Annotated in this window: 51 protein-coding genes and 2 pseudogenes (2 of these 53 running past the window's edge); 24 read left to right on the forward strand and 29 right to left on the reverse strand. The window is 73.3% G+C overall.

Going from position 1 to position 57,098, the window contains the following annotated elements; all coding sequences use genetic code 11:
- The 5 genes from Sru02f_RS05015 to Sru02f_RS05035 form a co-directional block, all read right to left on the reverse strand.
- Positions 1-129, reverse strand: the start of a protein-coding gene (locus Sru02f_RS05015; protein WP_109032820.1) for a ribokinase. 792 nt of this gene lie to the left of the window's left edge; 129 of the gene's 921 nt are visible here — the first part of the coding sequence; it begins with the start codon at positions 127-129; its stop codon lies beyond the left edge, outside the window.
- 47 nt (positions 130-176) lie between these two features.
- Positions 177-2,132 (reverse strand): ABC transporter permease/substrate-binding protein, encoded by a 1,956-nt coding sequence (locus Sru02f_RS05020; RefSeq protein WP_109032821.1) that lies wholly within the window; start codon positions 2,130-2,132, stop codon positions 177-179.
- Entirely contained in the window at positions 2,122-3,675 is a 1,554-nt protein-coding gene (locus Sru02f_RS05025; protein WP_109032822.1) for a sugar ABC transporter ATP-binding protein, read from the reverse strand. Before Sru02f_RS05025 ends, Sru02f_RS05020 begins: the two co-directional genes overlap by 11 nt.
- Entirely contained in the window at positions 3,672-4,715 is a 1,044-nt protein-coding gene (locus Sru02f_RS05030; protein WP_109032823.1) for a LacI family DNA-binding transcriptional regulator, read from the reverse strand. The genes Sru02f_RS05025 and Sru02f_RS05030 overlap by 4 nt, the downstream gene beginning before the upstream one ends.
- 162 nt (positions 4,716-4,877) lie before the next feature.
- The gene (locus tag Sru02f_RS05035) at positions 4,878-5,363 is read right to left on the reverse strand and encodes a carboxymuconolactone decarboxylase family protein (protein WP_109032824.1); all 486 of its coding nucleotides are present in this window, start codon (positions 5,361-5,363) and stop codon (positions 4,878-4,880) included.
- A 130-nt stretch (positions 5,364-5,493) separates the two neighbouring features.
- On the opposite strand from Sru02f_RS05035, the gene Sru02f_RS05040 reads away from it, so the two are divergent.
- Positions 5,494-6,441: an RNA polymerase sigma-70 factor gene (locus Sru02f_RS05040; RefSeq protein ID WP_109032825.1), complete on the forward strand. Its 948-nt coding sequence runs from the start codon at positions 5,494-5,496 to the stop codon at positions 6,439-6,441.
- A gap of 63 nt (positions 6,442-6,504) precedes the next feature.
- Here the strand turns inward: Sru02f_RS05040 and Sru02f_RS05045 are convergent, their stop codons facing one another.
- Both Sru02f_RS05045 and Sru02f_RS05050 read right to left on the reverse strand, forming a co-directional pair.
- Positions 6,505-7,014, reverse strand: a complete 510-nt coding sequence (locus Sru02f_RS05045; RefSeq protein ID WP_109032826.1) for a hypothetical protein — start codon at positions 7,012-7,014, stop codon at positions 6,505-6,507.
- 98 nt (positions 7,015-7,112) lie between these two features.
- Positions 7,113-7,523, reverse strand: coding sequence for an ATP-binding protein (locus Sru02f_RS05050; protein ID WP_109032827.1), 411 nt, complete (start codon positions 7,521-7,523; stop codon positions 7,113-7,115).
- 209 nt (positions 7,524-7,732) lie between these two features.
- Here Sru02f_RS05050 and Sru02f_RS05055 point away from each other — a divergent pair, with 209 nt between their 5' ends.
- Together Sru02f_RS05055 and Sru02f_RS05060 are read left to right on the forward strand one after the other, a co-directional pair.
- Positions 7,733-8,578: a helix-turn-helix domain-containing protein gene (locus Sru02f_RS05055; RefSeq protein WP_109032828.1), complete on the forward strand. Its 846-nt coding sequence runs from the start codon at positions 7,733-7,735 to the stop codon at positions 8,576-8,578.
- Between the two features lie 6 nt (positions 8,579-8,584).
- Positions 8,585-8,791: a DUF397 domain-containing protein gene (locus tag Sru02f_RS05060; protein ID WP_109032829.1), complete on the forward strand. Its 207-nt coding sequence runs from the start codon at positions 8,585-8,587 to the stop codon at positions 8,789-8,791.
- Here Sru02f_RS05060 and Sru02f_RS05065 read toward each other — a convergent pair.
- On the reverse strand, positions 8,736-9,299 hold the full coding sequence (locus tag Sru02f_RS05065) for a hypothetical protein (RefSeq protein ID WP_109032830.1): 564 nt from the start codon (positions 9,297-9,299) through the stop codon (positions 8,736-8,738). The genes Sru02f_RS05060 and Sru02f_RS05065 overlap by 56 nt on opposite strands.
- 94 nt (positions 9,300-9,393) lie before the next feature.
- Between Sru02f_RS05065 and recD2 the strand changes: the two genes are divergently transcribed.
- Together recD2 and Sru02f_RS05075 are read left to right on the forward strand one after the other, a co-directional pair.
- Complete coding sequence (gene recD2, locus Sru02f_RS05070; protein ID WP_109032831.1) at positions 9,394-11,655, forward strand: SF1B family DNA helicase RecD2; 2,262 nt, start codon at positions 9,394-9,396, stop codon at positions 11,653-11,655.
- 237 nt (positions 11,656-11,892) lie between these two features.
- A complete protein-coding gene (locus Sru02f_RS05075) occupies positions 11,893-13,182 on the forward strand; it encodes a citrate synthase (RefSeq protein WP_003976064.1) in 1,290 nt (429 codons plus the stop codon).
- Positions 13,183-13,856: 674 nt separating this feature from the next.
- Here the strand turns inward: Sru02f_RS05075 and Sru02f_RS05080 are convergent.
- Entirely contained in the window at positions 13,857-14,897 is a 1,041-nt protein-coding gene (locus tag Sru02f_RS05080; RefSeq protein WP_244941887.1) for a LysR family transcriptional regulator, read from the reverse strand.
- Positions 14,898-15,029: 132 nt separating this feature from the next.
- Between Sru02f_RS05080 and Sru02f_RS05085 the strand changes: the two genes are divergently transcribed.
- Positions 15,030-15,869, forward strand: coding sequence for a Rossmann-fold NAD(P)-binding domain-containing protein (locus tag Sru02f_RS05085; protein ID WP_109032832.1), 840 nt, complete (start codon positions 15,030-15,032; stop codon positions 15,867-15,869).
- Positions 15,866-16,465, forward strand: coding sequence for an anthrone oxygenase family protein (locus tag Sru02f_RS05090; RefSeq protein ID WP_109032833.1), 600 nt, complete (start codon positions 15,866-15,868; stop codon positions 16,463-16,465). The genes Sru02f_RS05085 and Sru02f_RS05090 overlap by 4 nt, the downstream gene beginning before the upstream one ends.
- Positions 16,466-16,515: 50 nt before the next feature.
- Here Sru02f_RS05090 and Sru02f_RS05095 read toward each other — a convergent pair whose 3' ends face one another.
- From Sru02f_RS05095 to Sru02f_RS05110, 4 genes are all read right to left on the reverse strand, one after another.
- On the reverse strand, positions 16,516-18,798 hold the full coding sequence (locus Sru02f_RS05095; RefSeq protein WP_109032834.1) for a heavy metal translocating P-type ATPase: 2,283 nt from the start codon (positions 18,796-18,798) through the stop codon (positions 16,516-16,518).
- Between the two features lie 35 nt (positions 18,799-18,833).
- Positions 18,834-19,076 (reverse strand): heavy-metal-associated domain-containing protein, encoded by a 243-nt coding sequence (locus tag Sru02f_RS05100; protein ID WP_109032835.1) that lies wholly within the window; start codon positions 19,074-19,076, stop codon positions 18,834-18,836.
- 78 nt (positions 19,077-19,154) lie between these two features.
- A complete protein-coding gene (locus Sru02f_RS05105; RefSeq protein ID WP_167469630.1) occupies positions 19,155-19,754 on the reverse strand; it encodes a GNAT family N-acetyltransferase in 600 nt (199 codons plus the stop codon).
- 45 nt (positions 19,755-19,799) lie between these two features.
- A complete protein-coding gene (locus Sru02f_RS05110; protein WP_016326277.1) occupies positions 19,800-19,991 on the reverse strand; it encodes a helix-turn-helix transcriptional regulator in 192 nt (63 codons plus the stop codon).
- 779 nt (positions 19,992-20,770) lie between these two features.
- Between Sru02f_RS05110 and mmsA the strand changes: the two genes are divergently transcribed.
- Entirely contained in the window at positions 20,771-22,273 is a 1,503-nt protein-coding gene (gene mmsA / locus Sru02f_RS05115) for a CoA-acylating methylmalonate-semialdehyde dehydrogenase (protein ID WP_109032839.1), read from the forward strand.
- A gap of 53 nt (positions 22,274-22,326) precedes the next feature.
- Here mmsA and Sru02f_RS05120 read toward each other — a convergent pair whose 3' ends face one another.
- The gene (locus tag Sru02f_RS05120; RefSeq protein WP_109032840.1) at positions 22,327-23,178 is read right to left on the reverse strand and encodes a hypothetical protein; all 852 of its coding nucleotides are present in this window, start codon (positions 23,176-23,178) and stop codon (positions 22,327-22,329) included.
- Between the two features lie 343 nt (positions 23,179-23,521).
- Here Sru02f_RS05120 and Sru02f_RS05125 point away from each other — a divergent pair, with 343 nt between their 5' ends.
- From Sru02f_RS05125 to Sru02f_RS05145, 5 genes are all read left to right on the forward strand, one after another.
- The gene (locus Sru02f_RS05125) at positions 23,522-24,952 is read left to right on the forward strand and encodes an APC family permease (protein WP_109032841.1); all 1,431 of its coding nucleotides are present in this window, start codon (positions 23,522-23,524) and stop codon (positions 24,950-24,952) included.
- Between the two features lie 148 nt (positions 24,953-25,100).
- Complete coding sequence (locus Sru02f_RS05130; RefSeq protein ID WP_174855125.1) at positions 25,101-27,752, forward strand: CocE/NonD family hydrolase; 2,652 nt, start codon at positions 25,101-25,103, stop codon at positions 27,750-27,752.
- Positions 27,749-28,648, forward strand: a complete 900-nt coding sequence (locus Sru02f_RS05135) for an ABC transporter permease (protein WP_109032843.1) — start codon at positions 27,749-27,751, stop codon at positions 28,646-28,648. Before Sru02f_RS05130 ends, Sru02f_RS05135 begins: the two co-directional genes overlap by 4 nt.
- Before the next feature lie 148 nt (positions 28,649-28,796).
- Positions 28,797-30,392 (forward strand): vWA domain-containing protein, encoded by a 1,596-nt coding sequence (locus tag Sru02f_RS05140; RefSeq protein WP_109032844.1) that lies wholly within the window; start codon positions 28,797-28,799, stop codon positions 30,390-30,392.
- Positions 30,393-30,550: 158 nt separating this feature from the next.
- Positions 30,551-32,479, forward strand: a complete 1,929-nt coding sequence (locus Sru02f_RS05145; RefSeq protein ID WP_109032845.1) for an AMP-dependent synthetase/ligase — start codon at positions 30,551-30,553, stop codon at positions 32,477-32,479.
- Between the two features lie 82 nt (positions 32,480-32,561).
- On the opposite strand, the gene rdlB is transcribed toward Sru02f_RS05145, so the two are convergent.
- The gene (gene rdlB, locus Sru02f_RS05150; RefSeq protein WP_164271876.1) at positions 32,562-32,954 is read right to left on the reverse strand and encodes a rodlin RdlB; all 393 of its coding nucleotides are present in this window, start codon (positions 32,952-32,954) and stop codon (positions 32,562-32,564) included.
- A gap of 262 nt (positions 32,955-33,216) precedes the next feature.
- Between rdlB and rdlA the strand changes: the two genes are divergently transcribed.
- The 3 genes from rdlA to chpA all read left to right on the forward strand — a co-directional run bounded on the left by rdlA (position 33,217) and on the right by chpA (position 35,073).
- Entirely contained in the window at positions 33,217-33,612 is a 396-nt protein-coding gene (rdlA, locus tag Sru02f_RS05155; protein ID WP_003976082.1) for a rodlin RdlA, read from the forward strand.
- 287 nt (positions 33,613-33,899) lie between these two features.
- On the forward strand, positions 33,900-34,127 hold the full coding sequence (gene chpD, locus Sru02f_RS05160) for a chaplin ChpD (RefSeq protein WP_064727947.1): 228 nt from the start codon (positions 33,900-33,902) through the stop codon (positions 34,125-34,127).
- A gap of 151 nt (positions 34,128-34,278) precedes the next feature.
- Positions 34,279-35,073 carry an LAXTG-anchored chaplin ChpA gene (gene chpA, locus Sru02f_RS05165; RefSeq protein WP_280524902.1) on the forward strand — a complete coding sequence of 265 codons (795 nt, stop codon included), beginning with the start codon at positions 34,279-34,281 and terminating at the stop codon, positions 35,071-35,073.
- 78 nt (positions 35,074-35,151) lie between these two features.
- On the opposite strand, the gene Sru02f_RS05170 is transcribed toward chpA, so the two are convergent.
- Complete coding sequence (locus Sru02f_RS05170) at positions 35,152-36,450, reverse strand: carboxylate--amine ligase (RefSeq protein WP_109032847.1); 1,299 nt, start codon at positions 36,448-36,450, stop codon at positions 35,152-35,154.
- 178 nt (positions 36,451-36,628) lie between these two features.
- On the opposite strand from Sru02f_RS05170, the gene Sru02f_RS05175 reads away from it, so the two are divergent.
- On the forward strand, positions 36,629-37,852 hold the full coding sequence (locus Sru02f_RS05175) for a glycoside hydrolase family 26 protein (protein ID WP_109032848.1): 1,224 nt from the start codon (positions 36,629-36,631) through the stop codon (positions 37,850-37,852).
- Between the two features lie 37 nt (positions 37,853-37,889).
- On the opposite strand, the gene Sru02f_RS05180 is transcribed toward Sru02f_RS05175, so the two are convergent.
- From Sru02f_RS05180 to Sru02f_RS05215, 7 genes and pseudogenes are all read right to left on the reverse strand, one after another.
- Positions 37,890-39,038, reverse strand: a complete 1,149-nt coding sequence (locus Sru02f_RS05180; RefSeq protein WP_109032849.1) for a GNAT family N-acetyltransferase — start codon at positions 39,036-39,038, stop codon at positions 37,890-37,892.
- Entirely contained in the window at positions 39,035-39,754 is a 720-nt protein-coding gene (locus Sru02f_RS05185) for a YveK family protein (protein WP_109032850.1), read from the reverse strand. Before Sru02f_RS05185 ends, Sru02f_RS05180 begins: the two co-directional genes overlap by 4 nt.
- Positions 39,751-40,935 (reverse strand): glycosyltransferase, encoded by a 1,185-nt coding sequence (locus Sru02f_RS05190; RefSeq protein ID WP_109033088.1) that lies wholly within the window; start codon positions 40,933-40,935, stop codon positions 39,751-39,753. The genes Sru02f_RS05185 and Sru02f_RS05190 overlap by 4 nt, the downstream gene beginning before the upstream one ends.
- Positions 40,936-40,945: 10 nt before the next feature.
- Positions 40,946-41,635 (reverse strand): polysaccharide deacetylase family protein, encoded by a 690-nt coding sequence (locus tag Sru02f_RS05195; protein ID WP_109032851.1) that lies wholly within the window; start codon positions 41,633-41,635, stop codon positions 40,946-40,948.
- Positions 41,636-41,666: 31 nt separating this feature from the next.
- Positions 41,667-44,866: pseudogene (locus Sru02f_RS38105) on the reverse strand (lipid II flippase MurJ); the annotation flags it as partial.
- Positions 44,867-44,928: 62 nt separating this feature from the next.
- The gene (locus Sru02f_RS05210) at positions 44,929-46,383 is read right to left on the reverse strand and encodes an exopolysaccharide biosynthesis polyprenyl glycosylphosphotransferase (protein WP_109032853.1); all 1,455 of its coding nucleotides are present in this window, start codon (positions 46,381-46,383) and stop codon (positions 44,929-44,931) included.
- Positions 46,380-47,707: pseudogene (locus Sru02f_RS05215) on the reverse strand (glycosyltransferase). The gene Sru02f_RS05210 and the pseudogene Sru02f_RS05215 overlap by 4 nt, the downstream one beginning before the upstream one ends.
- Positions 47,708-47,960: 253 nt before the next feature.
- On the opposite strand from Sru02f_RS05215, the gene chpG reads away from it, so the two are divergent.
- From chpG to Sru02f_RS05245, 6 genes are all read left to right on the forward strand, one after another.
- Positions 47,961-48,200, forward strand: coding sequence for a chaplin ChpG (gene chpG, locus Sru02f_RS05220; protein ID WP_030179666.1), 240 nt, complete (start codon positions 47,961-47,963; stop codon positions 48,198-48,200).
- A 275-nt stretch (positions 48,201-48,475) separates the two neighbouring features.
- Complete coding sequence (locus tag Sru02f_RS05225; RefSeq protein ID WP_109032855.1) at positions 48,476-49,240, forward strand: hypothetical protein; 765 nt, start codon at positions 48,476-48,478, stop codon at positions 49,238-49,240.
- 179 nt (positions 49,241-49,419) lie between these two features.
- Positions 49,420-49,722: a hypothetical protein gene (locus Sru02f_RS05230; protein WP_109032856.1), complete on the forward strand. Its 303-nt coding sequence runs from the start codon at positions 49,420-49,422 to the stop codon at positions 49,720-49,722.
- A 104-nt stretch (positions 49,723-49,826) separates the two neighbouring features.
- Positions 49,827-50,342, forward strand: coding sequence for a hypothetical protein (locus tag Sru02f_RS05235; RefSeq protein ID WP_109032857.1), 516 nt, complete (start codon positions 49,827-49,829; stop codon positions 50,340-50,342).
- A 118-nt stretch (positions 50,343-50,460) separates the two neighbouring features.
- Positions 50,461-51,030: a tyrosinase family oxidase copper chaperone gene (locus Sru02f_RS05240; protein ID WP_109032858.1), complete on the forward strand. Its 570-nt coding sequence runs from the start codon at positions 50,461-50,463 to the stop codon at positions 51,028-51,030.
- A complete protein-coding gene (locus tag Sru02f_RS05245) occupies positions 51,014-51,880 on the forward strand; it encodes a tyrosinase family protein (protein ID WP_109032859.1) in 867 nt (288 codons plus the stop codon). The genes Sru02f_RS05240 and Sru02f_RS05245 overlap by 17 nt, the downstream gene beginning before the upstream one ends.
- A 91-nt stretch (positions 51,881-51,971) precedes the next feature.
- Here the strand turns inward: Sru02f_RS05245 and chpF are convergent, their stop codons facing one another.
- On the reverse strand, positions 51,972-52,244 hold the full coding sequence (gene chpF, locus Sru02f_RS05250; protein WP_109032860.1) for a chaplin ChpF: 273 nt from the start codon (positions 52,242-52,244) through the stop codon (positions 51,972-51,974).
- A gap of 287 nt (positions 52,245-52,531) precedes the next feature.
- Between chpF and Sru02f_RS05255 the strand changes: the two genes are divergently transcribed.
- A complete protein-coding gene (locus Sru02f_RS05255) occupies positions 52,532-53,119 on the forward strand; it encodes a DUF2087 domain-containing protein (protein ID WP_109032862.1) in 588 nt (195 codons plus the stop codon).
- Positions 53,120-53,125: 6 nt separating this feature from the next.
- On the opposite strand, the gene Sru02f_RS05260 is transcribed toward Sru02f_RS05255, so the two are convergent.
- The 5 genes from Sru02f_RS05260 to Sru02f_RS05280 form a co-directional block, all read right to left on the reverse strand.
- The gene (locus Sru02f_RS05260) at positions 53,126-54,118 is read right to left on the reverse strand and encodes a D-2-hydroxyacid dehydrogenase family protein (RefSeq protein ID WP_109032863.1); all 993 of its coding nucleotides are present in this window, start codon (positions 54,116-54,118) and stop codon (positions 53,126-53,128) included.
- Positions 54,119-54,174: 56 nt separating this feature from the next.
- Complete coding sequence (locus Sru02f_RS05265) at positions 54,175-54,939, reverse strand: formylglycine-generating enzyme family protein (protein WP_109032864.1); 765 nt, start codon at positions 54,937-54,939, stop codon at positions 54,175-54,177.
- 120 nt (positions 54,940-55,059) lie between these two features.
- The gene (locus Sru02f_RS05270) at positions 55,060-55,602 is read right to left on the reverse strand and encodes a hypothetical protein (RefSeq protein WP_109032865.1); all 543 of its coding nucleotides are present in this window, start codon (positions 55,600-55,602) and stop codon (positions 55,060-55,062) included.
- A 28-nt stretch (positions 55,603-55,630) separates the two neighbouring features.
- Positions 55,631-56,632: a clavaminate synthase family protein gene (locus Sru02f_RS05275; RefSeq protein ID WP_109032866.1), complete on the reverse strand. Its 1,002-nt coding sequence runs from the start codon at positions 56,630-56,632 to the stop codon at positions 55,631-55,633.
- A protein-coding gene (locus Sru02f_RS05280) for a WD40 repeat domain-containing protein (RefSeq protein WP_109032867.1) crosses the window boundary here: on the reverse strand, positions 56,629-57,098 show its end. 1,411 nt of this gene lie beyond the right edge of the window; 470 of the gene's 1,881 nt are visible here — the last part of the coding sequence; the start codon falls outside the window, past its right edge; the stop codon is at positions 56,629-56,631. The genes Sru02f_RS05275 and Sru02f_RS05280 overlap by 4 nt, the downstream gene beginning before the upstream one ends.

The raw sequence follows: 57,098 nt of genomic DNA on the forward strand, positions 1-57,098 counted from the left end.
GCCCTTGCCGCCCGGGTGGACGGCCAGGTCGGAGCCGAGCACCGTCTCCCCGGCCCCCGGCCGCCGCTCGACACCGATCACCAGGTCGGCGTTGGCCGAGCCGACGACCAGCAGGTCGTAGTCGTACATCAGTCGTTCTCCGATTCGCGTGATTACCGCCGGCCGCCGGGCCGGTCTCAGCCCTCGAAGCCCGCCACGTTCTGCTGGGTGACGACCTTCACGGGCACCTTCACCGTCTGCTCCACCTTCTTGTCCTCGGCCGCCCGCAGCGCGTTCTGTACGGCGATCCTGCCCAGTTCCTTCGGCTGCTGCGCCACCGACGCGTACAACGTGCCGTCCTGGACCGCCTTCAGCCCGTCCGGGGTCCCGTCGAAGCCGACGACCTGGACCGACTTGCCGGCCTTGGAACCCAGCGCCTTGATCGCGCCCAGCGCCATCTCGTCGTTCTCGGCGAAGACGCCGTCGACGTCCGGGTGGGCCTGGAGCAGGTTGGTCATCACGTCCAGGCCCTTGGTGCGGTCGAAGTCCGCGGGCTGCTTGGCGACCACCTTGATGCCCGGGTACGCCTTGAGCCCGGCCGCGAAGCCCGCCCCGCGCTCCCGGCTGGCGGAGGTGCCGGCCTGCCCCTGGAGGATGACGATGGTGCCCTTGCCGCCGAGCTTCTCGGCGAGCGCCTTGGCGCCCAGCTCACCGCCCTCGACGTTGTCGGAGGCGACCAGCGCGGACGTCTCGGCCTTGCTGACGCCGCGGTCCACGGCGATGACCGGGATGTCGTCCTTGTTGGCGGAGCGCACCGAGGGACCGGCCGCGTCGGAGTCCACCGGGTTGACGATGACCGCGGACAGGCTGCCGCTGACGAAGTTCTGCAGCTGGTTGGCCTGCTGGGAGGCGTCGTTCTGGGCGTCCGTGACCGTCAGGTCCACGCCCAGCTTCTTCGCCTCCTCCTCCGCGCCGTTCCTGATCTGCACGAAGAACGGGTTGTTCAGCGTGGACAGCGACAGCCCTATCTTCTGGTCCTTGCCGCCGGAGGAGCCGTTGTGCAGCAGCGAGGTCGCGCCGACCACGGCCACCGCGACGACCGCCGCGATCACGTACGTGAGTGCCTGCTTGCCCCGGTTGCCGCCGCCCGACGCCCCGGCCGCCGGAGTCACCGCGCCGGCCTTGCGGCGCAGCGTGTCGAAGAGCACCGCGAGCGCGATGACGACACCGATGACGACCTGCTGCCAGAACGCGGAGACGGACAGCAGGTTCAGGCCGTTGCGCAGCACCGCGAGGATCAGCGCGCCGATCAGCGTGCCGGACGCCTTGCCGGTGCCGCCCGCCAGCGAGGCACCGCCGATGACGACGGCGGCGATGGCGTCCAGCTCGTAGCCCTGCGCGGCCTGCGGCTGCGCGGAGGAGAGCCGGGAGGCGAGCACGATGCCCGCGGCGGCGGCGAACAGGCCGGAGAAGGCGTAGATGGCGAGCTTCTGCCGCTTCACCCGCAGCCCGGACAGGCGCGCGGCCTCCTCGTTGCCGCCGATGGCGTACATGGACCGGCCGATGTAGGTCCGGCCGAGGACGAAGGCGGTGATCAGCCCCATCACGATCATCACGAGCACCGGCACCGGCAGCCACCCGCCGAGCGTGTCGCCGAGGTGCGAGACCGAGTCCGGGAAGGCGATCGGCGAACCCTGCGAGATGACCAGCGACAGACCGCGGCCCACCGACAGCATGGCGAGCGTCGCGATGAACGGCGGCAGCTTCCCGTACGAGATGAGGAAGCCGTTCACCAGACCGCAGGCGATGCCCGTCAGGACGGACAGCAGCACCGCGAGCGCCACCGGCATCCCGGCCTCGGTGGCGCTCCAGGCCAGCACGGTGGCCGACAGCGCGGCGACCGAGCCGACCGACAGGTCGATGCCCGCCGAGACGATGACGAAGGTGACGCCGAAGGCGAGGATCGCGGTGACGGCGGCCTGGACGCCGACGTTGAGGAGGTTGTCGGCGGTCAGGAAGTCCCCGGACAGCGCCGACATGACGACGACGAGGACGATCAGCGCGGTCAGCGCGCCGTTGTCGAGCAGCAGGCGGCGCAGGCCGCTGGTGGCGCCCTGCGCGCCCGGCTTGCTCTTGAGCGTGTCAGTGGCCACGGGAGGCCTCCGTTCCATCCGTTCCGTCGCTGTGCGGGGAGTTGCCGGTGTGCGTACTGACGGCGAGCGCCATCACGGCGTCCTGGGTGGCCTGTTCGGCGGTGAGTTCACCCGCGACGCGCCCCTGCGCCATGACGACCACGCGGTCGCTCATGCCGAGCACCTCCGGCAGATCGCTGGAGATCATGAGCACGGCGGCACCGGCGGCCGTCAGTTCGTTGATGAGCTGGTAGATCTCGACCTTGGCGCCGACGTCGATGCCGCGCGTCGGCTCGTCGAGGATCAGCACCTTGGTGTTCGCCAGCAGCCACTTGCCGATGACGACCTTCTGCTGGTTGCCGCCGGACAGCGTGCGCACGTGCTGCCCGAGCCCGGCCATCCGCACGCCGAGCTGTCCGGCGATCCGCTCGGCCGCCGTGTGCTGCCCCTTGAGGTCGACGAGCCCGGCGCGGGCGGTGGACCGGAGCGTGACGAGCCCGAGGTTCTCCTCCACCGAGGCGTCGAGGACGAGCCCCTGCCCCTTGCGGTCCTCGGGGACGAGTCCGATCCCGGCGGCCATGGCGGCGTTCACGTCGTGCCGCCGCAGCGGCGCACCCGCCACCCGCACGGTCCCGGCGTCGTACGGATCGGCTCCGAACACCGCCCGGACGACCTCCGTACGCCCGGCCCCGACCAGCCCCGCGATGCCGACGACCTCACCGGCCCGCACCTCGAAGCCGACGTCGTGGAAGACCCCGTCCCGCGTCAGCCCCTCCACCTTGAGCAGCGCCTCACCGGCGGCGGTCCGCTCGCGCGGGTACTGCTGCTCGATCGACCGCCCCACCATGAGCCGGACCAGCTCGTCCTCGGGTGTGGAGGCGGGCACCTGCCCGACGCTCCTGCCGTCCCGGATGACGGTGACCCGGTCGCCGAGCGCGGCGATCTCCTCCAGGTGGTGGGTGATGAAGACGATGCCGACGCCGTCCTCGCGCAGCCGCCGCACGATGGCGAACAGCTTGTCGACCTCCTCGGAGGTCAGTACGGCGGTCGGCTCGTCCATGATGAGCACGCGCGCGTCGAGGCTGAGCGCCTTGGCGATCTCGACCATCTGGAGCCGCGCGATGCCCAGTTCACGCACCCGCGCACGGGGAGACACGTTGACCCCCACCCGCTTCAGTAGCACCTCGGCGTCGGCGTCCATCCGCTTCCGGTCGATCATGCCGAGCCGGCGGGGCTGGCGCCCCAGGAAGATGTTCTCGGCCACCGTCAGGTCGGGGACCAGGTTGAACTCCTGGTAGATGGTGGCGATCCCGAGGCGCTCGGAGTCCTGCGCACCGTGGATGCGCACCTCCTCGCCACCGGCCAGGATCCGCCCGGCGTCGGGCGTGTAGGCGCCGGAGAGCATCTTGATGAGCGTGCTCTTGCCCGCGCCGTTCTCACCGAGGAGCACGTGCACCTCGCCCCGGCGCAGGTCGAAGTCGACGCTGTCGAGCGCGACCACGCCGGGGAAGGTCTTGCGGATGCCCTCGATGCGCAGCAACTCGTCCGGACTGCGGCTGCTCACGGCGTACTCCTTCGTACGGGGGACGGGGACGGGGGGTGTTGTTCGGAGGGCGGCTCGCCGCACGAGCGGCGCACGACGAGCCGGGCCGGAAGGGTCACCGACTCGCCGGCCCGCCCCGCGATCCGCTCGACGAGCGCGCGTACGGCCGCCCGCCCCAGCTCGCGGGTGGGCTGGGCGATCGCGGTGACCGGGGGATCGGTGTGCACGAACCAGGGGATGTCGTCGAAGGCGGCGAGCCCGACGTCCTCGGGGACCCGCAGCCCGCGTGCCCGTACGGCGTCCAGCGCGCCGAGGGCCATCAGGTTGTCGGCGGCGAAGACGACCTCGGGCGGCTCGGGCAGGTCGAGGAAGCCCTCGGTGACCCGGCGCCCGCTGCCGGCCCGGAAGTCGCCCTGGCCGATGTAGGCGTCGGGCAGGGGAAGCCCGTACGCGCCGAGCGCCTCGCGGAAGGCGTCGACGCGCTCGCGTCCGGTCGTGGTGGCGGCGGGCCCCGCGATGATCGCGAGCCGCCGGTGCCCGAGCCCGTGCAGATGCGCGACGAGGTCCCGTACGGCCGCCCGCCCGTCCGACCTGACGACGGGCACGTCCACGCCGGGGATCCACCGGTCGACGAAGACCATCGGCGTCCCGGCCCGCGCGGCGTCCAGCATGCGCGGGGAGCCCCCGTCGGTGGGGGAGACGAGGAGCCCGTCGATCCGCCGGTCCAGGAGCGTGGTGACGTGGTGGTCCTGGAGGTCGGGCCGCTCGTCGGCGTTGCCGATGATGACGCTGTAGCCGAGCGCGCGGGCCTCCTCCTCGACGGAACGGGCCAGCTCGGTGAAGTACGGGTTCATCACGTCGCTGATGACCAGGCCGAGGGTCCGGGTCTGGTCGGTGCGCAGCGACCTGGCGAGGGCGTTGGGGCGGTAGCCCAGAGTCTCGACGGCGGCCAGCACACGGGCGCGTGCGGCGGCGCTGACCGACGGGTGGCCGTTGAGCGCCCGGGAGACCGTCGCGACGGACACGCCGGCCTCGGCGGCGACGTCCTTGATGCTCGCCATCGTCGTTCCACCTCCTCGTGGAATCGATTACACGGAGGATTGGAAACGATTACACGAGTGGAATCAAGGGGTCCGGTGGGGCCGAGACGGAATCGTGACCGGAGAAAGGGGCGGCACCCGCGGCGATGTCGCCCCGGGTGCCGCCCCGACCGCCTGCGGCAGTCAGCCCACCGCCGCCGCGAACATCCCCGCCTCGTACGAGCCGCCCTTCTGGTGCGTGATCACGGCGAGCCGGTTGGCCGCGTTGATCATGGCGACCAGGCAGATCAGCGCGGCGACCTGGTCGTCGTCGTAGTGCTTGCGCACCAGCGCCCACGTCTCGTCGGACACGCCCTCGTGGGCGTCGGCGAGCCGGGTGCCCTCCTCGGCGAGGGCCAGCGCCGCCTGCTCGGCCTCGGTGAACACGGTGGACTCGCGCCAGGCGGCGACCAGGTGCAGCCGGACCGCGCTCTCCCCGGCGGCCGCGGCCTCCTTGACGTGCATGTCGATGCAGTGGCCGCAGCCGTTGATCTGGCTGGCCCGCAGCGAGACCAGTTCCTGCGTGGCCTTCGGCAGCGGCGACTCGTGCATCAGCACGCCCATGCCGGCGAACCGCTTCGTGAACCGACCGGCGAACTCGTTCTCGAACAGATTGAATCGGGTGTCCATGATCCCGTCCTCGCTCTCGGTGCCTCGGTGACGAACACAAGACGCCGCCGCCCCGCACCCTGTGACAGGGCGCGGACGTGACCCAGGACACCACCGACGGGTGTCACAGAACCCCGGCGGCCGGTGTCCCGTGCACGAGACACCGCCGGAACCGAACGAACGGGAGAAGCTGGTGACCAGCGAGAACAGCGGCCGCGAACAGGACGGCGCCACGGAGGCCTTCGTCGCCCACCGCAACCTGCTCTTCACCGTCGCCTACGAGATGCTCGGCTCCGCCGCCGACGCGGAGGACGTCCTCCAGGAGACCTGGCTGAAGTGGGCGGGAGTCGACCTCGACACGGTGCGCGACCGGCGCGCGTACCTGGTCCGCATCACCACCCGCCAGGCCCTGAACCGGCTGCGTACGCTGGGCCGCCGCAAGGAGTCCTACGTCGGCTCCTGGCTGCCCGAGCCGTTGCTCACCACGCCCGACGTGGCCGAGGACGTCGAGCTGGCCGACAGCGTGTCGATGGCGATGATGCTGGTCATGGAGACACTCGCGCCGACCGAGCGGGCGGTGTTCGTGCTGCGCGAGGTGTTCGACCTCGGCTACGACGAGATCGCCGAGGCGGTGGAGAAGAGCCCCGCCGCCGTCCGGCAGATCGCGCACCGGGCCCGCGCGCACGTCGCGGCCCGCCGGCCGCGCGGGGCGGTCTCGGCGACCGAGTCCCGGGAGGCGCTCGCGGCCTTCCAGCGGGCGGTCGAGACGGGCGACCTCCAGGGCCTGCTCGACATCCTCTCCCCGGACGTCGTCCTGCTCGGCGACGGCGGCGGCATCAAGCAGGCGGTCCTGCGGCCCGTCGTCGGCGCCGACAAGGTGGCCCGCCTCATGCTGGGCGGCCTGGTCAAGCTGGACATGGAGATGAGGATGGACCCGGCCCAGGTCAACGGGCACCCCGCGCTGGTCATCCGGCTCGACGGCGAACTCGACACCGTGGTGGCGGTGCGCCTCGACGAAGGCCGCATCACCGGGCTCTACGCGGTGCGCAACCCGGAGAAGCTGTCGTACATGCGTGAGGAGGCGACCCTGAGCCGGTGAGCGCCCGGCTCACACGCGGCCCACCAGCCGCCTGTTCCGTCAGGCAGCCGGTGGGCAGACCTCTCAGGCGTGCGCGATGTAGTCGTACCAGTCGGTGATCGGGTCGGTCAGGGCCTTGTCGTCGTAGAGCCTGAAGTACACGGCCTCGCCCTCGTCGAGGTCGTCGTCGGCTCCCATCTCGACCTTGTTCATGTCGAGTTCCTTGGACGTCCCCGGCGCCCAGTAGGTCGCCTCCTTCTTGAGGCCCTCCCACCACTGGGCCCGGACGTAGATCGTGTCGCCGTCGTTCTTGCCGTCGTAGACGTACAGCAGCTCGTCCGACGGGTGGAACTCGACCTGCGCCACGGGGGTGCCGTTCTTCTTCACGACCAGCTTCAGGGCCTCGCCGCCCACGTCCTTCTTGAAGCCGGTGTAGTCGAGGCCGCTGCTGTTCGAGCAGGGGCAGTCGCCGGTGTTGTACTCCCAGCTCTGGATCGACAGATCCGAGTTGTCGTATGCACCCGCCGTGGTCACGGAGGCCCCGGTGAACGCGACTGCCATTCCCAGCGAGATGGCTACGTTTCTGATGCGCATTGCTGCCCCTTCTTGTTCGGCCTGGCCCAACGGCGCCCACGCTAAAGGGCTTGCTGCGCGGGGTGGCACTGCAACTTTTCAGGGTGACAGGGCCGGTCTCAGGCCGCCGCCAGCTCGCACCACACGTACTTGCCCCGGTTGCCGTGTCTGGCCAGCGGGTGCCACCCCCAGACGTCCGCGCAGGCCCGCACCAGCGCCAGCCCGCGACCCTCCTCCAGCTCCGCCACCCTCTCGAACCGCGCGGGCGGTTCGGGCGGTTCGGGGTCCGCGTCCCACGCCCCGATCCGCAGCGTGCCCGGCGGCGACCAGCGGATGCGGAGGGCGGCGGGGCCCTTGGTGTGCCGTACGGCGTTGGAGACCAGCTCCGTTGCCAGCAGTTCGGCGACGTCGACGAGGCGGATCAGGCCGTGCATGGTGAGGACCAGACGGAGGGTGCGGCGGCTGATGGTGACGGCGCGCAGGTCGTTGGGGATGTAGAGGGAGTATTCCCAGGGTTCGGTTTCGGGCATGAGGATTCCCTTGCGTGTGGGGAGTTGGGGGCGGACCGGTGGCATTGCCGGAGCCGTCGTGGCAGGACGGAACGGTGCGCTTCCGGTTACGCACGGTGTGCGCCGCATCACTGACCGTAGGGCTAACATGTCATACGGAGCAAGCTGATCGACTAATCTGGCCCCGAACGGGTCGCACAGGGAGGCTCGTTGAACCCAGGGAGCCGTGCATGGTCCTGCGCCGGGAATGCACCGCACGCCAGTTGCGTCTCGCGGTCGAGTTGCGGAGGCTACGAGACGCGGCAGGGCTCTCCGCCGTCGAGGCGGCGGCACTGCTCGGGGTGAACCGCGTGCAGATCAGTCACATCGAGTCCGGCCTCGCGGGCGTGAGTGAGGAGCGCCTGCGTCGTCTCGCGGCGCACTATTCCTGCACCGACGAGGCATTCGTCGACGCCCTCGTCGTCATGGCGACGGATCGGACGCGTGGCTGGTGGGAGGAGTACCGAGGGCTCCTGCCGACACCCTTTCTGGACATCGCCGAGTTGGAACACCACTCCACCTTCCGTCGGGACGTGGAGTTCTTGTTCATCCCGGGCCTGCTTCAGACGGAGGACTACGCCCGAGCGGCCTTCTCGTCCCGGGTGCCCGAACTTCCGCACGCGGAGCTGGAGCTGCGAGTTCGCCATCGGATGCAGCGGAAGGTGGTTCTCGAAGCCCCGGTGCCGTACGAGTCCCTCATCCATGAGGCGGCGCTGCGTATCAGGGTCGGCGATCGCGTCACCGCGCGAACCCAGCTCGCCCGGGTCCTGGAACTTTCCGAAGCCGATCACATCAGCGTGCGTGTCATTCCCTTCGATCTGGACGGTTTCGGCGGTGCCTGGAGCCCCATGATGTTGGCCGGCGGGAGCGTGCCCCGACTGGACACGGCCGTTCGCGACGCACCACACGGCACCGGCTTCATCGATTCTGAGGCCCAACTCGGCGTCTTCCGAACAGTCTTCCGTAGAGTGAAGGATGCATCGCTCGACCCAAGCCGGTCGCGTGACCTCATCCACAGACTGGCCAAGGAACTGTGAGGCTCCGTGTCCACCCCTGACACCTGGCGCAAGTCGTCCTACTCCGGCGGCGGCGACGGCAACAACTGCGTGGAAATAGCCACCACGACCACCCACGTCGCCGTCCGCGACTCCAAGGCGCCCGCCCGGGCCACCCTCACCTTCCCCCGCGCCGCCTTCACCCGCTTCCTGTCGGTGATGACGGAGCCGGAGGGAAACCCGCCTCCCCGCTGACCCAGCACACCTCCCCGGGGCTGCCGTCGCCCCGGTCGAACTGGCAGCACACGCCACCGACGGCGGCGGCGAGGTCGGTGAACGTCTTCCTGATGCTCGCCGACCGCTCGAACAGGCGGCTGATGCCGGAGGTCGGCGCCCAGAACTCCAGGGCGGCGTATCCGGGGTCCAGGAACGACCGGAACCGGACGGTCAGGTAGACGTACCCGATCCGGACCCGTCCGTTCTCCTCGGGCGGCAGCGAGTACGACTCCCCGTGCGCCCGCACCGCGTCGTCGACCGGGAACATGAGGGACGTGTCCAGGTCCAGCGTGTCGCGTGCGGAGCAGTCGACCGGCTCGCTGCCGAAGCCGGACGTGAACGGGAGGACGATCCGCTCGCCCCCGGGCAGCGTGACGTCGAGCGGGGGCACGTCCCGGGACGGGGGTGCCAGCCCGGCCACGGCGGCCAGCGCCCCGGCGACGTTCCGCGGGCGTAGATAGACGTCGTAGCCGTAGGTCAGCCCCATGTGTCCCCCTCCGCAAGCGTCGGCCGTATCGCACCGCACGCGTCATCCTGCCGGACCGTGCACCGCTGTCACACCTCACCGGTACCGTCGGATCATGCCCAACCAGCCCCCCGCGGCCCCCGGTGAGAGGCGGCTCGCCACCCTCGAAGGCGTCCTGGAGCGTGTCACGTACGCCAACGAGGAGAACGGCTACACCGTCGCCCGCGTCGACACCGGCAGAGGCGCCGGCGACCTGCTGACCGTCGTCGGCGCGCTGCTCGGCGCGCAGGTGGGGGAGTCGCTGCGGATGGAGGGGCGCTGGGGGTCGCACCCCCAGTACGGCAAGCAGTTCCACGTGGAGAACTACACGACGCTGCTGCCCGCCACCGTGCAGGGCATCCGGCGTTATCTCGGGTCCGGGCTGGTCAAGGGGATCGGGCCGATCTTCGCCGACCGGATCACGCAGCACTTCGGGCTGGACACCCTCACCATCATCGAGGCGGAGCCCAAGCGGCTCATCGAGGTGCCCGGTCTCGGGCCCAAGCGGACCAAGAAGATCGCCGACGCCTGGGAGGAGCAGAAGGCGATCAAGGAGGTCATGCTCTTCCTCCAGACGGTCGAGGTGTCCACCTCCATCGCGGTGCGGATCTACAAGAAGTACGGGGACGCGTCGATCTCCGTCGTGAAGAACCAGCCCTACCGGCTCGCCGCCGACGTGTGGGGCATCGGCTTCCTGACCGCCGACAAGATCGCCCAGTCCGTCGGGATCCCGCACGACAGCCCGGAGCGGGTGAAGGCCGGACTGCAGTACGCGCTGTCCCAGGCCACCGACCAGGGGCACTGCTACCTCCCCGAGGAGAAGCTGATCGCCGACGCGGTGAAGCTGCTCCAGGTGGACACCGGGCTCGTCATCGAGTGCCTGGGGGAGCTGGCCGCCGAGCCGGAGGGGCCGGACGAGGACCCCGGGGTCGTGCGGGAGAAGGTGCCGCACCCGGAGGGGGGTGAGCCGATCACCGCCGTCTACCTCGTGCCCTTCCACCGGGCCGAGCTGGCCCTGGCGGGGCAGCTGCGGCGTCTCCTGCACACCGACGAGGACCGGATGCCCGGCTTCCGGGAGGTGGCCTGGGACAAGGCGCTCGGGTGGCTGCGGCGGCGCACGGGCGCCGATCTCGCGCCCGAGCAGGAGGAGGCCGTCAAGCTCGCGCTCAGCGAGAAGGTCGCCGTGCTCACCGGCGGACCCGGCTGCGGCAAGTCCTTCACCGTGCGGTCCATCGTGGAGCTGGCGCGGGCCAAGAAGGCGAAGGTCGTGCTGGCCGCGCCCACCGGCCGGGCCGCCAAGCGGCTCGCCGAGCTGACCGGCGCCGAGGCGTCCACCGTGCACCGGCTGCTGGAGCTGAAGCCCGGCGGCGACGCCGCCTACGACCGGGAGCGGCCGCTCGACGCGGACCTGGTGGTGGTGGACGAGGCGTCGATGCTCGATCTGCTCCTCGCCAACAAGCTCGCGAAAGCCGTCCCGCCCGGCGCCCACCTGCTGCTCGTCGGCGATGTCGACCAGTTGCCCAGCGTGGGGGCGGGGGAGGTGCTGAGGGACCTGCTGGCACCCGGCAGCCCGGTGCCCGCCGTCCGGCTCACCCGCGTCTTCCGGCAGGCACAGCAGTCCGGCGTCGTCACCAACGCGCACCGGATCAACGCCGGGCAGCACCCGGTCACCGACGGGATGAAGGACTTCTTCCTCTTCGTCGAGGACGACACGGAGGAGGCCGGGCGGCTCACGGTGGACGTCGCCGCGCGGCGCATCCCCGCGAAGTTCGGGCTCGACCCGCGCCGGGACGTGCAGGTGCTGGCGCCCATGCACCGGGGACCCGCCGGGGCCGGGACGCTGAACGGGCTGCTCCAGCAGGCCGTCACCCCGGGGCGCCCGGACGTGCCGGAGAAGCGGTTCGGCGGCCGGGTCTTCCGGGTCGGCGACAAGGTCACCCAGATCCGCAACAATTACGAGAAGGGCGAGAACGGCGTCTTCAACGGCACCGTGGGCGTCGTCACCTCGCTCGACCCGGTCGAACAGCGCCTCACCGTGCTGACGGACGAGGACGAGGAGGTGCCGTACGACTTCGACGAACTCGACGAACTGGCCCACGCGTACGCGGTCACCATCCACCGGTCCCAGGGGAGCGAGTATCCGGCCGTCGTGATCCCCGTGACGACCGGGGCGTGGATGATGCTCCAGCGGAACCTGCTGTACACGGCGGTCACCCGGGCGAAACGGCTGGTCGTCCTCGTCGGGTCGCGCAAGGCGATCGGGCAGGCGGTGCGGACGGTGTCGGCCGGCAGGCGGTGCACGGCGCTCGACTTCCGGCTGACGGGGCCTCGAACCTGAAACCTTCCGGTAAACCTCCCGGACCGTGTGAAAAAAATGATCGATCAAACGAGTCGGAAAGGTCACACAGCACTTCCGGATGAGCCCCGGAGGGGGCAGGATGAGGAAGTTGGCGGCACTGAGTGCCGCCAATAGGCCCGATGGTCGACCCCGAGTGCACTCTCCTGAGCCAAGTGGGGGATGGTAGAGACAGTCAGGGCACCTCGAAGATGAGGCACTACGTCGGTGAGGGAAGACGTGAGCGACAACTCTGTAGTACTGCGGTACGGCGACGGCGAGTACACCTACCCGGTGATCGACAGCACCGTCGGTGACAAGGGCTTCGACATCGGGAAGCTCCGCGCCCAGACCGGTCTGGTGACGCTGGACAGCGGTTACGGCAACACCGCCGCCTACAAATCCGCCATTACCTATCTGGACGGCGAAGCCGGCATCCTCCGGTACCGCGGCTACCCGATCGAGCAGCTGGCCGAGCGCTCCTCCTTCGTGGAGGTGGCCTACCTGCTGATCAACGGCGAGCTGCCGACGGTCGACGAGCTGTCCGCGTTCAAGGGCGAGATCACGCAGCACACCCTGCTGCACGAGGACGTCAAGAACTTCTACAAGGGCTTCCCGCGCGACGCCCACCCGATGGCCATGCTGTCGTCGGTGGTCTCGGCGCTGTCCACCTTCTACCAGGACAGCCACAACCCGTTCGACGAGCGTCAGCGCAACCTCTCCACGATCCGGCTGCTCGCGAAGCTTCCGACGATCGCGGCGTACGCGTACAAGAAGTCGATCGGCCACCCGTTCGTCTACCCGGCCAACAACCTCGGCTACGTCGAGAACTTCCTGCGCATGACCTTCTCGGTCCCGGCGCAGGAGTACGAGCTGGACCCGACGGTCGTCGCGGCCCTCGACAAGCTGCTGATCCTGCACGCGGACCACGAGCAGAACTGCTCGACCTCCACGGTCCGCCTGGTCGGCTCCTCGCAGGCGAACATGTTCGCCTCGATCTCCGCCGGCATCAACGCCCTGTGGGGCCCGCTGCACGGCGGCGCCAACCAGTCGGTGCTGGAGATGCTGGAAGGCATCCGCGACGCGGGCGGCGACGTCGACTCCTTCATCCGCAAGGTGAAGAACAAGGAGGACGGCGTCCGCCTGATGGGCTTCGGCCACCGGGTCTACAAGAACTTCGACCCGCGCGCCAAGATCATCAAGGCCGCCGCGCACGACGTGCTCTCCGCGCTCGGCAAGTCCGACGAGCTGCTGGACATCGCGCTGAAGCTGGAGGAGCACGCGCTCTCCGACGACTACTTCGTCTCGCGCAGCCTCTACCCGAACGTCGACTTCTACACCGGTCTGATCTACCGGGCCATGGGCTTCCCGACCGAGATGTTCACGGTCCTGTTCGCCCTCGGCCGGCTGCCGGGCTGGATCGCCCAGTGGCACGAGATGATCAAGGAGCCGGGTTCCCGCATCGGCCGCCCGCGCCAGATCTACACGGGCGTCGTCGAGCGCGACTTCGTCCCCGTCGAGGAGCGCTGAGCCGCACGGCACCCCCGCAGCGCGTCTGGTGAGTCCCGTACCGCCCCGAGTGGTACGGGACTTTTCCGTGCCGTGGCATGTCGCCTGAACGGACCCGGACCCGGACACCGGACAGCAGAAGGCGCCCTGGCGCCGGTCCCCCCACGGGCCGACGATCCAGGGCGCCTTCCCATGTCCCGGTGCGGATTCCCCCCACGGGATCCGGCCGGGCGTCTGTGAGGACAGCGCCTGAATTCGCTGTGTCGTGCTGGTGCTGCTGGTCGTACTGGTGGTGCTTGCCGCGCGGTCTGCCGGGACAGCGCACGACCGGGAGGGCCGCTCAAAGCTTCCCGGTGTACGTGTCCCGGCAACGCAGCTCTGGGAAAGTCCCCCAAGACATCCCCAGATGCCAGGTGGCGCCCCCCAAGACGCTGCCTGACATCGCCAACTTAGACCTTCGAACCCCTTCGATGGTTACGTTCGCATCACTGTGATCTGCGTCTCTTGCATATGTCCGTTAGGTGCGCAAGAGCCCCGTACGTCGCACGGGCCTCAAGCGTAAGGAAGATGCGCGAGCCTTGTGAAGAGCTTATGTGAGGTGCGTGCCGGACTCCAGAGGCGCAGCCCCACGACCTGCATGAAATGCGGACCAGTCGTCGCGGCTCGTCCGCCCCCCTGTCACGGCCCGGCGGCGCCTACGCGGTCGCGGTCAGTGGCTCGGGGTGCGCCGCCACGTAGTCGCAGGCCGCTTCGGAGAAGGCGCGTATGCGGTTGTTGTCCGCCGCGGCGAGCCAGACCAGGCGCCACTCGTATGCCGGGGCGCCCTCGACCGGGACGAACGCCACGTCGGGGCGGGCGTCGTACACACTCGCGTGGGTCGGGACGGGGAAGACCCCGTGGCCCGCGCCGACCAGCGCCCACATCTCCTGGACACTGCCGAATTCCGTGCTCCTCACGGCCGCCCGGCCCCCCGGCGCTCCACCCAGGGGGAACGACGGCGCATCCGCCTGCCGCCCGGCGAACAGCTGCTCCGCGCCCTCGGGAGCGCGCCACCGGGCCGGCTGCCCGGGGGCGGTCCTCCCGGCCGCCTGCCCGGGAGTTGAGGTCCCCACCGCCCCTTCCGAAGACGCCCGCGGCCGCAGCACCTCGTACCGCGCGAGTTCCGCCACGTCCACCGCCTCCCGCCGCGCCAGTGGATGCCGTGCCGAGACGGCGAGCATCGGCGCCTCCCGGAACAGCACCGGGCCCGCGCTGTGCTCCGGTGCGAGCGCCGAGACCGGAGCCGCGAAGTTGTCGATGAGCAGGACGTCGATCACGTCGTCGCGCAGTGGCGCCGTCCCGTCCGTGAAACGGCTCTCGTGCAGCCGTACCTCGCATCCCGGATGCCGGGTCCGCAGCAGCTCCGCCGCGCGCACCACGAACTCCGCGGTGGCCGTCCCCAGGAACCCGACCCGCAGTACTCCGTCCACGCCCCGGCCCGAGGCCATGGCTCGCCCGAAGGCGTCCAGGACCGCCTGGTGCGCGGGCTTCAGATCCTCGAAGAGGCGCCGTCCGATCGCGGTGAAAGCCACCCGCCGGCTGGTCCGCTCGAAGAGGGCCGCGCCGACCGACCGCTCCAGCTTCTGGACCGTCTTGCTGACCATGGCCACCGAGACGTGCAGCCGCTCGGCACTGCGCCCGAAGTGGAGTTCCTCGCCGACCGTCAGAAAGATCTCGATCTCACGCCGCTCCACCACGCCCCCAACCGTCAACCCACGGGTCAACGATCCTTGCACGATTGCCAATTGATGGCGATCCCCGGGCGGCCGAAGCTGGCAGCACACCGCAGGAACGCGGTCTCCAAGCGCCACCCACGAAAGGCGATCACCATGACGTCCCCCGCACTCACCCTGGTCCTGGGCGGAACCGGAAAGACCGGACGCCGTGTCGTGCGCCGGCTGACCGGGAGCGGCCACGTGGTCCGGATCGGCTCACGGACCGGCGGAATCCCCTTCGACTGGAACGACTCCACGACCTGGCAGCCCGCCCTGACCGGCGTGGACGCCGTCTACGTCTCCTACCAGCCGGACCTCGCCGTGCCCGGCGCCCCCGAGGCGATCGGCGCCTTCGCCGAGCTGGCCGTACGGTCCGGAGCGCGCCGCCTCGTGCTGCTGTCCGGGCGCGGCGAGCCGGAGGCCGAGGCGTGCGAGAAGGCGCTGGCGGCTTCGGGTGCGGAATGGACGGTCCTGCGTGCCTCGTTCTTCGCCCAGAACTTCAGCGAGGGCGACTTCCTCGGTCCGGTCCTCGACGGGGAACTCGCGCTGCCGGTCGGGGACGTCGAGGAACCGTTCGTCGACGCCGACGACATCGCCGAGGTCGCCGCCACCGTCCTGGCCGAAGGCGGCCACGCCGGCCGCACCTACGACCTGACCGGGCCCCGGCTGCTCACCTTCGCGCAGGCCACGGCCGCGATCGGCGCGGCGACCGGCCGCGAGATCGGCTACGTCACCGTCCCCGCCGAGGCCTACGCGGCCGAACTCGCCGCGCACGGCGTCCCGGCCGCCGTCACCGACCTGCTGACCTACCTGTTCACGAGCGTCCTCGACGGCCGCAACGCCCATCTCGGAGACGGCGTCCGGCAGGTCCTCGGCCGGCCGGCCCGCGACTTCACCGACCACGTCGCCGAGGCCGCGGCCACCGGCGTCTGGACCCCCGGGGCCGCCTCGTGAAGACCACGCAGACCGGCACCCTGCTCGCCTCCGTCATCTCCTCCGGCCTGATGGCGGGGCTCTTCGCGGCCTTCGCCTACTCCGTGATGCCGGGGCTGCGCGGTACGTCCGACCACACGTTCGTCGCGACGATGCAGGGCATCAACAAGGCGATCCTCAACCCCGTGTTCATGCTTCCGTTCATGGGGACGATCCCGCTGATCGCGCTGGCGGTGTTCCTCGCCCGGCGCGGCCACGGACGGCCCGCGCTGCCCTGGCTCGTCGCCGCGCTCGTGCTGTACCTGGTCGCGTTCGCGGTGACCGTCGCGGCCAACGTCCCGCTCAACGACCAGCTGGAGCGGGCCGGCGCGCCGGACTCCATCGGTGACCTGGCCGCCGTCCGCGAACGGTTCGAGGCGGCCTGGGTCACCTGGAACATCGTGCGCGCGCTGCTGCACACGGCGGCCTTCGCCTGCCTGGCCTGGGCCCTGGTCCTGTACGGCGCGGACCGGTTCCGCACCGACCGGGCGGCGGCGCCCACCTCCGGCATGTCGCCGGCGTACGGGTACGGCGCCGGTCACGAGCGGCCCTTCACGGCCGGGGCGAGCAGCCCGTGATCAGGGGTGCGGCGGCCCGGTCGACGGCCGGTGCGGGGACCGGTGCGGGGCTATCGGAAGGCGCGCAGCCGGAGGCTGTTGGTGACCACGAAGACCGAGGAGAAGGCCATCGCCGCCCCCGCGATCATCGGGTTCAGCAGCCCGGCGGCGGCCAGCGGCAGCGCGGCCACGTTGTAGCCGAAGGCCCACACGAGATTGCCCTTGATCGTGGTCAGGGTGCGCCGGGAGAGCCGGATCGCGTCCGCCGCCACCCGCAGGTCCCCGCGCACCAGCGTCAGGTCGCCCGCCTCGATCGCCGCGTCCGTCCCCGTACCCATCGCCAGGCCCAGATTGGCGGTGGCGAGGGCGGCCGCGTCGTTGACGCCGTCGCCGACCATGGCGACCGTACGGCCCTCGGCCCGCAGCCGCTCCACCACCGCGACCTTGTCCTCGGGCAGCACCTCGGCGATCACCTCGTCGATGCCGACGGCCGCCGCGACCGACTCGGCCACCCGGCGGTTGTCGCCGGTCAGCAGGACCGGGGTCAGACCCAGCCGGCGCAGCCCGGCCACCGCCTCGGCGCTGGTCTCCTTGACCGCGTCCGCCACGGCGAGGACCCCGCGCGCCGCGCCGTCCCAGCCGACGACGACGGCCGTACGGCCCCGCTGCTCGGCCTCGTCCCTGGCCCGGGACACCTCGGGCGGCAGGGTGTCGTGGAGGCGCCCCACGGCCACCTCACGGCCCGCCACGCGGGCGCGTGCGCCGCGCCCGGGAACGTTCTCGAAGTCCTCGACGCCCGGCAGCGTGCCGAGCCGTTCCTCGGCGCCGGCGGCGATCGCGCGGGCCACCGGGTGCTCGGAGGCGTGCTCGACGGCGCCCGCGAGCCGCAGCAGCTCCTCCTCGTCGGTGCCCTCGGCGGCGTACACCTCGTGCAGGGTCATGCGGCCGGTGGTGACGGTGCCGGTCTTGTCCAGGACGATCGTGTCGACGCGCCGCGTGGACTCCAGCACCTCCGGGCCCTTGATGAGGATGCCGAGCTGGGCGCCGCGACCGGTGCCGACCAGCAGCGCCGTCGGGGTGGCCAGGCCCAGCGCGCACGGGCAGGCGATGATCAGGACGGCGACGGCCGCGGTGAACGCGGCGACCGTGTCACCGGTGGCACCGAGCCAGCCGCCGAAGGTGGCGAACGCGATCAGCAGCACCACGGGGACGAAGACCCCCGAGATCCGGTCGGCGAGCCGCTGCACCTGCGCCTTGCCGCTCTGCGCGTCCTCCACCAGCTTCGCCATCCGCGCCAGCTGCGTGTCCGCGCCCACCCGGGTCGCCTCGACCACCAGCCGGCCCCCGGCGTTGACCGTGGCGCCGGTGACGGTGTCGCCGACGGCGACGTCCACCGGCACGGACTCGCCGGTCAGCAGTGAGGCGTCCACGGCCGAGGCGCCCTCGGCCACCGTGCCGTCGGTGGCGATCTTCTCGCCGGGGCGTACGACGAACCGGTCGCCCACGGCCAGCCGGGCCACCGGTATCCGCACCTCGCGCCCGTCCCGCAGCACGCCGACGTCCTTCGCGCCCAGCTCCATCAGCGCCCGCAGGGCAGCCCCGGCGCGGCGCTTGGAGCGGGCCTCCAGCCAGCGGCCGAGGAGGAGGAAGGCGGTGACTCCGGCGGCGGCCTCCAGGTAGATCGCGGAGGCGCCGTCGGCGCGGGAGACGGTGAGGTCGAAGCCGTGCCGCATGCCCGGCATGCCCGCGTCCCCGAAGAACAGCGCCCACAGGGACCAGCCGAACGCCGCCAGCGTGCCGAGCGAGACCAGCGTGTCCATGGTGGCCGCGCCGTGCCGCAGGCCCGTCCAGGCGGCACGGTGGAAGGGCAGCCCGCCCCAGACCACGACGGGCGCGGCCAGGGTGAGCGAGAGCCACTGCCAGTTGTCGAACTGGAGCGCCGGGACCATCGCGAGCAGCACGACTGGGGCGGCGAGGAGGACGGAGACCAGCAGGCGCTGACGCAGGGCCGACAGTTCCGGGTCGCTCTCGCCGTCCCCGGTGCCGCGCTCCCCGGCACCGGCCTCGTCGGCGGGCTCCGGTGGCGGCGCGGGCTCCTCGGCCGTGTACCCGGTCTTCACGACGGTGGCGATCAGGTCGGCGACCCCGGTGGTCGCCGGGTAGCTGACCCGGGCCTTCTCCGTCGCGTAGTTCACCGTGGCGGTGACACCGTCCATGCGGTTGAGCTTCTTCTCGACACGGGCCGCGCAGGAGGCGCAGGTCATCCCGCCGATGAGCAGCTCGACCTCGGCGACGCCGGGATCGGGCCCGGTGGCCGTCGTGGTGGTGCGCGTGTCCGCGGTGGTGCTGGTCATGGTCCGGACTCCAGAACGGGGTGGGTGCGCCGGTCTCAGACCCGGCCGACGAGCTCGAAGCCCGCCTCGTCCACGGCGGCGCGTACGGCGGCGTCGTCCAGGGGCGCCCCGGAGACGACGGTGACCTCGCCGGTGGCGGCGACGGCCTGTACGGAGGCGACGCCCGCGATCTCGGAGATCTCGCCGGAGACGGCGCCCTCGCAGTGGCCGCAGCTCATTCCGCTCACCTTGTAGACGGTGGTGACGGAGTCCTGGGTGGTGTCGGTCTGGGCGGTCATGTCGTTACTCCTCGTCGGGGGTGTGCACAGGGCGGGTACCCGTGGTCCGGTCCCGGACCACTCACCCCCACCTTACCCCTAGGGGGTATAAAGGCGAGGCTCACCCGTCACCTGCGTCGCGTCCGTGCGCGCCTGCGCCTCCCACTCGTGGTCGAGGACCGCCATCAGTACGTCGTCCACCCACACGCCGCCCCGCAGGGCGGCCTCCCGGCGCACCCCCTCCACCACGAAACCGGCCTTCTCGTACACCCGCCGGGCCCGCGCGTTGTCGGCGTAGACCTCCAGCTGGACCCGGTGCAGGCCGACCCGTTCGAAGGCGTGCCCGACGATGAGCCGCGTCGCCTCGCTGCCCAGCCCGCGGCCGCGTCCCCGGGGTCCCACGAGGGTCCGGAAGGTGCAGCCGCGGGCCGCCGGGTCCCACTCGTACAGGACGACCTCGCCGACGAGTTCGCCGGTGGCGCGGTCGGTGACGGCGAGGTCGAGCCGGTCGGGATCGGCGGTGCGCACGCCGTACCAGGAGCGCAGCGTGTCGAGGGTGAGTTCGGTGGTGGGCTCGAAGGTGAAACGGACCACCTCGGGGTCGTTGACGATCTCCCACATCGCGTCGGCGTCCTCGGCGGTGAACGGCCGCAGGACGGTCTTGTCGCCGGTGAGCACGGGTTTCTCGGAGAAGTCCATGCACGGCACTGTGCCCCACCCGGCGGTGGGGCACAGAACGGGTTTCTACCGGTTGCGGTTGCGGGGGCGGGACGCCACCCAGGCCCGGACCGTCTCCGCGTACCAGTACGGCTTTCCGCCCTCCACGTGGTCGGGCGGGGGCAGCAGCCCGTGCTTGCGGTACGACCGAACGGTGTCCGGCTGGACCTTGATGTGGGCCGCGATGTCCTTGTAGGACCAGAGCCTTCGGTCGGTCACTAGTCGCACCTCCCTGCGCGCGCCGCGGCGGCGACCGGGGACGGCCGCCGGGGGGAGCCGGGCGCTGCGCTGGCGATCACCAAGCCTGTTCCGGGTGAACGACGCGGGGTGACGGGCGGTCAGGGCCCGTTCCCGGGTGTGACGGAAGACCCGCGTGCGCGTGACATGTGTGACGCGGAGGGTGCTTTTGTGACACGAGTGCCACACAGGCGTACGCCGTCGCTCAGGCGCGGCGCGTTGACTGCGGCGGACGGAGGTGTTCCGCCGTACGCCCCGCGGCCGCCACTCGGACTACGTCGTCCGAATGTCCGGACAAAACATTGACAGGCCGCACGCACGGGGCTAGAAACCGGGGTGACGCAAGGGCGCGGGCAAGGAGGGAACGCGATGGCGCACGACCCGACGGCACACGGCCGGGTCGCCGGTTCCCCCACCGAACGCCTCCGGCGCGGGAAGGCGGCCTCGCCCTGGCAGGAGCGAGGCACGAGCGCCAACTCCCCGCTCGCACCGGCTCCGCGCCGGAGGTTCCCGCCTCGCGTCCCGACGCGGGCCGCCCACACTGCCCCACGTGTCTACGCGGACACCCAAACCGCAGACACAGTGTCGGGCCCGCCCGCGGCGCCCGGCTGCTGGGATGGAGTCATGGCCGGCACCGCGACCCGACCGTCCCCGGTCCCGGCCCGTGAGCAGCGCGAACAGCGTCTGCCGCACGAACTGCGTCAGCTGCACCCACGGCACGTCTCGACCCGTCGCCGCCATCTGTGAAGGAGTTCTCGGTCATGACGAACATCGTCAACCACTGGATCGGCGGCAAGACCGCCGAAGGCGCCTCGGGCACGTACGGGCCGGTGACGAACCCGGCGACCGGCGAGGTCACCACCAAGGTCGGCTTCGCCTCCGTCGACGAGGTGGACGCCGCGGTCGCCGCCGCCAAGGAGGCGTACCTGACCTGGGGTCAGTCCTCGCTGGCGCAGCGGACCTCGATCCTCTTCCGCTTCCGGGCGCTGCTGGACGCGCACCGCGACGAGATCGCCGAGCTGATCACCGCCGAGCACGGCAAGGTGCACTCCGACGCGCTCGGCGAGGTCGCGCGCGGCCTGGAGATCGTGGACCTGGCGTGCGGCATCAACGTGCAGCTCAAGGGCGAGCTGTCGACGCAGGTCGCCACCCGCGTGGACGTGTCCTCGATCCGGCAGCCGCTCGGTGTGGTCGCGGGCATCACGCCGTTCAACTTCCCGGCGATGGTGCCGCTGTGGATGTTCCCGATCGCCATCGCCTGCGGCAACACCTTCGTGCTCAAGCCGAGCGAGAAGGACCCGTCGGCCGCCGTGAAGGTCGCCGAACTGCTCTCCGAGGCCGGTCTGCCGGACGGCGTCTTCAACGTCGTGCACGGCGACAAGGTGGCCGTGGACCGCCTCCTGGAGCACCCGGACGTCAAGGCGGTCTCCTTCGTCGGCTCCACGCCGATCGCCCGCTACATCCACACCACCGCCTCCGCGGCCGGCAAGCGCGTGCAGGCGCTGGGCGGCGCCAAGAACCACATGCTGGTGCTGCCGGACGCCGACCTCGACGCGGCGGCCGACGCGGCCGTGTCCGCGGCCTACGGCTCGGCCGGCGAGCGCTGCATGGCGATCTCCGCGGTCGTCGCGGTCGGCGCCGTCGGCGACGAACTGGTGGAGAAGATCCGCGAGCGCGCCGAGAAGATCAAGATCGGCCCCGGCACCGACCCGTCCTCCGAGATGGGCCCACTGATCACCAAGGCGCACCGCGACAAGGTCGCCTCCTACGTCGCGGGCGCGGCGGCCGAGGGCTGCGAGGTCGTCCTGGACGGCACCGGCTACACGGTCGACGGCCACGAGGACGGCCACTGGATCGGCATCTCCCTGCTCGACCGGGTGCCGACCACCGCGAAGGCGTACCAGGACGAGATCTTCGGCCCCGTCCTGTGCGTGCTGCGCGCCGACACGTACGAGGAGGGCGTGGCCCTCATCAACGCCTCGCCGTTCGGCAACGGCACCGCGATCTTCACCCGGGACGGCGGCGCGGCCCGCCGCTTCCAGCTGGAGATCGAGGCCGGCATGGTCGGCGTGAACGTGCCGATCCCGGTCCCGGTGGGCTACCACTCCTTCGGCGGCTGGAAGGACTCGCTCTTCGGCGACCACCACATCTACGGCAACGACGGCACGCACTTCTACACCCGCGGCAAGGTCGTCACCACCCGCTGGCCCGACCCGGCCGACGCCCCGGCGGGCGTGGACCTGGGCTTCCCGCGCAACCACTGACACACAAGGTGCCCCGCCCCGCTCCGGACGGGCCGGGGCACCTTCGCGTCTTCTCAGCCCTGCTGCACCCCGGCGTCCTTCACTTCCTGCGTGAGGTCACCGACCTGGTCGGCGGGCGGGGCGACGATGTCCTTCGTCGCGCCCCACTTGTCGAAGTCCATGGTGACCTTCATGGCGCCGAAGTCCTGCTTCAGACGCACCGGCAGGTCCTTGGCGCCCACCCAGATCTCCATGGTGATCGAGCTGCCGCCGGAGGCGGAGTTGAGCATGCTGTCGGCGCCGCTGAGGGCCTCCTTGAACTTGCCCATGTCCTCCTCGTCGAGCACCGCGCGGTAGTGGGTGGCCGGCTTGCCGTTGACGGTCTCCTTGCCGAGGTTCTCGACGTCACTGGCGTACTTCAGACCCTTCATGGAGTCCGCCGGGCTGCCCTCGCCACCTCCCCCGGCCATCGCGGCGGCACCCGACTCGCCGAACACCGCCGACCCGTCGATCTTCATCCACTCCTTGCCCGCGAGCGGGCCGGCCGGCTGCGGGTCGATGTCGTAGTAGTACGCGCCGTCCACGAACAGGGTGCGCACGGTCGGCGAGTCCGTGAGCTCCTGCATCTGCGCGGCCTCGGCGTCCATCTCCACGTCGAGCGCGTAGCCGTCGCCCCAGGAGTACGTGCCGTCCATGGCGATCGGCTCGCCGGTGCCCAGCTCGGTCGTCGTCCTGACCTCGGCGGAGCCCAGCTCCTCGGTCCGGTCGGTGGCCCGGGTGAGGGCCGCCATGATCGTGTCCGCCTTGTCCACGGCCCTGTCGGCCGTCTCGGCCGCCGTCCTCGCGCCGTCCGAGCCGCACGCGGTGGCCGTGACCATCGCGGCCGCCGTGAGCCCCACCCAGGCGCCGGTGTACTTGAGCTTCATGAGTCCCCACCCGTTGCTGCGTTCCTGTGATTCATCTGTGCGACGGACTGTACCGGGGCCCACCGACATGTCCGTATGCCGGACGTCGGCAGTCTTTTCGCCCTCCACGTTGCGGTTCCCGTACCGCCGCAAGAAGCGGAACCAGACTGCCTCTTCTGCCGTTTCGGCGATCAAGGAGGCTATTTGGCTGCGGATTTCGTAGGGAAACACCCATTGACGCGTTGGTTTTCGTCGGTGTTCCATGCAGCGCCGGGAGCGGACGAAAACACGTACGACCGAAGCCGCCGGAGGCGATAGCGCTCCCGTCCGAACCACCACCGCACGAGTCGATCGGAACCGCTCCATGACCGACACGCTCCGCCCCGCCGAGACCGCCGCCGCGCCCCCGGACGTTCCGGCACCCGCGGTCCCTCCGGAGTCACGGACGCTCAAGCGTTCCATCGGGGTCGTCGGCGGCACGCTCCTGACGCTCTCGTGCGTGACCCCCGCCTCCACGCTCTTCGTGGTCGTCCCCGACCTCTTCGGCTCGCTCGGCACCGCCACCGCGCTCACCATCGCCATCGGCTCCCTGCTCTGTGTCGCCGTGGCGTTCTGCTACTCGGAGCTGGGCACCCTCGTCCCCAGCGCGGGCGGCGAGTACGCCATGGTGTCGACGATGGCCGGGCGCCTGGCGGGCTGGCTGGTCTTCGTGCTGTCCCTGCTGGTCGTCATGATCGTGCCGCCGGTGATCGCCATGGGCACGGCCGACTACCTCGAACCGGTCCTGCACCTCGACCCGTCCCTGGCCGGCGCCGGTGTCATGCTGCTCGCCACCCTCGCCGGGCTGCTCGACCTGCGCGCCAACGCCTGGATCACCGGCGTCTTCCTGGTCCTGGAGGTCATCGCCGCGGCCGTCGTCGCGGTGCTGGGCTTCGCCCACGCCGAGCGCGGGCCCGGCAGCCTGGTGTCGATGGAGGTGGGCGGCACGGGCGGCGGCGCGGACCCCGTGACGGCGATGCTGGTCGTCTCCGGGCTCGCCATCGCCCTCTTCATCACGCAGGGCTTCTCCACCGCCGTCTACCTCTCCGAGGAGCTGGAGAACCCGCGCCGCAACGTCGCCCGCACGGTGCTGGCCACCCTCGCCATCTCCACCGTGATCATCCTGGTCCCGGTCGTCGCCATCACCTTCGGCGCGTCCGACCTGGCCGCGCTGACCGGCGGCGACATCGGCGCCATGGTCACCGCCTGGTCCGACTCCGCCGTCGGCACCTTCGTCAGCCTGTGCGTGGCGCTCGCCATCGTCAACGCGGGCATCGTCATGGTCATCCAGAACTCGCGCGTCCTGTTCGCCTCCGCCCGCGACAAGGCCTGGCCCGCCCCGGTCAACGGACTCTTCGGCAGGCTCGGCCGGTTCGGCTCCCCGTGGGTCGCCACCCTCGCCGTCGGCGTGCCGGGCGCCGCGCTGTGCTACGTCAACCTCGACACCCTGTACGGCGTCACCGGCGTCTCGGTGACCGCGATGTACCTGCTGGTCGCGGTCGCCGCCCTGCTGTCCCGGCGCGGCGCCCACCGGCACGCGCACGCGTGGCGCATGCCCCTGTGGCCGGTGGTGCCGGTCCTGCTGATCACGGTGCTCGCCTACGTACTGACCCAGCAGGAGGCGAGCCACCTGCTGCTGACCGGCTCCATCGCCGCCGTCGCCACCCTGTACTGGGCCCTGTACCTGCGCCCGCGCCGCGACACCCGCTGGCTGGTCACCGTCCCGCAGGACGTCCGCGAGCCCGCCGGGCCGTGACGGTCCGGCGGGCGTGAGTCCCCGGCCGGGCTCCGCCCGGCCTACCGCGCCCGTGGTACGCGCGAGCGGTCGCGTACGCCCGTGGGAGGGCCGCCGGTTCAGCCCCGGGGCGGCCCCCGTTGTCGGCGGCGGCCCGTACCGTTGACGCATGGATCTTCGACTGCCCCGCGTGCGAGGGCTGCTACGGGGGCCGCGGCGGATGCTCTCCGCCGCGGCCGCCGTCGTCGTGCTCGCCGGCGCCGGGACGTGGACGGCCGTCGCCGGTGACGACCCGGCCCCGGTGCGCCGTGCCGACCGGGTCGTGGCGGTGGGCGACGGCGTGCGCCTGGACACCTCGTACTTCACGGCGGGCTCCGGCGGCCGCCGCCCGGCCGTCCTGCTCGCGCACGGCTTCGGCGGCAGCAAGGACGACGTACGGGAGCAGGCCGAGGACCTGGCGCGGGACGGGTACGCGGTCCTGACCTGGTCGGCGCGCGGCTTCGGGAAGTCCACGGGGAGGATCGGGCTGAACGCGCCCGACGGCGAGGTCGCCGACGTCTCCCGCCTGATCGACTGGCTCGCGGAGCAGCCCCAGGTTCGGCTCGACAAGGACGGTGACCCCCGCGTCGGCATCGCCGGCGGCTCCTACGGCGGCGCGGTGGCCCTGCTCGCCGCCGGGCACGACACCCGGGTGGACGCCGTCGCCCCCGCCATCACGTACTGGAACCTGGCGGACGCGCTGTTCCCGAACGGCGTCTTCAAGAAGCTGTGGGCCGGCATCTTCGTCAACTCCGGCGGCGGCTGCGACCGGTTCGAGGCGGACCTGTGCCGCATGTACCAGCGGGTCGCCGAGTCCGGCAGGCCCGACGCCGAGGCGGTGAAGCTCCTCGAGGAGCGCAGCCCGCAGGCGGTGGGCGAGCGCATCAAGGTGCCCACCCTGCTGACGCAGGGCCAGACCGACTCCCTCTTCCCGCTCGGCCAGGCCGACGCCGCGGCGAAGGCGATCCGGGCCAACGGCGCCCCCGTCGACGTCGACTGGATCGCGGGCGGCCACGACGGCGGCGACCTGGAGACCGACCGCGTCCAGGCCCGCATCGACGACTGGTTCGACCGTTACCTGAAGGACGACAAGGCCGCCGACACCGGTCCCGCCTTCCGCGTCACCCGCACCGGAGGCGTCGACTCCACCGACGGACAGGCCCAGTTGCGCGGCGCGAGCGCCGACCAGTACCCGGGTCTGGCGAACGGACAGCGCTCCGTGCCCCTGCGCGGCCGCGAGCAGAGCGTCGACAACCCGGCCGGCGCCAACCCGCCCGCCGTCTCCGCCCTGCCCGGCATCGGCGGCGCCGGAGGGCTCTCCCAGCTCTCCTCGCTCGGTGTCGGCGTCTCCCTGGACTTCCCCGGCCAGTACGCCGCGTTCGAGTCCGCCCCGGTCGGCGAAGACCTGCGGATCACCGGCTCCCCTACGGCCACCGTCCACGTCCGCTCCACCACCGAGGACGCCGTCCTCTTCGCCAAGGTGTACGACGTCGGCCCCGGCGGCACCTCGCCCGTGCTCCCGTCGCAGCTGGTGACCCCCGTGCGCGTCGAGGACGCCAAGGCGGGCAAGGACGTCACGGTCACCCTCCCGGCGATCGACCACGAGGTGGAGAAGGGCCACCGACTGCGCCTGGTCCTCGCCTCCACCGACCTCGGCTACGCCTCCCCGGCCGCCCCGGCGACGTACACCGTCTCCCTCGACGGCGACCTGAAGGTGCCGACCGCCCCCGGCGTCACGACCGCCGCCGCACCCCTCCCGGCCTGGGTGTGGTGGCTGCCCCTGGCCGGTGCCGCCGTGGCCCTGGCCCTGCTGTGGACGGGCCGCCGCCGCACCGCCGCACCGGCGCCCGACCCCGCGCTGGCCGACGTACCCCTGCAGATCACCGGCCTGAGCAAGCGCTACGCCGGGTCCACCGAGCGGTACGCGGTGCGGGAGCTGTCCTTCCGCGTGGAGAAGGGGCAGGTGCTCGGCCTGCTCGGGCCCAACGGCGCGGGCAAGACGACCACCCTGCGGATGCTGATGGGCCTGATCAAACCGGACGACGGCGAGGTCAGGGTCTTCGGGCACGCCATCCGGCCCGGCGCCCCGGTGCTGTCCCGGGTCGGCGCCTTCGTCGAGGGCGCGGGCTTCCTGCCGCACCTGTCCGGCCGGGAGAACCTGGAGCTGTACTGGCGGGCGACCGGCCGGCCGCCCGAAGACGCCCACCTCGACGAGGCCCTGGAGATCGCCGGGCTCGGCGACGCGCTCGCCCGCGCGGTGCGCACCTACTCCCAGGGCATGCGCCAGCGCCTCGCCATCGCCCAGGCCATGCTCGGGCTGCCCGACCTGCTCATCCTCGACGAACCGACCAACGGCCTGGACCCGCCGCAGATCCGCGAGATGCGCGAGGTGATGATCCGCTACGCGGCGGCCGGGCGCACCGTCATCGTCTCCAGCCACCTGCTGGCCGAGGTCGAGCAGTCCTGCACCCACCTCGTGGTCATGGACCGGGGCCGGCTGGTCCAGGCGGGCCCGGTAGCCGAGATCATCGGCTCCGGCGACACCCTCCTCGTCGGCACCGGCCTGCCCGTGGACGAACCGCTGGTGGACAAGGTCGCCGCCCTGCCCGGCGTCGCCTCGGTCGTGCACACCGACGACGGGCTCCTGGTCCGCCTCGACCCCGGCGGCACCGCGCCCGGCCTGGTCGCCGAGCTGGTCCGGCTGGAGATCCCGGTGGCGTCGGTCGGCCCGCACCGCCGCCTGGAGGACGCCTTCCTCACCCTGATCGGAGGTTCCGCATGAGCACGCCCACCAAGCCGGCCACGACCGGGCCCGCGCCCGAACCGGCGTCGGCGTCCGACTCCGCGTACGGCTACCGGGCGGGCCGCACCCTGCCCCTGCGGGTGGAACTGGTGCGCCAGCTCAAGCGGCGCCGCACCCTGGTCATGGGCGCGATCCTCGCCGTGCTGCCGTTCGTGCTCGTCGTCGCCTTCGCGATCGGCGGCGAGCCGGAAGGACCCGGCGACCGCATCACGCTGATGGACACCGCCACCGCCTCCGGCGCCAACTTCGCCGCCGTCAACCTCTTCGTGTCGGCGGGCTTCCTGCTGGTCGTCCCGGTCGCCCTGTTCTGCGGGGACACCGTGGCCTCCGAGGCGAGCTGGTCCTCCCTGCGCTACCTGCTCGCCGCGCCGGTGCCGCGCGCCCGGCTGCTCGCGTCCAAGCTGGCCGTCGGGCTGGGGCTGAGCCTGGCCGCGATGGTGCTGCTGCCGCTGGTGGCGCTGGCCGTGGGCACGGTCGCCTACGGCTGGGGACCGCTGGCCATCCCCACCGGCGGTTCGCTCGCGCCGGGCACGGCCGCCCAGCGCCTGGTGGTGGTCGTGGCGTACATCTTCGTGTCCCAACTGGTCACCGCCGCGCTCGCGTTCTGGCTGTCGACCAGGACCGACGCACCGCTGGGCGCGGTCGGCGGTGCCGTCGGCCTCACCATCGTCGGCAACGTCCTGGACGCGGTGACCGCGCTCGGCCACTGGCGCGACTTCCTGCCCGCGCACTGGCAGTTCGCCTGGGCGGACGCCGTCCAGCCGAACCCGGAGTGGTCGGGCATGATCCAGGGCACGGCCGTCTCGGTAACGTACGCGCTGGTGCTGTTCGCCCTGGCCTTCCGGGGTTTCGCCCGCAAGGACGTCGTCTCCTAGGTCACCGGAGGATCACCCACCGGTCTCGACGACCCGCCCCCGTGCCCGCTTCGAGACGCAGCCGTAACACCCCGTGCCGCACGTTTCGCCCCGCCGCCCCGTCACAGTCACGTACACCGGCGCCGAACAAGCACAGGGGGACTTGACGATGAACCGGTACGGGACTCACGGGAAGCGGGAGTGGCGCGGCGCGACCGCGCTGCTCGCGCTCACCCTGGCGGGCGGGCTGCTGCTCACCGGCTGCGGAGGGACGGACGACGCGTCGGACGGGGCGAAGGACACGGCGGCGGACTCCAGGGGCGGCTCGGGGATGCCCGCACCCGACCGCCCACGCGGCGAGGGCGAGCAGCGCTACGACGGCGGCACGAGTGCCCCCGGGAGCGGCGAGGGGGAGAAGAACGGCGACTCCCGCGAGATCGCGCCCGACCCCGACTACCTCTCCACCTTCGCCCTCGACGTCGACACCGCCTCCTACGGCTACGCCCGCCGCACCCTGTCCGAGGGGCGGCTGCCCGACCCGGCCACGGTCCGCCCCGAGGAGTTCGTCAACAGCTTCCGCCAGGACTACGAACGGCCCGACGGCGACGGCTTCTCGGTGACCGTGGACGGCGCCCGCACCGACGACGAGGACTGGTCGCTGGTCCGCGTCGGCCTGGCCACCCGCCCCGCCGAGCGGCAGAGCGAACGCCCGCCGGCCGCCCTGACCTTCGTCATCGACATCTCCGGCTCCATGGGCGAACCCGGCCGCCTCGACCTCGCCCAGGAGGCCCTCGGCACCATGACCGACCGGCTGCGCGACGACGACTCCGTCGCGCTCGTCACCTTCAGCGACGAGGCCGAGACCGTCCTGCCCATGACCCGGCTCGGCGACCACCGCGACCGCGTGCACGACGCGATCGACGGCCTGGAGCCGACCGACTCCACCAACCTCGGCGCAGGCATGGAGACCGGCTACGAGACCGCCGTCGAGGGCCACCGCGAGGGCGTCACCAACCGCGTCGTCCTCGTCTCCGACGCCCTCGCCAACACCGGCGACACCGACGCGGACACCATCCTCGAACGCATCGCCACCGAGCGCCGCGAACACGGCATCACCCTCTTCGGCGTCGGCGTCGGCAGCGACTACGGCGACGCCCTGATGGAACGCCTCGCCGACAAGGGCGACGGCCACACCACGTACGTCTCCACCGGCGAGGACGCCCGCGAGGTCTTCTGCGAGCAGCTCCCCAGCCACATCGAGCTGACCGCGCGCGACGCCAAGGCCCAGGTGGCCTTCGACCCGGAGACCGTCGCCGAGTTCCGCCTCGTCGGCTACGACAACCGCCAGGTCGCCGACGAGGACTTCCGCGACGACCGCGTCGACGGCGGCGAGGTCGGCCCCGGCCACACGGTCACCGCGCTCTACGCCGTCCGCACCAGGCCCGGCGCCGACGGCCACCTCGCCACGGCCACCGTCCGCTGGCTCGACCCCGACAGCCGCACCCCGCACGAGGAGTCCGGCGACGTGGAGAGCGACGCCCTCGACGACTCCGTCTGGGAGTCGGGCCGCGGGCTGCGGGTCACGGCGACCGCGGCCTACTTCGCCGACGCGCTCCGGTCCCCGGGCGGCGACGGCGGCTCCCTGCCGGGCGCACCGGGCCTGTCCGAACTCTCCGAGCGGGCCGACGGCCTGGCGGACCGCACGGAGAACGCGGACCTGCGCGAACTGGCCGAGGCGATCGAGGAGGCGAACCGGCTGGCCTGACCCGGTCGGCCGGCCCGGCCCGACGGGGCGGATGCGGCGGGTGCGCCCATTGACGTTTCCTTACGCGTGAGTAAGTTTACTCCGAAGTAAGTTCGTAGGTGAGTTCGCAGCCGAGTACACGCGACAGCGCAGCAGTCCGACCGCGACCGGGAGCCGTCATGGGCGTACGCAGGGACCTGAAACGGGCGAGAGAGAGCGGCGACCTCGCGTCCCGCACCACGACCGAGACCGTCAGGGACGCGGACGGCACCGTCCGCGAGGCCCGCACAGCCGCCCTCGCGTCCCGCCCCGCCACGGGCAGCACCGCCGACATCCCGTACACCAACGCCGCCGAGGCCCCGGGCGCCGTCGTCCTGCGCCGCGAGGTGGACGGCGTCTGGCGGCCCGTCACCGCCGAGGAGTTCGCCCGCGAGGTCACCGCCGTGGCCAAGGGCCTGATCGCCGCCGGCCTGGAACCCGGCGGCCGGGTCGCCGTCATGTCCCGCACACGCTACGAGTGGACGGTCCTGGACTTCGCGATCTGGACGGCCGGCGGCCAGACCGTCCCGGTGTACGCCACCTCCTCGGCCGACCAGGTCGAGTGGATCGTCCGCGACTCCGGCGCCCGGTACGCCGTCACCGAGACCGCCGCCAACACCGCCACCGTCCGGGCCGGCACCGCCGACCACCCCGAGCGCCCGCGCGTCTGGGAACTCGACGCCGGCGCGCTCGCCGACCTCACCGCCCTCGGCCGGGGCGTGAGCGACGAGGAGGTCACCAAGCGCCGCACCGCCCTCACCCCGGACACGGTCGCCACCGTCTGCTACACCTCCGGCACCACCGGCCGCCCCAAGGGCTGCGTCCTCACCCACGCCAACCTGCACGCCGAGGCGGCCAACACGGTCGAGCTGCTGCACCCGATCTTCAAGGAGGTCACCGGCCAGACCGCCTCGACCCTCCTCTTCCTGCCACTGGCCCACATCCTGGGCCGCACCATCCAGATCTCCTGCCTGCTGGCCCGCATCGAGATCGGCCACTTCCCGAGCATCAAGCCGGACGAACTGCGCCCCGCGCTCAAGTCGTTCCGCCCGACCTTCCTGGTCGGCGTCCCGTACCTGTTCGAGAAGATCCACGACACCGGCCGGGCGACCGCCGAGAAGATCGGCCGCGGCGCCTCCTTCGAACGCGCCCACCGCCTAGCCGTCCGCTTCGGCGCCGCCCACCTGCACCGCTTCCTGGGCCGCGGCAAGGGCCCCACCCCGGGCCTGTGGGCCGGCTGGGCCCTGTACGACCTGCTGGTCTACCGCCGGGTGCGCAGGGAACTGGGCGGCCGGATGCGCTACGCCATCAGCGGCGGCTCCCCGCTGGAGAGCGAACTCAACCTGTTCTTCTACGCCGCCGGAATCATGATCTACGAGGGCTACGGCCTGACCGAGACCACCGCGGCCGCCACCATCGTCCCGCCGCTCGGCCCCCGCCCCGGCACCGTCGGCCCGCCGGTCCCCGGCACCGCCGTGCGCATCGCGGACGACGGCGAGGTGCTCGTCAAGGGCGGCATCGTCTTCGGCGCCTACCGGGGCAACCCCGAGGCCACCGACGCGGCCCTCACCGACGGCTGGTTCGCCACCGGCGACCTAGGCTCCCTCGACGCCGACGGCTACCTCACCATCACCGGCCGCAAGAAGGACCTCCTGGTCACCTCCGGCGGCAAGAACGTCTCCCCGGCCGTCCTGGAGGACCGCCTGCGCAGCCGCCCACCCGTCGCCCAGTGCCTGGTCGTCGGCGACAACCGGCCCTTCGTCGCCGCCCTGATCACCCTCGACCCGGACGCCGTCGCCCACTGGCTGGCGGTGCGCGGGCTGCCCGCGCAGACGCCGATGTCCGAGGTCGTACGGGACGAAAGGATGCGGGCGGACGTCCAGAAGGCCGTGGACCACGCCAACGCGGCCGTCTCCCGGGCCGAGTCGATCCGCGCGTTCCGGCTGGTCGAGGGCGAGTTCACCGAGGAGAACGGCCTGCTGACCCCGTCCCTGAAGGTGAAACGGCACGCGGCCGTCGCGGCGTACGCGGACGACATCGAAGCGCTGTACGCCACGCCGGGCCGCTGATCCGCGACCCGGCGTCCCCGCGTCCCCGGGCATGCGAAAGGGCGGGCCGCCGAGGTGCTCGGCGGCCCGCCCCGGGGCGATGTCAGCCCTCGCCGTTGGAGGACAGGATCGAGACGTCCTCCAGGAGGTGGGCCAGCGCACCGTCGCGCTTGGCCTGCGTCGAGTTCTCGGCGCACTGCTGGTTCATGTCGTCGCCCAGGACGTTCAGGTCCTGGATCGGCACGAGACCGATGACACTGACCGGGATGTCGCTGACCGCGATGCACGGCTTGTTGAACGAGCCCTGGATGAGCGCCATCTGCGGGCTCATGTTGCCCGTGGTCATCGAGTTGCCGAAGTACTGCGAGGCGCCGTTCCCGTTGGCCGAGACGGGCCCGCTGTCGTCGCCGATCGCCATCGCCTGCGGGGCCGCGGCAGCGGAGGCACCCATGACGGAGGCGGCGATCGCCGCGTAGGCAACTACCTTCTTGATCACTGGCCAGTCCTTTCTGAGGAAACCCCGTCCACCGGAGCTCACTGGTCAACTCCGTGAGTCCGGTCGGGTTTCTCCCGTTCACTCCGTCGGCGGACAACGGGAAATGTGTACGGGTCCGCGTTTCCTCCCGGGATTCCGGGGATTTTTGCGGCGTTTTTGAGATCCCGTGCGGGCCAACCGGGTGAACGCCCGCAACCAATCATCGCGCACCGGGTTGATGAGGCCGTAGGACAGTGCGTCGCTACGACGAAAGGAACGCGAAGTGCTCAAGAAGGCAATGGTCGCCGCGGCGGCTGCCGCTTCTGTGATCGGCATGTCGGCTGCCGCCGCTCCCCAGGCCCTGGCCATCGGGGACGACAACGGGCCGGCCGTGGCCAACGGCAACGGCGCCGAGTCGGCGTTCGGCAACTCGGCCACCAAGGGCGACATGAGCCCCCAGCTGTCGCTGGTCGAGGGCACGCTCAACAAGCCGTGCCTCGGTGTCGAGGACGTCAACGTCGCCGTCATCAACCTCGTGCCGATCCAGGACATCAACGTCCTGGCGGACGACCTGAACCAGCAGTGCGCGGACAACTCCACGCAGGCCAAGCGGGACGGCGCCCTGTCGCACGTCCTGGAGGACCTGTCGGTGCTGTCGGCGAACGGCGAGGGCCGCTGAGCCCAGCCCAGCCCGGTACGGGCGGCCCGCTGACTTCCGCGTGGGCCGCCCGGCCGTGAACGGGACGGGATTTCGCCGGGGAGCGGAACGACGTCGTCGCTCTCCTGGGGGAACGGCCGGACCGGATCGTGAGGCATCCGAGTGAATTTCGGGGTGTCCCACGTTCGTCAGTTTCCCCGGCCGTCAATTCCTCGTTTGCAGGCTGCAGGTCATGGTGCGAGCCGTCAATGCTGTGCTCGCGCGGTTTCGGCCGTCATTCAGGCATGACCGCAGAGAAGGGAAAGTTCATGAAGAAGAGCGCTGCTGTCGTCGCGGGCGCGATCATGGCCCTCGGCATGGCCGCCCCGGCCTTCGCCGACGCCGGCGCCGAGGGTGCCGCCGTAGGCTCCCCGGGCGTCCTGTCCGGCAACGTCATCCAGGTTCCCGTGCACGTTCCCGTCAACGTGTGCGGCAACAGCATCAACGTCGTTGGTCTGCTGAACCCGGCGTTCGGCAACGAGTGCGAGAACGACTGACGTCGTTCCGCACCGACCGGCTGCGTCACGGCCGGCCTTGGCCAACTCGTTTGGTTCGGGGCCGGCTTTTCCCCTTTCTGCAGCCCGTCCCCCCGGAGCGTTCTCCGGTCATCTCTCATCTCTCATCTCTCCAAGCAGGAAGACAACCAGAGTGCGACAGACCCTGAGCAGGGGGATGGTCGCGGCTGCCGCCGCGACGGGCATCCTTTCCCTGTGCGGCAGCCCCGCCCTTGCCGACTCGCATGCGGACGGGGCCGCCACGAACTCGCCGGGCGCCGTGTCCGGCAACGCCCTCCAGGTCCCCGTCGACGTGCCCGTGAACGCCTGCGGCAACACCGTCGACGTGATCGCCGCCCTGAACCCGGCCTTCGGCAACGAGTGCGAGAACACCTCGGACGAGAAGACCGACGGCAACGGCGGCGGATACGGCGAGGACGCCTCGTCCTCGTCCTCGTCCTCGTCCTCGTCCTCGACTTCGGCCTCGTCGTCCGGTGCCCACGCGGACGGCGCGACCGAGGGCTCGCCCGGCGTCGGTTCCGGCAACAACGCGCAGGTCCCGGTCGACGTGCCGGTCAACCTCTGCGGCAACACCGTCGACGTGATCGCCGCGCTGAACCCGGTCTTCGGCAACAAGTGCGAGAACGACGCGGAGGAGCCCCCCGGCTACGGCGAGGAGGAGCCGCCGCCCCCCACCACGCCGCCCGGCTACGGCGAGGAGGAGCCCCCGCCGCCCACCCACGAGGAGCCGCCGCCGCCCTCGGGCGAGGAGGAGCCCCCGCCGCCGTCCGAGGAGGAGCACACCCCGCCGGCTCCCCAGACGGAGCAGCCGCCCGCCCTGGCCGAGACCGGCAGCGAGGGCACGCTGGGCGCCGCGGCCGCCGGTGCCGTGCTGATCGCGGGCGGAGCGATCCTGTACCGCAGGGGCCGCGCCCTCACCGGCCGCTGACCCCACCCGCCACCCCGACGCCCCCGGCCGACCCGCAAGGGCCACCGGGGGCGTCGTCGTCTCCCCGGTGCGCGCGGCTCAGCGGCTGCGCGCCCGGTCCTCGTCCGGACGGTCGGCGTGGTCCGCCGGTGGGGCGGAGGCCTGGCGTACGACGCGGGCGCCGGACGGGACCGAGGCGCCCGGCCGGGGGCCGCTCCGGTGCGCGCGGTCCCGCAGCCGGGCGCTCACGTGGCGGCCCCACAGGGCCCACAGCGCCCGGCCCGGCGCCCGGTCGTCCCGGGCGTGCCAGGCCAGCTCGCGCCCCCCGTACCCCGCGCGGGCCGGACGCAGCGCGCTCAGCGGCGCGTAGTTCTCCACCACGAAGAGCCGCCCCGGCCGCGGCGCCCCCTGCGGCAGCGGGCGGTGGGTCAGGTCCAGGTGCAGGGCCCGTACGACGTCCAGTCCGGCGGTGTCGGCGAAGAGCCGGAACTGGGCGCCGGGGCGCGGATTGAAGTCGAGCAGGTGGTAGCGGCCCGTCGTGCCGCAGCGACGGAAGTCGAGGTCGAAGACGCCCCGGTAGCCCAGCTCCGCGGTGACCCGCTCGGCGAGCGCCTGCACCTGCGGGTTCGGCGTCCAGCGGCCCACCGCCGTCAGACCGGCGCCGCGCGGCCTGGCCCGCGTCTTGCGGCCGGGGCCGCCCGCCCGGACCGTGCCGAAGCGGTCGGCGTACCCGTGGAAGAACCAGTCCCGGTCGGGTCCCGGCGGCAGGAACGCCTGGAGCAGCAGCCGGCTGCCCGCCTCCTCGGCCCGCAGGTACAGCTCCCCGGCCTCCCGCGCCGAGCGCACCAGCACCGTGCTGCGCAGCCCGCCGCCCGGGGGCACCAGCCAGGGGCGGCTCCACTTCGCCACCACCGGCAGTCCCAGCCGCCACGCCGCCCGCGCCGCCTCCGCCGCGCCGTCCGGCACCAGGGTCTCGGGGTGCGGGACGTCCAGGGCCGCGCACACACCGGCCAGTTCGGCCTTGTCGGCCACGCGCGCGGGCAGCTCGCCCGGCTGGTCGGGCAGCAGATACGAGGGGGCCAGCTCCGTCCGCGCCCGGCCCACCGCCACGGCACACGCGTCGTCCATCGGAATCAGCACGGCGGGCCGCGCGATCCGCGCGGCTACCCGGCGCAGCGCCGCGGCGATCTCGGCGGGCGGCGCGCCGGGCGGCGGCGGGGTGTGCAGCCCGCTCAGGTAACGGGAGGCGCGGACCGGGCTGTCCGCGCAGTCGGCGACCACGTGCACGTCCACCCCCGCGCGGCCGAGCGAGCGCACGGCACCCAGCGTTCCGTGGTGAAAGGGATTCCGGTCGATCCGCAGCAGAACGGCGGGGACACGGGTGTCGAACAGCGACACGGGAGACTTCCTTCGGTTTCGGGCTCGTTCGAGCGGCTGCCGATTTGGTTCACCGGTGCGGGCGATCGGCGCACTCGAAAGCCGTAACAGCGGTGGCGTGACGGCATTTCATATGACTGGGTGTCAATAACGGGGAGCGATCCACGGCGACAGGCCGGAGAGAACAAAGGAGGCCGGTATGGCCGCACGGCAGTCACGGACCCGGTCCGGGCGGCGTCCGGCGCGCGCCGCGGCGGCGGTGATCGCGGCGGCGGCGTTCCTGGCCGCGGGCCCCGGTGCCGCCGCCGGCGAACCGGCCGCGCCCGAACCCGGGCCCGGCCCGAAGCCCACCCCCGCCTTCGGCGCGTACCTGGACTACGGCCCGCGCGGCGTGGCCCGGATGGCCGCGCTGAGCCACTGGCTGGGCGGCGCCGAACTGCGCGTCGGCCACACCTACCTGCCCGGCGACCGCTGGAGCAACATCGAGGGCGCCCCCGGCTTCCTCGACGTGTGGGCCGACTGGCGCACCCGCAAGGCCGACCGGATGCTCGTCCTCAACGTGCCCATGATGGAGCGCAACGAGGCGCACGTCGACGACGACGAGGTGCGCGACCTGCTGCGCCAGGGCGCCGCCGGACGCTTCGACCACCACTTCCGCGCCCTGGCCGAACGCCTGGTCGCCCTCAAGGTGCCGGACACGGTCCTGGTGCTCGGCTGGGAGATGAACGGCACCACCTACACCCACCGCTGCGGGCCGGACCCCGAGGCGTGGAAGACGTACTGGAACCGGATCGTCACCACCATGCGCGCGGTGCCCGGGCAGAAGTTCCGGTTCGACTTCGCGCCGAGCCGGGGCCGGGACGCCGTGCCCTGGACGCAGTGCTATCCCGGCGACGCCACCGTCGACATCATCGGCATGGACTCCTACGACCAGCCGCGCGGCATGTCCTTCGACGAACAGGTGACGGAGCCGTACGGGCTCCAGGCGCACGTGGACTTCGCGAAGGCGCACGGCAAGCCCGTCTCCTACCCGGAATGGGGACTGTTCCGCAACGGCGACAACGCCGCCTACATGCGGCGCATGCTCGCCTGGATGGACGAGCACAAGCCCGTGTACAACACGGTCACCGACTACTGCCCGCACGGTGTGTGGCAGTGCGACGACAATCCCCGCTCCACGGCCGTCTACCGGTCCGTGCTCTTCGGCCGCAGCGACGAGCCCGAGCCGACGGCCCCGACACCCCCGGAGCCCACCACACCCACCCCGCCCACGACTCCCACCGCGCCGCCCGTGCCCCCGGTGTCGTCCACCGTGCCCGAGCCCCCGGCCGGCTGCTCGCCGCTGGAGCTGGGCGACTGGGTCGAGTACTGGCTCGGCGGGAAGCTGTGCATGCGCCTGGACTGGTACGCGCGGGACAAGTAGCGGCGTGCGCAGGGTGCCGCGGTGGCGGCCGGACCGGTCAGGTGCCGCCACCGTCGCGCTCCCTCCGCTCCGCCCGCCGCCGCAGCAGCTCCTTGCCCCGCCGTCGGGCGGCGGCGTCGGCCAGCGCCGCCGCCAGCAGCGGGGCCGTGCGGCGGCGGGCCAGCAGCAGCCGCTGGTTCGGTACCGGTTCCGGACGCCAGTGGTGCTTGTACGGCTCGTTGCCGCGCAGCAGGCTGAGCGCGCCGCGCCCCGGGGCACGGGCGTACCCGGCGCACGTGTCCAGCAGCATCACCGCCACGTCCGCCTTCCGCTCCCGCAGCCGGGGATGCGCGCCGTACAGATAGCCCCCGGCCAGCCGGTGGGCCAGCAGCGTCACGTCCACGGCCACCACCTCGTCGGCCATCCGGAACTCGGTGACCACCGCGTCCCCGGACCGCACCATCGGCCCCACCGCCCGCACCAGGTGCTCACGGAAGCGGGTCCGCAGGTGCTCGCCGGTCACCTTCCGCCCCCGCCACTGCAACCGGTGCAGGTCGAGGAGCCGGCGCAGCGCCGCCTCCGTCTCGTCGGGCAGCACGGGACGGCCCTTGACGCCGAGCGCGTCCAGGCGGCGCAGCTGGGCGCGGACCCGCTGCCTGGCCTTGGCCGAGGGCAGCCGGGCGACCAGCTCGTCCATGGGCAGGGCGGGCAGTTCCAGGCAGAGCGAGTCCGCGAGCCGGTGCCGTGGCCCGTGCCAGTGTGCGTAGAGCCGTTCGGCGGCGGCGCCCGGCCGTACCTCGCGCAGGTCGACCAGCGCGGTGCGGGCCACCGCAGCGAGGCCCGCGGCGAGCGCGGCCACCGCGTCCGGGCCGCGCTCGTCGTCCAGCAGGACGTCCCCGTAGTCCGAGATCGCCCCGCCCAGCGGCACCAGCGCCGGGACCGGGCGCCGTACGAGCGTCAGCGGTGCCGCGCCGACCAGTTCGCCGCCCTCGCGGGCCAGCACCAGTCGCAGCCGCCCGGCCGCACCGTACGAACGCCACCAGGAGTGCAGCCAGGCGTGGCTCTGGAACGGGGTCGCGGCGGCGCACCGGCCGTACAGCCGCCGCCACTGCGGGGCCAGCTCGGCGAAGGCGCCCTCGTCGGTGACCAGTTCGACGCTGTGACCGGGCGGCAGCGTGCCCGGGTGCGGCGGCCTGCGGTACGTCACAGCTGTCCGCGGACGTCGGCCGCCGGTGCCGGTCCGGGTACGGGCGCCGCCGCGCGGCCGGCCTCCCGTGCGGCGCGGCGCGGCCGGACCAGCAGGGCCAGCCCGCCGAGGAGTCCGCCCGCGCTCGCGCCCACCAGGCCCGTCACGGCGGTGGACGCCGAAGACGGTTCGGTGGGCTCGGTGGCCCGGGCGAACTGCCGCAGTTCCACGTGGGTGTCGGCGGCGGAGTCCGCCGCGTGCCGGGTCAGGGCGCGGGCGACGGCGTTGGCCATGTCGGCGGCCTGCTCCGGGTCGGCGGAGGTGGCCGTCACCGAGACCATCGGCGCGTCCGGCGAGGTCGCGGTGCGCACGCTCCGCTCCAGGGTCGCCACCGGCACGTGGGCCCACATCTGCGCGTCCCCGAGCACCGCGAGCTGTGTGGCCACCCGGCCGTAGGCCTGCGCGAAGCCCAGCGCGGACGCCGGGTCGGACTGGTCGGCGGGGACGGCGACGACGTAACCGGTCGCCGTGTACTGCGGGGTGGTGAGCAGGCCGTACCCGGCGCCGAGCAGCCCGCCGGCGAGGACGCCGGCCGCGAGCGGGGACCACGGCGGCAGGGAGCGCAGGCGGCGCGGGACCCGGCGCAGGGCGGCCCGGACGCGGTGCCGCCGTGCGGGGGGCGGGGGCTCTTCTTCCGTCGCGGGCGCGGCCGGGGAGTGGGTGAGGGGCACGGTCATGCGGGGGTGACTCCCTGGGATGCCGGGGACGGTGACGGAGGCGGGGGCGGAGGCAGCGGTCGGGTGAGGGCGGTCGCGTACACGTCCATCAGCCGGGCCGCGCTGCGGGTGACGCAGTAGTGGCGGGCCGCCTCGGGCACGGTGCGCATGCCGGGGACCGGGCCGTGCGACGCGCGGGTCTCGGCCAGGGCGCGCGCGAACTCCGAGGCACCACCGGCGACCCGCCGTGCCGTGGGCGCCGCCTCGGGGGGCAGGTCCTCGATCGCCGGGCAGGAGGCGTACAGCACCGGCAGCCCCGACGCGAGCCCCTCCACGACGGCCAGGCCGAAGGCCTCCTCCGGCGACGGCGACGCGAGGACGTCCATCGCGGCGGCGAGGGCGGGCAGGTCGGGGCCGGGGGAGCCGTCGGGGAGGCAGGGGCGTTCGCCGGTGAGCAGGACACGGTCGGCGACCCCGGCCTCGCGGGCGGTGCGGCGCAGCAGGTGCTCCTGGGGGCCGCCGCCGACCAGCAGCAGCCAGCAGTCGGGCGGCAGCAGGGCCAGGGCGCGGACCAGGACGTCGAAGCGTTTGGCCGCCGTCAGCCGGCCGACGCCGCCGACGACGTACGCGCCCTCGGGCAGGCCGAGGCGGCGCCGGGTGCGCAGCCGGCGGACCGGGTCGAAGCGGAAGCGGGCCAGGTCGATGCCGTTGGGCACCACCTCGATGCGGGGCGCGGGCACGCCCCAGCGGCGCAGCCGGTCGGCGACGGTGGGGGAGACGGCGACCGTGGCGCTGCCCAGGCGCTCCCCGGCCAGGTACAGGGCGCGGACGCCCGGGGTGAGCGGGCGGCCCTCCATCTGGGAGTCGCCCAGGGAGTGTTCGGTGGCGACGACCGCGCGCACCCCGGCCATCCGGGCGGCGATCCGGCCGTAGAGGCAGGCGCGGTAGAGGTGGGTGTGCACCAGGTCGTAGCCGCCGGTGCGGATCAGGCGGGCCAGGCGGGGCAGCGCGGCCAGGTCGCGGTTGCCGGTCATGCCGAGGTGGACGACGTGCACGCCGTCGGCCAGCAGCCCGTCGGCGACCGGGCCGGGGTTGGTGAGCGTCACGACGTCGCAGGCGAGGGGCAGGTGACGCAGGAGCAGCCGCAGCTGCTGCTCGGCGCCGCCGACGCCGAGTCCCGTGATGATGTGCAGGGCCTTCACGTCCGCCACCTCACACCCCCGCCGCGGCCCGGCGGCGCAGGCGGTGCAGCCGGGTCTTCAGCAACAGCCGTACGGGTGTGTCGTTCTGGCCCACGTGCACGCGCGGCAGGGCGTACGGGCCGGTCAGCGGGCCGGGGTCGATGGCGCAGGCGTAGGCGTAACCGGCGGCGCGCACGGCGTCGGCGGCGCGGGCGTCGACCGTGCCGTACGGATAGCAGAAGCCGGTGACCGGGGCGCCGACCAGCTCCGCGAGCAGTGCTCTGCTCCCGGCGGTCTCGGCGCCCAGCACGGCGTCGTCCGCCGTGGTGAGGTCGACGTGGGTGAGGCCGTGCGAGCCGATCTCGACGCCCTCGGCGGCGGCCCGCCGGATGCCGTCGGCGGTCAGCAGCGGTTTGCGCGGGCCCAGCGGGTCCCAGGAGTTGACGCCGCCGAGCCGCCCCGGCAGCACGAAGAGGGTCGCCCCGCAGCCGTGGCGCCGCAGGCACGGCAGCGCGTGCTCGACGAAGTCGGCGTACCCGTCGTCGAAGGTCAGCCCCACCAGGTCCCGGCCGCCGCCCCGGGCGCGGGCGGCCAGCAGCTCGCCGACCGGCACGCCGCGCAGCCCGCGCCGCCGCAGCCAGCCCAGCTGCGCGTCCAGCCGGTCGGGCGTGACCGTGATGCGGTACGGGTCGTCCGAGCGGTCGCCGACGGAGTGGTACATCGCCACCCAGGGGACGGGGCCGGGTCGGGCGTCAGCGGTCGGTGTCGCGGAAGGGGAACCGGAAGCGGAAACGGCCATGAGGGAGCCTTCGGGTAGGGAGCCTTCGTGTGACGGGGCGGAGGAGACGGACAGTCGACCTAGCGGACGTAGCGGACGTAGCGGATGTAGCGAACTTAGCGGACGTGGCGACGGAGCCCGGGCCCCGGACGCCGAGGGCCAGGCAGAGGACGACGAAGACACCGCCGACGGTGGCGGCGCCGACGGCCGGCGGGAGGGCGGTCCGCGAAACGGCGGCACCGGCGTCGGCGACCCGGTCCGCGGCCAGCGCGCCCGCGCCGGTGGCCACGGCCGCCGCCAGCAGGGGCTAGGCCCAGTTCGCCCAGGACCCGCCGGACCCGCACCGGCACGCTGCGCGGGCCCATCCCGGCGAGCAGCAGGGCGGCGGTGACGGTGATGCCGGCGGCGTTGGCGGCGGCGATGCCGGTCACGCCCCACGGGCCGACCGCGGCGGCACCGACGACGGCGGTGACGGTGACACCGACCCCCATCGCGCCGAACGGGTACCACGAGGCGCGGCCCGCGGAGAAGTACGACCGGGCCAGCGCGCCCACCACGGTCTGGCCGAGCAGCCCGAGGGCGTACACACGCATGACGCCCGCGGTCGCCGCCGTGTCCGCCGCCGTGAACGCACCGCGCTGGAAAAGCAGTTGGACGATCTGCGGCGCGCAGGCCACGACGACGGCCGCGCCGAGGAGCACCACGGCGGCCGCCAGCGCCACGTCCCGCTCGACCCGGTCGCGGGCCCGTTCCGTGTCGCCGTCGGCCAGCGCGCGGGCGACCACCGGGAAGGTGACCGTGCACAGCATCAGCGACAGCGTCATGGGGATCTGGGCGACCTTCTGCGCGTAGTTCAGGTGCGAGATGGCTCCGGAGGGGAGCCCGGAGGCGAGGAAGCGCTCGATGAGCACCTGGGACTGGCGGCACAGGGCGAACAGCAGGACGGTGGCGAACAGGGCGAGGGCGAGGGGACGCGCGTCGTCCCCGGTGCCCGGCGGGCGCCCGCCGCCGCCCCGGCGGCGCAGCTGCCCGAGCAGCGACGGCAGTTGCGCCGCCACCATCAGGACGCCGCCCACCGCGACCCCGACCGCCGCCGAGCGCACCCCCCAGCGCCCGCCCAGCACGAACATCGCCGTGATGATGCCGGTGTTGTAGGCGACGTAGATCGCCGCCGGTGCCAGGAAACGGCGGTGCGCCCGCAGCGCGGCGCTGCAGTACCCGGCGAGCCCGAAGCTGACGACGCAGGTGGCGGTGAGCCGGGTGCAGTCCACCGCGAGGGCCTGGTCGGGCAACCCCGGTGCCAAGGCCCTGACCAGCACCGGAGCGGCCGCGGCGACCAGTGCGCCGACGGCGGCGAAGGCCAGGGCCAGCCGGGGCAGCGTCGAGGCGACCAGCGCGCGGACCTGGTCGCCCGGGGCGCCCCGGGCGCGGCGGGCCAGCGCCAGGCTGAACATCGGGACCAGGGCGAAGGCCAGCCCGTCCTCGATCAGCAGCGTCGCCGCGAACTCCGGCACCGTCCACGCCACCAGGAAGGCGTCCGTCTCGCCGCCGGCCCCGAACAACCGGGCCAGCGCCTGGTCCCGGACCAGCCCGAGCACCGACCCGGCCACCGAGAGCACGGCCGTCACGAGGGCGGCGCGGGCGAGGAATCCCCCTGAGGACCGCCCCTCCTCGACGGCGGCCGCGGTGTCGGGGGCGGCCGTCCGCGTGCCCGTCGAGGACACGGCGGTCCGGGCGACCGCCGTGCGTGTATCGGTCCGGACGCCGACGAGCGATGCGTGGTCCACGGTGGCCGCTGTGGGGGCCGCGGCCGCCGCGCCCCCGCTGCTCGCCCCCGGCGCGGCGGCGCGGGCCGGTGGGACGGCGTCCTCGGCCGTACCGTCCGCACCGCCCGCCCCCGTCGCCCCGCGTGCCGTCACCGCTCCGCCACCTCCCGGGTACGGATGCCCAGCGCCCACCAGGCCGCCAGCCCGAGGCAGACCGCCGTCAGCACGGTCGACGGCCCGCCGATGTCGGCGTACGCGAAGTCGGTCAGCTGCCACACCAGCAGCCCGCAGGCGACGAACGCGCAGTCCGGCACCGCTCCGTGTGCCCGGCGGGCGGCGCGCAGCCGGCGCAGGCCCAGCACGAGCAGCGCCAGCCAGCTCCCGGCGAGCGCCAGCAGCCCGATCAGTCCCTGCTCGGCCAGCACCAGCAGGTACATGTTGTGCGGGGAGAGCAGCGGCTGCCTGCGGTACCCGGCACCCGCGCCGTCCGTCTCGCTGCCCGAGGACAGCGCCAGCGAGGCGTGCGCGTCACGGTGTTCGGGAAAGCCCTTCAGCCCCACGCCGGTCAGCGGCCGCTCCCGCCACATGCCGGCCGCCGCCGCCCACATCGTGTACCGGTCGGTCACCGACTGGTCGGGGGCGTCCGCGACCTGCGTGATGGAGCCGACCCGTTCCTGGAGCATCGCCGTACCGACCCCGAAGCCGCCCACCAGCACCACCGCCGCCGCGACCGCGGCCGCCCCCACCGCCAGCGCCCTGCGCACCCCGGCGAGGAGCAGCTGCACCGCGCAGGTCACCGCCGTCGCGATCCACGCCCCGCGACTGAACGACAGGGCGAGCGGCAGCAGCAGGACGAGCGCGCACCCGGCGGCGAACAGCCGCTGCCGCGCCGGCGTCCGGCCCAGCGCCAGCCCCACCGCGCAGACCAGCCCCAGGGAGACCACGGTCGCCATCCCCATCACGTCCTGCGGCCCGAAGGTGCCCACCGCCCGGATCCGCTCGCCCTGGTAGGACGCACCGGTCCCGGTCGCGTACTGGTGCACCCCGAGCGCCCCCTGCCACAGGGCCAGCCCCACCATCGACCAGGTGAGCAGCCGCACGTCGGCCCGGTCGCGGACGAGCAGCAGGACGGCGGCCGGGACCAGGACGAAGACCTGGAGGTAGCGGCCGAGGCCCGCGAGGCCGGCCCCCGGCGACACGGCGCCGGCCGCGGCGGCCGCGAGGCCGAGCACGGGCAGCCCGAGCACCACGGCCGCCGTACGGGACAGGGGCGCCGCCGGTCCCGTACCAGCCGCAGCGCGCAGTACAGCACCGCCAGCGCGGAGACCGCGTCGGCCGGGTGCGCGCCAGCCCCGCCGTCCGGGGAGAGCGGCAGCGCGAGCAGCGCGACGACCGCGACCACGGCCAGCACGGGCGGCAGCCGCCGTACGCGCACCGTCGGCGGGAGGGGCAGGGCGTGGGCCACCTGGGTCAGCTCCCCGTGGGACGCACGAGCGCGGCGGCCGTGCGCAGCAGGATGCAGACGTCCCGCCACAGCGACCAGTCGTCGATGTAGGCGTTGTCGAAGCGGGCCCGGTCCTCGATGGAGGTGTCGCCGCGCAGCCCGTTGATCTGGGCCAGGCCCGTGATCCCGGCCGGCACCCGGTGGCGGGCCGCGTAGCCGGGGTGGGTCTGGCTGAACCGGGCCACGAAGTACGGGCGTTCGGGACGCGGGCCGACCAGGCTCATGTCGCCCCGGAAGACGTTCCACAGCTGGAGCAGCTCGTCCAGCGAGGTGCGCCGCAGGAAGCGGCAGAACCACGGCATCCGGCGTTCGTCCGCCACGCTCCACCGGGTCGCCGCCTCGTGCTCGTCGGCCGGGCGGTGGGTGCGGAACTTCAGCAGCGTGAAGGGCCTGCCGCCCTCCCCGACCCGCTCCTGCCGGAACAGCACCCCGGGACCGCCCACCACCCGCAGCGCCGCCGCGCAGGCCAGCAGCAGGGGGCTCAGCAGCAGCAACAGCACCCCCGACACCGTCACGTCGAGGATCCGCTTGCCCGCGCTGCCGGGGCGCCGTGCCGCCGGTTCCAGGCGCCGGCAGGGGAACCCGGCGATCCGGTCCCCGGCCGGGCGGGCCGGGGCGTCGGCGTGTTCGGGGGCCTCGGCGTCCAGCTCCCACACCGCGCACCCCGACTCGGCCAGCGTCCGCAGCAGCGCCGCCTGCCGGGGCCGTGCGGAGTGGTTCACCGGGGAGCCGGCGACCAGGACGTCCCGGACGCCGTTCTGGACGGCCGCCCGCCGCACCTCCTCGTCCGTGGACAGCACCGGCAGGCCCGTGGTGCCGCCGGGGCCGCCGGTGACGATCCCGACCGGGCGCAGCCCGCAGCGCGGGTGGCGCAGCAGCGCCGAGGCCACCCGCTGCGCGGTCGCGGCGGGACCGACGACCAGGGCGGCGCGAGGGCGGTTCAGGAGCGCCGCACGGTGTCTGCGGTGTACCGCGCCCCGGCCGGCGCAGCCCGTCACCGCGTGCAGCAGGAAACCGGCGCACAGGGTGCGCGCGGACAGCGCGTGCGCGGGGGCGTACGCCGCGAGGAGCGCCGCGAGCACCAGCCACACCACCGCGATCCGGCCGCACAGGGCGGGCAGGTCGTCCAGCGCGCCGGGGATCCGCCGGGACGAACGCGGGCGCAGCAGGAGCGAGGCGGCGACCAGCAGGGCCGTGAGCAGCGGTTGGTGCGGGGTGCCGGCGAGGACCAGCGAGCCCGGCAGGGCCGCCGTGCCGTCCGCGACGAGCAGCGGCAGCGGGAAGTCCTGCCGGGGTGCGGGCCGCCGGTCGGGCAGCCGCGGGCCCGCGGTGCCGTCGCGCGGCGGCAGCACCGAGACGGAGGAGGAGCCGAGGTCGCGCGACTGGCCGGCGGGGGAGGGGACGGTGCTTTCCGCGCTCACGGGTAGGTGGACTCCCTGCACTCGATGGGCACGACGGCCGGCCGCCGCACGGCCGCGGGCCTGTCGCCGATGTCGCCGATGTCCCCGAAGCGGTCCCCGGCGCCTTCGCCGGCGCTGTCGCCGGTGCCGTCGGCGGTGTGCGCCGCGGGCGGGGGACGTACGCCATCCGGGAGGTCGCCGTACAAGAGATCGCCGTACAGGGCCGCCACCGCCGCAGCCGTGTGCCGTACGTCGTGCGCGGACCGCACGTGCGCCCGCCCCCGGCGGCCGAGCGACGCCCGAAGCGGCGCGTCGAGCAGCAGCGCGGCGGCGGCGTCGGCCAGCGCCGCCGGGTCCTCGGGCGGCACCACACAGTGCGGTACGAGAGCGGGCGGCAGGCCCTCGCGGGCACCGTCCACGTCGGTCACCACCACGGGCCGCCCGCAGGCCATCGCCTCCAGCGGGGCCAGTGCCATGCCCTCCCAACGCGACGGCAGGACGACCAGGTCGGCGGCCCGGTACCAGGGGGCCGCGTCGGCGACGGTCCCCGTGAACAGCACGGACGCCGGGGCCCGCGCGGTCAGCCGGGCGCGGTCCGGGCCGTCGCCCACGAGGACCAGCCGGGCGCCCGGCACCCGCGCGAGCACGGACTCCCAGGCGCTCAGCAGGACATCCTGGCCCTTCTGCCGGCACAGTCGGCCCACGCAGACCACCAGCGGCGCGTGGGAGCCGACGCCGTGGAGCCGCCGCACACCGGCCGCGTCGGCGGGTGCGTCGGCGGGGCCTCGCCGGGGGCGTCGGCGGACGGGCCGGCGAGGTCGATGCCGTTCGGGATCACCGTCCAGGGCCCGCGCAGCCCGGCCCGTGTCCCCCGCAGCCGTTCCGCCTCGCTCACGCACACCGTTCGCGCCGTCCAGCGCGCCGCCCACCGCTCCCAGCCGAGCGCGAGGAGCCCGGCGGCCCCGCCGACCGCCTCGAACGACCAGGCGTGCGGCTGGAACACGGTCGGGATCCGGCCCCGTACGGCGAGCCGCCCGGCCAGACCGGCCTTGGCGCTGTGCGCGTGCACCAGGTCGGGCCGTACGTCCTCGACCACGCGCACGAGCCGCCGTACCTCCTCCGCCAGCGCCGGGCCGGGCGAGCGGGTCGACGGCCAGTGCCGCACATCGGCGCCGAGCGCACGCAGCCGGTCGGCGAGGCCCCCGGCAGGGCAGGCGACCACGACGCGCAGTCCGGCGGCGAGCTGAGCCCGCGTCAGGTCCGCCACCACCCGGGCGACCCCGCCGTCCACCGGTTGGGTGAGGTGCAGAACCCGTGGCCGTAAGCCGGTCGGTGGCAGGTGCATGCGCGTTTCCTCGCCATACGGGTGCGTCGAACGGGATGCGTCGAACGGTGCGTCGAACGGGTGCGTCGAATGGTGTGGGACTCTAGCTGCTATCCGTACTAATACGGCGAAATCGGGTAAGTGTGTTGGATTTGTGAACGCCGGTAATTCGCCAGATCACCCCTTTGGCGGCACAACTCGCGCCCGTGCCACGCGTTGACACTGCGCCGGGCAGCCGCCCGGATGTGTGTACAACCCCAAGGAGCACTTCTCCATGTCGCGTATCGCGAAGGGCCTGGCCCTGACCTCCGTCGCCGCCGCCGCGGTGGCGGGCACCGCCGGTGTCGCCGCCGCCGACAGCGGCGCGCAGGCCGCCGCCGCCCACTCCCCGGGCGTCCTGTCCGGCAACGTGGTGCAGGTCCCGGTCCACATCCCGGTCAACGTCTGTGGCAACACCATCGACATCATCGGCCTGCTGAACCCGGCGTTCGGCAACGAGTGCGAGAACGACTGACGTCGGCTCACCACTTGCCGCACCGGCCGTCCGTACCGCGGTTCCTCCGCGAGCGGGCGGCCGGTTCGCGTTGCCGGGCGGACGGCGGTGTGCTGCCCCGAATGGGGGGACCGGGCCGCGACACGGCGCACGGACCTTGACAGGGCGTCTCACCAGGTAAGACGCGGCCCCTGAGCAGGGCGGGCGGGCGCCCCGGGCCGCCGCCTGCGTTGCAGAGCGCCGAGGGCGCTTCCACGGTGGGCACAACATCCGACGCACCACCGAAAGGAACCCCCATGCGTCTGCCCGCACGGCGAATCGCCACCTCCGCTCTCTGCGCCGGCCTGCTGATCGGTATCTCCGGTCCGGCGGTGATGGCGGCCGACGGCGACTCGGTCCGGGAACGCACCCACGCGGCGTCCCGCGCGCCCCTCCCCGACGCCGAGGAACTGCAGAGCCAGGTCGGCAGCCTGGCCGGTCTGGGCGACCTGCTCACGCCCGTCACCGACATGCTCGGCGCCATCCTCGAGGCCGACGACGGCCGGCTCTCCGCCACGGACGCCGACAAGCTCTCCGCCGCCGTCAAGGACGCCCTCGCCAAGGCGGACGCGGCGGACACGGACGCCGACGACGCGGCGACCACCCCGGAAACGACCACGCCCGGCACGACCACCCCCGGCACGACCACCCCGGCCCAGCCGTCGGCCGTGACCGCGCCGGAGGCCGGGAGCGACACCCCGGTCACGCTCCCCGCGCCCGTGACGGCGCAGAGCGACGACGGCACGGCGGCGGCGTCCGACCTGACGGCGTCCGCGAACGCCGCGCTGCAGAAGCAGATCGACGCCCTGGTCAAGGCCACCACCTCCGGTACCGCCGAGCAGGTGACCCCGGCCGTCAAGGAACTGATGACCGGCATCGTCAACGTCGTCGCCGCCACCATGGTCGGCAACGGGCTGCCCGCCGCGGACCTGGCCGGCCTGCCCGGCGTACCGACCGCGCCGGAGGCCACGACGCCGGAGGCGGCCGCTCCGGAGGCCGCCGCACCGGCGGACCCCTCCTGACGCCCGCTCACGGCGTCCCGGGCCGTCGCGCCTCCCCCTTTCGGAGGTGCGGCGGCCCTTTCCGTGCCCGGAGATCTCATATGTCTTCCGGACGGCGGAGTTTCCGGGCCCGGCGCAGGTCGTTAAGGAGGGCGTCAGCACACCCTCCGGTGACACGGGTCGCCGAAGAAAGGAACATGATGAAGTCCCTCAAGGCCGCCGCAGTCGTCGCCGGTTCCCTGGTCGCCGCCGGCTCCGCCGTGCCCGCGTTCGCCTACGACGCCGCCGACACCGCCGCGCTCACGCCCACCAGCCTCAACGGCGCCGTGAACGCGCTGACCGCGGAGCCCATCGACGTCATGCCGATCAAGCACCAGTCGGAAGGGCGGTCCGACGCGCTGGACACCGAGAACAAGGACTCCGTGCTGCACACCGTGAAGGGCGCCACCACGAAGCTGAACTCCGCGAACGGCCTGCTGGGCGGCCTTCCGCTGGGCGGCTGAGCCACCCCGCTCCCGCTGTCCGTCCTGCTTCCGCCGTCCGGAGCCGTACCTCCCGCCTTCCCGAAGCCGAACCCCCCGCCTTCTCGAAAGGGACCGTGCCTGTCATGAAGCCGACCACCAGACGAACCCTGGCCGCCGTGGTCACCGGTGTGGCCGCCGCCGTCGGCGTAGCCGCGACCCCCGCCGCCGCGGCCCGCGCGGTTCCCGTGCCGGTGCCGCTGGGCGGTGCGGAGACGGCCCTCGGCATGGAGCTGCCCGAGGTGGCCGGGGAGCTGCCCGTGCCGACGGCGGGCGCGCCGGAGGGCCCGCGGTACGTCGAGGGCCGGCTGCTGCCGGAGCGGACGCTGCCGCAACTGCCGGTGCGCGGCGGGCTGCCCGGCGTCGACGTGCGCCAGCCGCTGCCGCACGTCCTCGGCGACGACTTCGACCACGCCGGTGTCGACGCCCCCGCCGCCGGACTGCGCACCCTGGCGCCGGGACTGTCCCTGGACGCCCCGCTCACCGCGCCGAACCCCGAGGCCCTCGGCCTGCCGGCGCCCAAGCTTCCCGAGGTCGGCGTGCTCGCCCCGGTGGTCCAGACGGTTCCGGTGGCCGACCTGGGCGTCGGGCCGGGCCGGTAGCCCCCGGCGGCCTCGCTCCCCGGAGCGGCCGTGCTCCGAGTGGCCCTGCGGGTGGTGACCGCGGGGCCCGCCGTTCGGTTAGCGGTGCGGACCAACCGAACCGGAAGAGGAGTGAGCCATGGTCGGCAACGCGGGCACGACGGCGAACGGCGCCGAGCGGGAGTACGCGGCGGAGGACGCGGCGAGAGGCGGGCCGGCGTCCGGCACCCGACGGCAGGTGATGCGGGGGCTGCTCGCCCCGGCCCTCGCCGTCGGCCTGGCGCCCCTGATCGCCGCCTCGCGCCCCTCCGGGGCCGCGGAGGCCGCCACCACCGGACCGCGACCCGCCCACCCCGGGCCGCACGCCGCCGAGTCCGCCGAGTCCGTTGAAGGGGCGGCCCAGGGGGTCGAGGGCGCCGCCTTCGACGAGACCTACCGCGGCCGGCGCATCCGGGGCATCCGCTCGGCCGCGGGGCGGGCGGTGGGCGCCGGTACCTGGCAGGTCACCGTGGACGGCCGGCCGCTGCACCTGATGCGCCGGGCGGACGGCAGCTGGCTGAGCATGGTCGACCACTACCGGTCGTACCCCACCCCGCTCGCCGCGGCCCGCGGCGCCGTCGACGAACTCGGTCCCGGTGAGCACCTGCGCGACACCCCGTCCACGGACCACGGCCGGCACTCCGGGGGGCGGCATGGCGTACACGCGTAAGGACGTCAGCACGCTGACCCGCACCGAGAAGCGGCGGTTCGTCAACGCGCTGCTGGAGATCAAGCGACGCGGGGAGTACGACGAGTTCGTGCGCACCCACATCGAGTACTACGTCTCCGACGGCGAGAACGGCCTGCGTACGGCGCACATGGCGCCGTCCTTCCTGCCCTGGCACCGCCGGTTCCTGCTGGACCTGGAGGAGGCGCTGCGCCGGGTGGACCCGTCGGTCACGGTGCCGTACTGGGACTGGACGAAGGACCGCAGCGCCAAGTCGGCGCCCTGGACCGCCGACCTCCTCGGCGGCACCGGGCGGCGGTCCGACCACCGGGTGACCACCGGCCCCTTCGCCCACGCCGAGGGCAACTGGACCATCAGGGAGAACGTCACCGACACCGAGTACCTCACCCGGGACCTCGGACGCTCCGCCGACCCCCTCGGCCTGCCCTCCAAGAGCGACCTGGAATGGGCGCTGGACGACCCGAAGTACGACACCTCGCCCTACGACTCCACCGTCCGCAAGGGGTTCCGCAACAAACTGGAGGGGTGGGGGGCGGGCCGCGGCAGCGTGTCCTGGCGCAACCACAACCGGGTCCACCGATGGGTCGGCGGGGCCATGGTCGGCGGCGCCTCCGTCAACGACCCGGTGTTCTGGCTGCACCACGCCTTCGTCGACCTCCAGTGGTCCCGCTGGCAGGCCCGCCACCGCGGCGCCCGCTACCTGCCCGCCGAGCCGCCCGGCCGGGGCAGCGCACAGCGCGGGCGGATCGTCGCACGGCACGAGAAGCTGCCGCCGTGGGACGTGACACCGGACGAACTGGAGGACGTCGGCCGGATCTACCGCTACGCCTGAGCACATCCGCCCCGGGGCGCGAGCACATCGGTCCCGGGTACGGGAGGAGCCCCGGCCGGGACGGCCGGGGCTCCTCGGGCGTCTTGCGGACTCAGCCGCCGTAGCCGCCGCTCTTGTCGTCGTCGTCGCCGTTTTCGCAGGTGTTGCCGAAGGCCGGGTTCAGCAGGCCGATCACGTCGATGGTGTTGCCGCAGACGTTCACCGGCACGTGCACCGGGATCTGGACGACGTTGCCGGACAGGACACCGGGCGAGCCGACGGCCGCGCCCGCCGCGCCCGCGTCCGCCATGGCCATGCCGGTGCCGCTGAGCACCACGGCTCCGGTGCCCAGGGCGACACCGGCGGCCTTCGCGATGCGAGACATCACGTTCTCCTTCTGACTCGGGGAGCGCGGCGGCAGGACGCGCCGCCGCACTGCCGGTTCAACGCACCCGGTCGCAGCGGGTCACGGGGGGAATGTGCGGATCACCCGTTTTGAACGCGTGGCCCACGGGTGGACCGGAGCGGCGGCGTCCGGCGGAAAACCGTTCCCGTGCGCACCGGTGTGTCCACTAGCCTCCCGGCATGCCGAACGACCGAGCCGACTCGTCCATCGAGGCCTCCGGGTCCTCCGAGACCTCCGAAATCCCCGAAACCTCGCAGTCTTCGTCCATGTCGTCCGCGCCGTCCGCGCTGGCGGCACTGCCCGCTCTGTTCGCCGAGGAGAGCCGGGTGCAGGCCTTCGCGGCAGTGGCGCTGGGCGCGGGCGACGCCGCTCAGGTGGCCGGGGCGGCCGGCCTCTCCGCGAAGGAGACGGCCGGCGCGCTGCGCCGACTGCGGGAGCAGGGCGTGGTGACGTCCGGGGACGACGGCGGACTCGTCGTCGCCCACGGCCGTTTCAGGGAGCTGGCCCGCGTCGGCCGTACGGAGCCGCGGGCGCCCCGGGACGCCGCCGCGGCGGGCGGCGACGGACCGGGCGACATGATCGTGCGGACCTTCGTCAGGAACGGCCGCCTGGTGCGTCTGCCCGCCCGCTGGACGCGCAAGAAGGTGGTGCTGCGGCACATCGCCGAGCAGACCTTCGCACCCGGCGTGGAGTACCCGGAGCGCACCGTCGACGAGAAGCTGCGCGCGTGGTGCGAGGACGGCGAGGTCGACCATGTGACGCTCCGGCGCCACCTGGTGGACTTCGGCCACCTGCGGCGGAGCGACGGCGTCTACGCGCGCCCGGCGGACTCCGCCCGGACCGGCACCGGCTGAGTCCGACTACGGCCGGCTCGACGCCGGCGGCGGTGCCTCGACGGGCAGCCGCCGGACGGGGGAGCCCGCGAGGTAGGCCCCGATCGCCTCGACGGCCTGGCCGTAGTACGTGGCGTAGTTGGCGCGCGAGACATAGCCCAGGTGGGGTGTCGCCAGCAGCCGCGGGGCCGTGCGCATCGGGTGGCCGGCGGGCAGCGGCTCGGTGTCGAAGACGTCCACGCCCGCACCCGCGATGCGGCCCTCGTGCAGCGCGGCGAGCAGCGCCTCCTGGTCGACGATCGCCGCGCGCGAGGTGTTGACCAGGTAGGCGGTCGGCTTGAGCAGGGCCAGTTCGGCGGGGCCGAGCAGGCCGCGGGTGCGCTCGCCCAGCGCCAGGTGGACGGAGACGAAGTCGGCGGTCCGCAGGAGCTCTTCCTTGGAGGAGGCCAGTTCCACACCGACCTCGTCGGTGCGTTCCCGGGTCAGGTTCTGGCTCCAGGCGCTCACCCGCATGCCGAAGGCCAGGCCGACCTGGGCCACCCGCCCGCCGATCTTGCCCAGGCCCAGCAGTCCGAGCCGGCGGCCGTGCAGGTCGGCGCCCACCGTCCGCTGCCAGGGGCCGCTCTCGCGCAGTCCGTTGGCCTCCTGGACGATGCCGCGGGCGAGGCCGAGCAGCAGGGCCCAGGTCAGCTCGACGGGCGGGGTCGAGGAGGAGGCCGTACCGCAGACGGTGACGCCGTGCGCGTCGGCGGCGGCGTAGTCGATCACGCTGTTGCGCATGCCGGAGGCGACCAGCAGCTTCAGCCGGGGCAGCCGCGCGATCAACGAGCCGGGGAACGGCACGCGTTCGCGCAGCGTGACCACGATGTCGGCGTCCGCGAGCGCCGCGGCGAGGGCGTCCTCGTCCGGGAAGTGGGTGCCGTGGGACACGACCTCCACCCGGTCGGCGACCGGCGACCAGTCGGCCGCCTCGGTCGCCACCCCCTGGTAGTCGTCGAGTACGGCGCAGCGCAGTCGCACGGTGGGTGGTCCCTCTCGCCGAAGGGGCAGTGGCGGCCGCCGAGTCTACCGAGGCCTCAGGCGGAGTCGGAGGCCGAGGCGGTCCCGGTGGCCGGTGCCGCCAGGCGCAGCCCGACGCCGATCGCCGCCAGGTCCGCCTCGTACGCGCTGTGCCGGCGGGCGCACCTGGCCAGGTCGCGGTCGTGCCGGAAGGCGCCACCGCGGGTGATGTGGGGGTCGAAGGCCCAGTCCTCGACCAGGGGTACGCCGGCGGGGGCGCCGGGGTACGGGGCGTACAGCGTGGAGGTCCACTCGTCCACGTTGCCCGCCATGTCCAGCACCCCGAACGGGCCGGCCCCGTCCGGGAACGAGCCGACCGGGGTGGTCGTGCCGATACCGAGGTCCACCAGGTTGGCCAGGCCGGTGCGGTACTCGTCGCCCCACGGGAACTCCCGGCCGTCGTCGCCGCGGGCCGCGCGCTCCCACTCGTCCTCGGTGGGGAGCCTGATGCCCGGATCGCCGCTCCGCTCGCCGAGCCACCGGCAGTAGGCCGACGCCGCCTCCCAGCTCACGCCGGTGACCGGATGGTCGTGCGGAGCCGTTGGCACCGGCCGGCCGGTGGCCGCGGCGAAGACGGACCACTGGCCGACCGTGACCGGGGTACGGGCGAGCCGGAAGGCCGGAAGGCGGATCTCCGTGCTCGGCGCCTCCTTGAGGTACCACTCGACCGGTACCCCGGTGTCGGCGTAACGCTCGGCCACCAGCGGAATGTCGTCCGTCGGGGTGCCCCGGCGCACCACCCCAGCCGGGATCTCCACCCAGTCCACCGGTTCGATCCGCATCGCTCCTCCTCGGCCCGTCCAACCGTCCGACGGTTCACCTGTCCAGTGCGACCACCATGATCGCGCCTGTCCGCCGGGGGCGGACCCGGCCGCGGACGGAGACGGACCGGGACTTCGGCACTAGGACCCCGCCCCCGCGTGGGCGAGGAGCGCCGCCCCGTAGGCCCGCAGGACCCGGTGCTCCCGCGCGTGGACGACGGGGACGCGGCCGCCCGGACCGGACGGGTCGCATTCGGTCACCACCGCGGCATGGCGCAGCAGCACATAGCCGTCGGACGCCGCGGCGTGGAAGGCCGACGGATTCCCGCGCGCCAACTCGGCCCACTCCTGGTGCCCTTCGCCCAGCGCCGCGCGGGACGCCTCCAGCAGGCCCGGCTCGCACAGACCCGGCCGCAGGGTGTCCACGGCGATGCCGTCCACCGTGGTGGCCAGGTCGACGCAGACCGGGCCGTCGCCCAACCGCTGTTCCCCGAGCGCGCGCAGGGCGGTCTCGGCGGCCCAGTCCTGCTCCGTGCCACGACGGGGCAGCAGGAGCGCGACGACGGGCTCGCAGGCCGGCCGCGGGCCGGCCGGCCTGCTCACTCGCCAGATCGCGCAGATCCGGCAGGAGTCCCCGAGAGCTACGGCGTTGATGTGCAGCCCCGTGATCAAGGGTGGTGACATGCCCTCGGCTCCCGGTCGACGGCGGTGCTCAGTGACTCAGCACGTGACCGTCGCCGGGGCGATGGTCACGCGAGCGTCGCAGGTCGGCCACCGCGAAGGTGCGCAGCAGCCAGCGGTCGCCCCCGTCGTAGCGCGGCCGGAAGGCCGTCCTGCCGTGCGTGGTCACCCGGTTGTCCACGATGGCGAGGTCTCCCGGCGTCAGGCGCACCGTGTGGGACGCGGCGTCGACGGCCGCCTCCAACTCGACCAGGGCCCGGCGCGCCCCGGGCGTCACGGCAGTGGTGGCGGAGAAGTCCACCCGCAGGTCCGGGTCCTCCGGGTCGCCGGTCAGCACCGGGCGTGGCGGCGTGGTCCCGGCGGCCGTCCCGAAGGAGGGCGGCGGCTGGGTGCTGAACTCCGGGCGGAACAGCGCCTCCCGGGTCCGCTCCGACAGCACGGGGAGCGCCTGGCGTATCGAACCGGTGCGCAGTCCCGCCGCTCCGTCGTGGTCGGCGCGCAGGCACAGCAGCATCACGAAGTCCGGGCGGTGCACGTGGAAGGCGTTCTCCACGTGGAAGGAGAGCAGAGTGGAGCCCGCGTTGCCCTCGAAGTCCTCCTTGCCCGGCACCGGCACCACGTCCTGCACCAGCGCGCCGGACTTCTCCGGGGCGTAGGCGGCCGGGTCGCCCAGACCACCGGCCGCGGTCATCAGCAGGGTGGCGGCAGGCACCGTCGCCTCCCGGCGGACGGAGCCGTCCGCCGTCGGGGTGGGCGGAAGCAGCGCCTCGTCCACCGGAAGGCCGGTGACCAGCATCACCCCGCACTCGCCCGAGTTCCGGCGGAAGGCACGGACGGCCGCTCGAAGGCGGACCGGCAGCTCCTCCCAGCCCTCGCGGGCCGCGGCGGTCGTCTCCGGGTCGTCGAGGCCGCCACCGGCGGCCCGGCACACGCGCTCCGCGGCCCGCCGTACCACCGCCGTCTCGGCCTCGAACAGGGCGAGCGACGCGGGGGCGCCGACCGGCAGGCTCAGGGAAGGGCTCAGGGAGGTCATCGGGAACCCTCCCCGACCCGCCAGTCCGTGGCGGGCTCGGCCTGGGCCGGCGGCCGGGCGGGGTCGGCGTCCGGCGTCCAGGTGAACACCTTGCTGTCCCAGGAGGCGGTGACCGCGTCGTCGCCGAGCCAGCAGACCGCGCTCACCGCGCTGCCGTGTCCCTCCAGCACGTGCTGGTGGAGCGGGGCCAGCGTCTTCGGGTCGAGGACCCACAGCCGGCCGGTGAAGTCGTAGGAGCCCGTGACGAGCAGGGGCTCGCCGCCCGGGTGCCAGGCCGCGCACTTGGCCGACTCGTCATGGCCGACCAGCACCTGGAGCAGTTCCCCGGTCTCCAGGTCGTAGATGCGGCTGGTGCGGTCGCGGGAGACCGTGGCGAGCAGCGCCCTGCCCGCCACGGTGGTCACGGACCCGCCGTTGATCAGCTCGCCGTGGCCGCCGAAGGAGCGGATCAGCGTGCCCTCGGTGG

The organism is Streptomyces rubrogriseus (genome assembly GCF_027947575.1).
Taxonomy (GTDB): domain Bacteria; phylum Actinomycetota; class Actinomycetes; order Streptomycetales; family Streptomycetaceae; genus Streptomyces; species Streptomyces rubrogriseus.

Coding starts and splice junctions, on each gene's coding strand:
- Sru02f_RS05030 (WP_109032823.1), bottom strand. CDS start 4,715: ATGGCGAGCATCAAGGACGTCGCCGCCGAGGCCGGCGTGTCCGTCGCG.
- Sru02f_RS05035 (WP_109032824.1), bottom strand. CDS start 5,363: ATGGACACCCGATTCAATCTGTTCGAGAACGAGTTCGCCGGTCGGTTC.
- Sru02f_RS05045 (WP_109032826.1), bottom strand. CDS start 7,014: ATGCGCATCAGAAACGTAGCCATCTCGCTGGGAATGGCAGTCGCGTTC.
- Sru02f_RS05050 (WP_109032827.1), bottom strand. CDS start 7,523: ATGCCCGAAACCGAACCCTGGGAATACTCCCTCTACATCCCCAACGAC.
- Sru02f_RS05055 (WP_109032828.1), top strand. CDS start 7,733: ATGGTCCTGCGCCGGGAATGCACCGCACGCCAGTTGCGTCTCGCGGTC.
- Sru02f_RS05065 (WP_109032830.1), bottom strand. CDS start 9,299: ATGGGGCTGACCTACGGCTACGACGTCTATCTACGCCCGCGGAACGTC.
- recD2 (WP_109032831.1), top strand. CDS start 9,394: ATGCCCAACCAGCCCCCCGCGGCCCCCGGTGAGAGGCGGCTCGCCACC.
- Sru02f_RS05085 (WP_109032832.1), top strand. CDS start 15,030: ATGACGTCCCCCGCACTCACCCTGGTCCTGGGCGGAACCGGAAAGACC.
- Sru02f_RS05095 (WP_109032834.1), bottom strand. CDS start 18,798: ATGACCAGCACCACCGCGGACACGCGCACCACCACGACGGCCACCGGG.
- Sru02f_RS05100 (WP_109032835.1), bottom strand. CDS start 19,076: ATGACCGCCCAGACCGACACCACCCAGGACTCCGTCACCACCGTCTAC.
- Sru02f_RS05105 (WP_167469630.1), bottom strand. CDS start 19,754: ATGGACTTCTCCGAGAAACCCGTGCTCACCGGCGACAAGACCGTCCTG.
- mmsA (WP_109032839.1), top strand. CDS start 20,771: ATGACGAACATCGTCAACCACTGGATCGGCGGCAAGACCGCCGAAGGC.
- Sru02f_RS05120 (WP_109032840.1), bottom strand. CDS start 23,178: ATGAAGCTCAAGTACACCGGCGCCTGGGTGGGGCTCACGGCGGCCGCG.
- Sru02f_RS05125 (WP_109032841.1), top strand. CDS start 23,522: ATGACCGACACGCTCCGCCCCGCCGAGACCGCCGCCGCGCCCCCGGAC.
- Sru02f_RS05130 (WP_174855125.1), top strand. CDS start 25,101: ATGGATCTTCGACTGCCCCGCGTGCGAGGGCTGCTACGGGGGCCGCGG.
- Sru02f_RS05135 (WP_109032843.1), top strand. CDS start 27,749: ATGAGCACGCCCACCAAGCCGGCCACGACCGGGCCCGCGCCCGAACCG.
- Sru02f_RS05140 (WP_109032844.1), top strand. CDS start 28,797: ATGAACCGGTACGGGACTCACGGGAAGCGGGAGTGGCGCGGCGCGACC.
- Sru02f_RS05145 (WP_109032845.1), top strand. CDS start 30,551: ATGGGCGTACGCAGGGACCTGAAACGGGCGAGAGAGAGCGGCGACCTC.
- chpD (WP_064727947.1), top strand. CDS start 33,900: ATGAAGAAGAGCGCTGCTGTCGTCGCGGGCGCGATCATGGCCCTCGGC.
- Sru02f_RS05175 (WP_109032848.1), top strand. CDS start 36,629: ATGGCCGCACGGCAGTCACGGACCCGGTCCGGGCGGCGTCCGGCGCGC.
- Sru02f_RS05185 (WP_109032850.1), bottom strand. CDS start 39,754: ATGACCGTGCCCCTCACCCACTCCCCGGCCGCGCCCGCGACGGAAGAA.
- Sru02f_RS05195 (WP_109032851.1), bottom strand. CDS start 41,635: ATGTACCACTCCGTCGGCGACCGCTCGGACGACCCGTACCGCATCACG.
- chpG (WP_030179666.1), top strand. CDS start 47,961: ATGTCGCGTATCGCGAAGGGCCTGGCCCTGACCTCCGTCGCCGCCGCC.
- Sru02f_RS05225 (WP_109032855.1), top strand. CDS start 48,476: ATGCGTCTGCCCGCACGGCGAATCGCCACCTCCGCTCTCTGCGCCGGC.
- Sru02f_RS05230 (WP_109032856.1), top strand. CDS start 49,420: ATGAAGTCCCTCAAGGCCGCCGCAGTCGTCGCCGGTTCCCTGGTCGCC.
- Sru02f_RS05235 (WP_109032857.1), top strand. CDS start 49,827: ATGAAGCCGACCACCAGACGAACCCTGGCCGCCGTGGTCACCGGTGTG.
- Sru02f_RS05240 (WP_109032858.1), top strand. CDS start 50,461: ATGGTCGGCAACGCGGGCACGACGGCGAACGGCGCCGAGCGGGAGTAC.
- Sru02f_RS05245 (WP_109032859.1), top strand. CDS start 51,014: ATGGCGTACACGCGTAAGGACGTCAGCACGCTGACCCGCACCGAGAAG.
- chpF (WP_109032860.1), bottom strand. CDS start 52,244: ATGTCTCGCATCGCGAAGGCCGCCGGTGTCGCCCTGGGCACCGGAGCC.
- Sru02f_RS05255 (WP_109032862.1), top strand. CDS start 52,532: ATGTCGTCCGCGCCGTCCGCGCTGGCGGCACTGCCCGCTCTGTTCGCC.
- Sru02f_RS05265 (WP_109032864.1), bottom strand. CDS start 54,939: ATGCGGATCGAACCGGTGGACTGGGTGGAGATCCCGGCTGGGGTGGTG.
- Sru02f_RS05270 (WP_109032865.1), bottom strand. CDS start 55,602: ATGTCACCACCCTTGATCACGGGGCTGCACATCAACGCCGTAGCTCTC.
- Sru02f_RS05275 (WP_109032866.1), bottom strand. CDS start 56,632: ATGACCTCCCTGAGCCCTTCCCTGAGCCTGCCGGTCGGCGCCCCCGCG.